Genomic DNA, 47,883 nt, shown 5'->3' with positions numbered 1-47,883 from the left:
TTCATCGCTGCCAGCGCCTCGCGGATGGCGGCCGGCGACGAGCCTTCCAGCAGCTTCGGCATCGTCTGCAGCACGGCGGCCGAGTCCAGCCGCATCATCATGGCCTGGTCGCGGGTGATGTCCTTGAATTCCTGCAGCGTCATGGCATTGCCGGCCTCGGCGCGCATCTTGCGGATCAGCGCGAAGCTGCGCTCGTCCAGGCCGCCCTCGGCGCCGGCCACGTACAGCAGCATGCGGATGGCGGCCACGCGCAGGCCGCCTTCCTGCAGCAGCGAGCGCAGTTCGGCGGCGCGCTCTTCCATGAAGCGGCGGTGTTCCGGCGACACGCCGGGGTGGCGGCGCGGCTGGCCGTCCTTGCCGCCCAGGCCGGCCAGGTCCTGCACCAGCGGCGAGCCATAGACGCTCATGAAGGTGCGCTCGTCGGCCGAATCGCGCAGTTCCTGGAAGATGTTCAGGCTGGTCTCGACCAGCTTCGAAAACATCTCCTGGGCCAGCAGGAACGGGTTGTCGGGCGATACGGGCTGCCGATGCTCCCGTACCTGCTCGGCCACCTGCGCGATCGGCGCGATCAGCGGATTGCGGTCGGACACCAGTTCATAAGGCAGGCGCAGCGGATGCAGGCGCTGGCTCCATTCGGCCGATTGCGGTGTCACCAGGGCGCGCACCCACGGCTGCACGAAGCTGCGGTACATGCCCAGGTTGATGTCGGAGATGCGGGCCACGGCGGCAAAGCGCAGGTCGTCGTCTTCCTTGCGCTCGACGATGGCGCGCACGTCGTCCATGCGGCGCTGCTCGAACGACAGCACGTAGTTGCCGTAGGCTAGGTCGGCGTTGGGCGTGTCCGGCGTCTTGTCGGTGATCTCGGCCTGGTAGATGCCGGGCGGCAGCACATCGATCATGTCGATGTTGGAGGTGAATTCCTGGTGTTCCTTGCGCGCCACGCTGCCGGACACGAAGATGCCCAGGTGGCCGATGCTCTCATGCACGGCATAGACGATGGTCTGGTCGTGCGCCAGCACCTCGGCGTCGTCCTGGTACAGGTCCGGGATCCAGCCCAGCGCCTGCGGCGGCGGGGTGATGTTGTCGCCCTTGGAGCAGAACACCACGATCGGCGAGCGGATGTTGCGCAGGTCGATGCGGATGCCGTCGGACGTGACCAGCCCGGCGGTCGACAGGCGGTTGCCGACGAACAGGTTGTCGACGATGTACTGGATTTCCGGCCCGTTCAGGAACACGTGGCCGCCCCACCATTTCTCGAAGCTGAGGTAACGGCCGGCCTCGGTGTCGACCTTGGAGTACAGGTTGTACTGCTTGGACCAGAGCGTGTTGGCGGGGTTGAGGTTCTCGAAGTTCTGCACCAGCCAGGCGCCGTCGAACTTGCCGTCGCCCAGGTCGCTGGTCAGGGCGGTGAGCCAGCTGCCGCCGAGCAGCCCGCCGGCGTAGCGCATCGGGTTCATGCCGCGCCAGCCGGCCCAGTAGGACAGCGGCGCGCCGGCGATGATGATGGGGCCGAACAGCTCGGGGCGCACGGCGGCGGTCATCATGATCTGCCAGCCGGCCTGGCAGTTGGCCACCACCACCGGCTTGCCCTCGGCGTCGGGGTGGCGCGCGATGATTTCTTCCAGGAAGTGGGCCTCGGCCTTCATCACGTCTTCGACGGTCTGGGTGGGCACGGGCTGCGGCAGGAAGGTGGCGAAGTAGCAGGGATGGCCGGCGCGCACCGCCACGCCGATCTCGCTTTCGGGTTTGAAGCCGCCGATGCCCGGTCCATGCCCGGCGCGCGGATCCACCACCAGGAAAGGGCGCTTGATCGGGTCGACCGCCACGCCTTCCGGCGGCTTGATGCGCAGCAGGCCGTAGTTGACCGGGCGCGGCAGTTCGCGGCCATCCAGCACCAGTTCGTACTCCATGCTGAGCACGTTGGGGGCCCGCTTGGCCATGTGGTCGTGGTACTGGTTGCCGCGCTGGCGCATGACGTCGGCGTACAGCACGCCGCGCTGCCAGGCGTCCACGGCATATTCATAGGCGGCCGTCCAGGGGTTGAAGGACGGGGCGGGGACGCGATCGTTGCCGGATCCGGCCATGGCGATCTCCTATAGGGGTAGCACCCGGCAGCGGGTGCTACCGGACCGGTTCCTCAAGTGGAACCAGCTGACTTGACCCCCCCATTACACCTGAATGGATGTTGCATCGCAACATGGGGACGGTTGATGCAGGTCAAATGCCCGGGACTCACTGTCCCTTGTTGTTTGCGGGATCCGCGCCGCGTCTCACGGCGCGTCGTGGCAGACGGCTTCGATGCGATTGCCGGAGGGGTCCGACAGGAAGGCGGCGTAGTAGTGGGGATGGTAGTGCGGGCGCAATCCCGGCGCGCCCTCGTCGCGCCCGCCGTGGGCCAGGCCGGCGGCATGGAACGCGTCGACGGCGGCGCGGCTGGCGGCCTTGAAGCACCAGTGGCGGCGCGCCGGCGCCGTCGGCGAGGCCGCCGCACCGGCCTGCACGCTCAGGTAGGTATGGCCGGCATCGCCGGCGCGGCAGCGTTCGCCGTAGCCCAGCGCGTCGGCGTGGTCATAGACCTTGACCGCGCCCAGGGCGGCCATGACGGCGTCGTAGAACGGCCGGGCGCTGTCGAGCCCGGCGACGCTGATGGAGACGTGATCCAGCAATTGCATGGCGGCTCCAAGGCGAGGTGTCAGGCGCGGGCGTCCGCGTTGTGTTCCAGCCATTTGCGGACCGAGGGCCGCTGCCACTGGGTCTGGACGTAGTCGCGCAGCGGATCGGGCAGGCCGTCCTGCCACAGGCGCCGCAGCGCCACCGCCAGATCCAGGTCGGCGATGCACCAGTCGTCGAACAGGGTGGCCTGGCCCGCGCCGATCAGGGCGCCGGCCACGTGGATCAGCTTGGCCGCGGCCGCATGGCCGGCGTCGGACAGCGGTTGGCCGGCATCGCCATAGAACACCGATTCGGTGGGCCGCTCCTGGCGCAGGGCGCCCAGGTCGCTGCGCAGCCAGGCCTGCAGTTGGCGGGCGCGGGCACGCTCGCGCGGCTCGGCCGGGTACAGCGCGGTACAGGCCGGCGCCGGATGCAGGTCTTCCAGGTACTCGGCGATGGCGGTGGATTCGGTCAGGTTGAAGTCACCGTGGGTCAGGGCCGGCACGCGCGCGGTCAAGGCGCGGCATTGGTACGGTTGCATGCGCTGTTCGCCCGCGTCCAGGTCGATCAGGCGCACCTCGAAGGGCAGTTGTTTCTCGGCCAGCGCCACATAGGCCGACATGGCGTAGGGGCTGAGGAACTGGGAATCTACGTACAGCGTAAACGGGGCGCCCAAGTGCATCTCCGGTCAGGCGGTTGGACAATGCCCCCACGCCGCGTCTTTGGCGCGGCCGCTCCTCGCGGGGAGCGTGTCATCGGGCGCCGTCATCCTGGGGCGGCTGGCGATGAAAATGGGGTGCGTAGCGCAAAGCGTAACGCAATTGAAATTTCGCGTGTCGCGCCGGCGCGTCAGTCGACGATGAACAGCCTGGCGCCGGTGGCGGTGGACGAGCGGTGCGGTTCGGCCTGGTCGGCCACCTGGTAGCTCATGCCCGGGGTCAGCACGAAGGTGCGGCCGTCTTCCAGCTCGGTGTGCAGCTCGCCTTCCAGGCAGAGCAGGATGTGACCCTTGCTGCACCAGTGGTCCGCCAGGTAGCCGGGCGTGTACTCGACCATGCGCACGCGCAGGTCGCCGAACTGGCGGGTGCGCCAGTAGGCCATGCCGGTGTCGCCGGGATGTTCGGTGGTTTCGACCTCGGACCAGTCGGTGGTGCCGAAGGGGATGTTGCTCATCTTCATGGTGTCTTGTTCCCTTGGGGGCGGCGCGCCCCAGCGCGCCGCGAAACGCTCGCCGGCGCGGCTCAGGCGGCCAGCTTCTTCTGCCAGAACATGGCGCGGCCGGTCTCCTCGTCCAGCGAATACCCTTCGTAGCCCAGCTTGCGATACAGGCCCTGGGCCACGGCGTTGCCTTCCAGCACTTCCAGCGTGATCTTGCAGCAGTCCAGCTGGCGGGCGCGGTCTTCCAGCGCGGCCAGCAGCTGCTTGCCCACGCCCTGGCCCTGGAACCGCGGCGACACGGCCAGGTCATGCAGGTTCACCAGCGGGCGGCAGGCGAAGGTCGAGAAGCCTTCCATATAGACGGCCACGCCCGCCACCGCGCCGTCGATCCGCGCCAGCAGGGCGCGCGCCGTCGGCCGCTTGGCCAGTTCCGCGATCAGGTTGCGCTGGGCGTGCTCGGGCAGCGGCGTGTTGCCGCCCATGGGGCCGTTGGCGTATTCGTTGAGCATGGCCAGCACCTGCTGGCCGTGTTCCGGGTTGTTGAAGTCGACGTCGATGATTTCCAGCACGATCGGTTCCTGTTCGTTGGCGATGCCTGCCCCGCCCGGCGGCGGACGCGGCAACCATCCATTATGCGCGAAGCCGCGCGACTGACGAAACGCATTGAAAAATCGCACCGCAACCCCTATCTTCTTTCCATTCAGGGCCGAATCCGGCGCGAGCCGCCTTTGGCTGCAACCCTTACCATGGGCTGGGAAATGGAGTTCAAGGACTACTACAGCATTCTTGGTGTGGAGCGCGGCGCCTCCGAAGACGAAATCCGGCGCTCCTATCGCAAGCTCGCCCGCAAATACCATCCCGACGTCAGCAAGGAAAGCGACGCCGAGGCGCGCATGCGCGACGTCAACGAAGCCTACGACGTGCTGCGCGACAAGGAAAAGCGCGAGGCCTATGACAATCTCGCGGCCGGCGTGTCGCCGGGCGGAGGGTTCCAGCCGCCGCCGGGCTGGGATGAGGGCTTCGAGTTCCACCGCGGCCCGGCGTCGGGCGAAGAGGCCCAGTTCAGCGAGTTCTTCTCGTCGCTGTTCGGCGGCCGCGGCCGCCGCGGGCCGGCCTCGGGGCACGAGCAGGAATTCCGCGCGCGCGGCGACGACCATCACGCCGCGATCGAGGTCGACCTGGAAGACGCGCTGAAAGGCGCCACCCGCGACATCAGCCTGCGCTCCATGCAGGTCGACGACCACGGTCGCCCGCAGATGCAGACCCGCACGCTCAGCGTGCGGATTCCGCCGGGCGTGCGCGAAGGCCAGTTCATCCGCCTGGCCGGGCAGGGCATGCCGGGTTACGGCGGCGGCGAGAACGGCGACCTCTACCTGGAGGTGCGCTTCAAGCCGCATCCCCGCTACCGCGCCGAAGGCCGCGACCTGTACATGACGCTGCCGGTGGCGCCCTGGGAAGCGGCGCTGGGCGCCAAGGTCAATGCGCCGACGCCGGGCGGCACGGTCGAGGTGTCGGTGCCCGCCGGGTCCGGCAACGGCCGCAAGCTGCGGCTGCGCGGCCGCGGCATCCCGGGCGATCCGCCCGGCGACCTGTACCTGGTGCTTGAACTGGCGTTGCCGCCGGCCGACACCGAAGCGGCCAAGGAGGCCTACCGCAAGATGCAGCAAGATCTGCCGTTCAACCCGCGGCGCCACCTGGGGGTCTGATCATGAAGAAAGTCGTCATCAGCAGCGCCACCGTGGTGGGCAAGTCACAACCGCTCAGCGCCGACGAACTGGCCCGCGCCTGCGGCGCCGAGGTCGAATGGGTCGCGCAATTGGTCGAGGTCGGCATTGTCGACGCCAGCGGTCAGCGCCCGGCCGAGTGGCGCTTCTACAGTGTCGACCTGCAGCGCGCGCTGCACGCGCGCCGCCTGGAGCGAGACTTCGGCGCCGGCCTGGACGCGGTTGCCCTGATCCTGGACCTGAGCCAGGAAGTGCGCCGCCTGAAAGCGCAACTGCGCGCGCTGGGCGCCGACGAATAGGGCACGCGCGGCGGTCGGGGACAGTGCTGGCCCCGGTGGGGCGGCCTGCGGCACAATGACCGCCAGGGCCGCGCCCCGGCCCCAGGAGACCGCCCATGCTGACCCTCTATCACGCGCCGCGCTCGCGCTCGTTCCGCATCCTCTGGCTGCTGGAAGAGCTGGGCGTGCCCTACGACACCGAGATGGTGTCGATCCGCCGCCGCGACGGTTCCGGCCACATCCCGCCCGATTACATCGACATCCACCCGCATGGCAAGGTGCCGGCGCTGGTGCACGATGGGGTGCCTGTGTTCGAGACCCCCGCCATCGCGCTCTACCTGACCGACCTGTATCCGCAGGCGGGCCTGGGCCCCGTGGTGGGCGATCCGCAGCGCGGCCCCTACCTGACCTGGCTGGCCTATTCCACCGGCGTGTTCGAGCCGGCCATGACGGAACGCGCCTTCAAGACGGCGCACCAGCAGGGCTCGATGGGATGGGGCTCGGCCGACGAGGTCGAGCAGGTCGTGACCCGCGTGCTGCAGTCGCGCGCGTATTTCCTGGGCGAGCATTTCAGCGCCGTCGACATCGTGCTGGGCGGCGCCCTGCAGTTCATGATGCAGGTGAAGCTGATCGCCGAGAATCCGGTGTTCTCGGCCTATGCCGAACGGCTGGCGGCGCGTCCGGCGATGCACCGCGCGCTGCAGCGCGACGGCGACATCGGCGAGGCCTGATCACGTCAGGCGCTGGCGCAGGTCCGCCTGCCATTGCAACGGGCGGCCCAGGAAGCGGGCGGGTTCCAGCAGCGCAAAGACGCCGTCCCGTTCCAGCGCCAGCGTCGGGAAGCCCGAGCCCCGAACCCGCGCGAGCCATTCGCGGCTCTGCGCGATGTGGCGCTCGGTGGCCGCGCCCTCGGTGGCGGCATAGGCGGCCTGGAAGGCCGCCTCGTCCAGCCCGATCTCCACCGCCAGGCGGCGCAGCTCGGCGGGATCGGCGATGCGCCGGCCTTCGATGTAATGGGCCTGCTGCAGCCGGTGCAGCAGGTCCAGGCCGCGGCCCGCCAGCGCCTGCGCGGCCAGGATGGCGGTGGTCGGCGGCGCCGAGTCGAACACCGCGCCGCTGTCGCGCAGCAGGCCGTCGAAATAGTCCGGGCCGAACACCTGGCCAGTGAGACTGGCGATGCGTTCGTCGTGCGGCATGACGTAACGGCGCAACGCCTCGGTGACGGGCTGGCGGTTGCCGCCGGTCATCATGCCGCCGCCATGGGCCTCGATCGTCAGGCCGCTGATGCCGCGGGCGGCCTGCACCAGCGGCGCGGCGCCATAGCACCAGCCGCAGAGCGGGTCGTAGATGTAATGCAGGATGGGGGAAGGGGTAGCCATGGCGCCATCGTAGAGGCGCCTGCGCGCCGGGCATAGCCCCGCGCGGTAGCCACAGTGTTGCGCCGGCCGGGCAGATGGTCCGCCCGGCCGAACCAGGGTCAGCCGGCGATCTGCACGCCGACCCAGAACAGGCCGGCCGCCAGCAGCATCGAGGCGGGCAGGGTCAGGATCCAGGCCAGCAGGATGTTGCGCACCGTGCCGCCCTGCAGGCCGCTCTTGTTGGCGATCATGGTGCCGGCCACGCCGGACGACAGCACGTGGGTGGTGGACACCGGCAGGCTGAAGACGTTGGCCAGGCCGATGGCGCCGACCGCGGTCAGCTGCGCCGACATGCCCTGGGCGTAGGTCATGCCCTGCTTGCCGATTTTTTCGCCCACCGTCAGCACCACGCGGCGCCAGCCGACCATGGTGCCGGCGCCCAGCGCCAGGGCCACCGCCACGATCACCCAGAAGGGCGCGTACTCGGTGGTGGCGGTCAGGTCGGCGCGCAGGCGTTGCAGGTCGGTGCGCTCGCGTGCCGGCAGGCCCTCGATGCGCGCCACCTTCTTGGCGGTGTCGTCCAGGCACAGCAGGTAGCGGCGCACATCGATGCGCTTGGCGGCGGGCAGGTCGGCGTAGTTGCTGACGCCGTGCAGGTCGGCCTGCAGCGCGTCGATGGTGGGCAGGGTCAATTCCGGATCGCAGCGGAAATTACGCGGCAGGTCCGAGGCGGAGCCGGCGCGCTTGAGCGCCAGGAAGTCGCCCAGCATGGCTTCGTTGCGCTGGTAGAACGCGCTCAGGTGGGTGGCGGCGTCGCGCGTGCGCTCGATCTGGTAGGTGGTGCTATTGGTGTCGAGCACGAAGTTGGCGGGCACGATGCCGATCAGCACCAGCATGATCAGGCCGATGCCTTTCTGGCCGTCGTTCGACCCGTGCACGAAGCTCACGCCCATGGCCGACAGCACCAGCACCAGGCGGTTCCAGAACGGAGGGTGCTTCTTGTTGTCGATGGCGCGGCGCTGCTCGGGCGTCTTGTGCATCTTCGACAGCGGCAGCCAGCGCTTGAGCGCCAGCAGCAGGCCGCCGGCCACCAGGAAGCCGGCCACCGGCGACACCACCAGGGAGGCGCCGATGTCGATCGCCTTGCCCCAGTTCACGCCATCGGCCAGCGGCAGGTCGGTGATCAGCGCATTGGCCAGGCCCACGCCCAGGATCGAGCCGATCAGCGTGTGCGAGCTGGAGGCGGGGATGCCGAAATACCAGGTGCCCAGGTTCCAGGCGATGGCCGCGGCCAGCATGGCGAACACCATGGCCAGCCCGCGTCCGGTATCGACGTTGATCAGCAGTTCCACCGGCAGCAGGTGGACGATGGCGTAGGCCACGCCCACGCCGCCCAGCAGCACGCCGAGGAAGTTGAAAATGCCGGAGAGCACCACCGCCAGGTGCGGGGGCATGGCCTTGGTGTAGATGACCGTCGCGACGGCGTTCGCCGTGTCGTGGAAGCCATTGATGAATTCGAAAGCCAGGACGAACGTCAGGGCCAGTGCAAGGCTGAGGCCAACCCAGAGGTCGAGGCCATGAAAGAGGGTGGACATGGAGGCGGGGGAGGTTCCGGCGGAGGCCCAGATTATTACAGATTTGTGACCTGTCCCCGGTTGCTTCAGGCAACTTTCGCCGTTCCCCGTGTCCGGCAAACCGACCGCCCGCCCCCGGCGGCCAGCGCCGCTGGCGCGGCAAGCTAGAACTTCTGGTACTGGAACTCGATTTCCAGCGGTTTGCCCAGGTTGGCCGAGGTGTCGGCCTGGATCATCATGACCGCCAGCAGTCCCAGGTAGAGCAGGCACAGCCACAGGGTTTTTCTCATCGCGCGGTGTCCTTGTTCGGGAATAGGGGAGCCGGGCTCACGGGCGAAAGACCTCGGCGATGCGCTGGTTGACCCGCAGCCAGCCCAGTTCGCCCAGGTGCTGCACGTCGCGCAGGGTGCCGATTTCGTAGGGCGCGTCGTACATGTTCATGCAGGCCATGGCGTAGCGCGCGCACAGCGCGTCGACCTGGCGCTGGATGGGGCCGAAGCGGTCCAGGTCCTTGAACACCAGCGGGTGCAGCGGCTGCATCACGAACAGCGCGTTGACACCGTGGTTGCGCAGCAGCCGCATCAGCGCCTCCAGCTCGCGCAATTCGTCCTTGCCGGTCAGCGGCCGCGGCAGGAAGGCGGTCTTGCCGCCGGCCGGCACCGCCTGCAGGTACTTATCGAAGAATTCGTCGCGCACGGCGTAGCGGTTGCGCGTCATCTGCGTCTGCTCGGCCTCCTGCGCCTCGCGCGCCAGGGCGTCCCAGTCGACCACCCGGGCCGCGGCCGTCGGGCCCTCGGCTTCCGCCTCGGGCGCGGGCGCCGCATGGGCCGGCGTCCACAGGTCGACCAGCCGCTGGCGGAACACATAGGCCTGTTCGGCCGCCATCGACCACGCCACCCGGGCGTCGCCCTTGTCGCGCAGCCAGCGCGCCAGTTGTTCGCGGCCTTCGGGCTGGCGCACCAGGCGCGGCAGCAGCGGGTTGGCGTGTTCGCGGAATTCATCCGGCCCCAGGCCGCCGTCGCCATCGAACCAGCCGGGCGACACCATGACCACGACGCGCGAGGCCGGTGACAGGTCATCCGCCAGCGCCGCCAGCACCAGTTGCATGCCGAGCGACTGGAAGCCCGAATGGCCGTAGGCCATGACCGGCATGCGCAGTTCGTCGGCCAGGAAGCGGTAGGGCACGAAGCGCAGATCGGTGCTGGTCAGCTCGGACGAGCCCAGCACCACCAGGCGGTCGCCGGTGCGCAGCGCCTGGCTCAGGCGCGACAGGTTGCGGGTCTGGTCCTGCAGGGTGTTGCCGAGGTTGTGGATATAGACGCCGGTGGCCGCGGCCGGCGCCGGGCCGGTGCGCAGCGCCAGCGTATGCCAGGCGCCCCAGCCCGCGGCCAGCGCGACCGCCAGGGCCAGCGCCGCCGCCAGCGCATGCTGCCCGAGGGTGCGTGTGAACATGAGAAACCAGGAAGGCGCGGCGCGCGGGTCGGGGTGGAAGAAGAGAATGTGAGCGGATGTTAGCCAGCCGCCATGAGCGCGACAAGCGCGCAAACCCGGGGATTCCCCTTTTTGCCACAGGCGCGGGGCCGGCCGCCGCCAGGCCGGCGGGCGGAGAATGCGATAGCATCCCTTGTCCGACTTCCTTTGCGTCCGTATCCCATGACCGCTCCCGCCCGCATCGCCCGCCGCCATCCCGACGAACTGATCATCGGCCTGGTGTCGATCTCCGACCGCGCCTCGGCCGGCGCCTACCAGGATCAGGGGCTGCCCGCCCTGCGTGAATGGCTGGACGGGGCGCTGGCCTCGCCCTGGCAGGCGGTGGACCGGCTGATCCCGGACGAGGCCACGCGCATTTCCGAGACGCTCATCGAGCTGGTCGACACCTGCGCCTGCGACCTGGTCCTGACCACCGGCGGCACCGGCCCGTCGCGGCGCGACGTGACGCCCGAGGCCACGCTGGCGGTGGGCACCAAGGAAATGCCGGGCTTCGGCGAGCAGATGCGCCAGATCAGCCTGCGCTTCGTGCCCACGGCGATCCTGTCGCGGCAGGTCGCCGTCATCCGCGAACGGCCGTCGCATGCCGCGCTGATCGTCAACCTGCCGGGCCAGCCCAAGGCGATCCGCGAGACTCTCGAAGGCCTGCGCGCCGACGACGGCTCGGTGCTGGTGCCGGGCATCTTCGCCGCCATTCCCTATTGCATCGACCTGATCGGCGGTCCGTATGCCGAGACCCGTCCCGAGGTCATCGCCGCTTTCCGCCCCAAGTCGGCGCGCCGGCCGCAACCGTCGCCGGACGCTGCGGTATAGTTGGCCGCCTCTTTCCATTGATTGCCAGAGAGTCCAGATATGAAGGTCCGCACCGCCTTGTCCCTTGCCACCGTCGTGCTCGCCGTGTCGGCTTGCGCCAACGTCAAAGACGTCCGCGACCGTGATCCGGTGTTCTACGGGTCGACCCAGCGCACGGCCGAGGACTACACCAACTGCGTGGCCGACGCCTGGAAAAGCCTGAACGTGAATTTCGAGCGCAAGCCGGTGCGCAATGGCTTCGAGCTGATCCAGTCGGACAGCCTGGGCGTCGAGGCGGTGCTGACCACCACCACCTGGAAGGGCAAGACCGAGGCCCGCCTGTCGACCCGTATTGCGCGGCGCGACCAGAGCCTGATCGAACCCGCCAACCTGTGTCTGCAACAGTGATGCCGCAACGCCGAGACATGCTGCGGCTGGGCCTGGCCGCGGCGGCTGTGTGCCTGGCCCTGCCGGCGCGCGCCAAGCAGGCGCCGGCCGCGCAGCCGGGCGGCTTCATCAGCCGCAAGCTCAATGCGCCGGTGCCGGGCGGCGTTGCCGTGCTGGCGCTGGGCGACGCCGCGACGGCGCCCGAGGTCACCTACCGCGACCGCCGCGTGCTGGTGGTGCGCGAGGATGGCAGGCAATGGATCGCCGTGGTCGGCATTCCGCTGGCGGTCAAGCCCGGCCAGCAGGAAATAGCCGTGCGCGATGGCGCGGGCACGCGCCAGCTGCCGTTCACCGTGCGCGCCAAGGAGTACGTGGCGCAACACATCACGCTGAAAAACCCGCGCCAGGTCAACCCCGATCCCGACGACATGAAGCGCATCGAGCGCGAAATGGCCGAACAGAGCGCCGCCAACCGCGCCTATCGCGCCGGCGTCACGCCCAGCAATCTGTTGCTGGACCGGCCCGTCAGCGGCGGCCGGCTGTCCAGCCCGTTCGGGCTGCGCCGCTTCTTCAACGGCGAAGAGCGCAATCCGCACTCCGGCCTGGATTTCGCGGTGCCGGCCGGCACGCCGATCAAGGCGCCGGCCGCGGGCGTGGTGTCGCTGGTGGGGGATTATTTCTTCAACGGCAAAACCGTGTTCCTGGACCATGGGCAGGGCTTCGTCAGCATGTTCTGCCACATGTCGGCGATCGACGTGAAGGTGGGCGACACGGTCGCCCGGGGCGGGGTAGTGGGCAAGGTTGGCGCCACGGGCCGGGCCACCGGTCCGCACCTGCACTGGAATGTCAGCCTGAACGATGCGCGGGTCGATCCCGCCATCTTCATCGGCGCGTTCAAACCCTGAGCGGGCACGGCCTTCAGGCGGGCGTGGCGGCCTGGGCCGGCTGCTGCAGCGCGATGCGGTGCAGGATGTACTGGTGCATGCGCTCGGCGTAGCGCATCTTTTCCAGCATGTCGTGCAACTGCACTTCCTGTTCGTCCAGGCAGTTGTCGTACTTGATCTTGGCTTCCGCGTAGGTCAGGCCGGTGTTGCGCAGGCTGTTGATGAACGCTTCACGCGATTGATGCAGCAGGCGCAGGCCTTCCTCCCCCTTGGCGAAGCGTCTTCGCGTCAGAGAAAGCTGGTCGGCCGCGTCTTTCAGTTCCTGTGTCAGATCCATCTTGCTGCGTCATGCGTGTTCCGCCGGGCCTGGCGCCGGAGGAGCGCCATTCTTTCACGAACCGGGGTCTTGCGCATTACTACGGCATGGCGCGCGCGAGTTTAAGCCCGCGAGGCGCCCGCCGTGGGGGGGGCGACAGGCCGGCGGGCGCCGGCCGTCGCCGATCAGCGGCGGTGCTGCGGGGGACGGCTCGGGGCGGGACCGCGTTCGTCCTTGTGGCGGAAGTTGATGCGGCCCTTGGTCAGGTCGTACGGCGACATTTCCAGGGTGACGCGGTCACCGGCCAGGATGCGGATGCGGTGCTTGCGGATGCGGCCGGAGGCGTAGGCGCCCACTTCGATGCCGTTGTCCAGGGTGACGCGGTAGCGGCTATCGGGCAGCACTTCGTCGACGATGCCGTCCAGTTCGATGAGTTCTTCTTTAGCCATTCTCTACTCCTTGATCAATACGCGCCGCCATGCCGTCGGCATGGCGCGCCACCCGGGGATGGCGAGCGCGTCGGACTCTGTTGGCCAGGTCCAGCGGTTGAACGTAAAACGTCCGGGCAAGCGCGGGTATGGGCCACGGCATCCCAAGTGGATGTCTGAAATGACGGATACTCGCGCCGCGAGGGCTGTGTGCGCGTGATGCGCAGCTTGGTCGCGGATCGGCGCTTGTGGCGCGTCGCCGGAAGAAGCGGGTTGGAGTGTCTGCTGCGATACCGGGCGACGCGGTTGCGCCACGGGGCAAGGGCAGGTTTCACCCAAGAAAACCGGTTGCAGCGTTGCAGGAATGCCGGGCGAAAGTCCGGCATGGCCCGCGACTGCGGGCAGGTACTCAGACTGCCACCGAAGGTTGGCACTCAATGTTGTGAACGAAGCCCGGTTTTTGCGGAAAAATCACGGACTTATGTTACTGCAAAGCGCAATGATTAGCCAGTTTTTATCTGCCGGGATGGCGTGATAGTTGCTATTGAACGACTGCGCGGCGGCGGATCCGGCCGTGGCAGTAGCGGCTGGCGCTTTCCCCGCGCCGGCGGGCGCGGGGCGGAGGGCATGGCGTCCCTTATTGCGCGGGGATGCGCGCCTGGTAGTCCTTCTCCCAACGCAGCAGCGCCGACCAGAACGGGCCCGGCTCGCGGCCCGCCAGGCGCGCGGACAGCACGCCCAGGTGCGCATGCCAGCCGCCCGCGACATCGATCATGTCGGCGCGCGAGGCCAGCTTGCGATGGGTCAGCACCAGGCGGGTGCCGTCGCCTTCCGGCGACAGCTCGAACGTCACCTCCGAAGGCTGGCCCTGCGAGCCCCCCCAGGTGAACGCCAGCAGCCGCGGCGGCTCGCAACGGGTGATGAGGCCATGGGTGGTGACACCGTTTTCATAGGGCTTGTAGGGCTCGGGCGTGGGCTCGGCCACGGACGACAGGTCGGCGTGCACGAAGCGCAGCGTGACGCCGCCGCCTTCGCGCAGCTCCATGTCGCCGCTTGCCAGCCATTGCCCGCGCTTGTCGGGTTCGGTCAGGAAGGCCCAGACCCGTTCCACGCTGGCGGGCAGGATGCGGGTAAAGCAAAGGGACGCGGGGCTGGTGACGACACCGTAATCACTCATGTTGGCTCTCCGGGGAGGCGGTCGGGGGCGCATGGGCGGCCAGCGCGGCTTCAAGCGCATCCAGCCGGCCCGACCAGAAATGTTCATAGAAGCGCAGCCATTGCATGGCTTCGGCCATCGGGGCCGGATTCAGGCTGCACACGTGGCTGCGGCCGTTGACGGTCCGCCGCAGCAGGCCGGCCCGTTCCAGCGCCTGCACGTGCTTGGAGGCGCCGGCGAAACTCATGCGCAGGGGCGCGGCCAGTTCACCGATGGTCCGGTCTCCGCCGGCCAGGCGCTGCAGCATGTCGCGGCGCGTGGGATCGGCCAGCGCGCGAAAGACGGCATCCAGGGACGGGGGAGGCAATGATTCAACCATAAGGTTGAATATATCCCGCCTTGCCATTTCAATTCAACTGTCTGGTTGAATTTCTGTGTAACCGTTCAGGTGACCGCGTGCGGCAGGGACGTTTCGGCGCCTTCGAACGCATCCGGGTATTGCGGCAGGGTGTCGGTGATGTCGAACCAGGGCGCCTTGTTCGCCACATGACAGTGCGCGCCTGGCTTGATGCCGGGGTCATCGTCCAGGGCGCCCAGCGGCAGGCCGTAGATGTCGGGCGTCTGGTCGAAGCGGCTGAGCAGCGGCGTGCCGCAGGCCTCGCAGAAGCCCCGGTAGTTGCCCGGCGACGAGCAATACCAGGTGACGTGGCTTTCCCCCTTGGTCCAGGCGAAGTCGCTGGCCTGCACGGTGGCGCGGCTGCGGAACGCGGCGCCATGCGACTTGCGGCACATGGCGCAATGGCAATTGAGCGCGTCGGTGAGCGGGCCGGTGATCTGGTAGGCAACACGGCCGCAAAGGCAGGAACCGTTGAGCATGATGACCGCCTGTCGAAAGGGGGGATTGTTTGAATATACCCGCCACCCGCGACGGTGGCGCGGCCTTATGTGACGGATGTCTTTCAGTCGGTTGCCATGGCCCCTATTTTCCGCCAAATGATTCGATTCCCGGGTCATCGCGCTGTCATGCCGTCAAACAGAATGCGCGAATGAACCATTCCAAGGGGATTCAACGATGACCTACGCCATCGAAGTACAGGGGCTGAGCAAGTCCTTCCATCCCGGCGCCCGGGCGCTGGATAACGTCGACCTGCGCGTGGCCGACGGCGAGATGGTGGCGCTGCTGGGCGCCTCGGGCTCCGGCAAGTCCACCCTGCTGCGCCACTTGGCCGGCTTCGTGGTCGGCGATGCCGGGCAGGGCAGCGTCACGGTCAACGGCCAGTTGATCCAGCGCCATGGCCGCCTGTCGCGGAATGTGCGCGCGGCCCGCGCCGGCATCGGCTTCGTGTTCCAGCAATTCAACCTGGTGGGCCGCCTGCCGGTCATCACCAACGTGCTGACCGGCCTGCTGCCGAGGGTGCCGATGTGGCGCAGCCTGACGCGCGTGTTCCTGCGGGCCGAAGTGCGCCAGGGGCTCGACGCGCTTGCCCAGGTTGGTATAGACGACTACGCATTTCAGCGCGCCTCGACGCTGTCCGGCGGCCAGCAGCAGCGCGCCGCCATCGCCCGCACGCTGGTGCAGAACGCCCGCGTGATCCTGGCCGATGAACCGATCGCCTCGCTTGATCCGGAATCCTCGCGCCGCGTGATGGACACGCTGGCGCACATCAACCGCAGCCGCAAGGTGGCCGTGGTGGTCTCGCTGCACCAGGTTGACGTGGCGTTGCGCTACTGCCCGCGCGTGGTGGCGCTGCGCCACGGCAAGGTGGTCTACGACGGCCCCTCGGCCGAGCTGACGCCGGCCATGCTGCGCGACCTGTACGGCTCGGAACTGAGCGAACTGCTTCCCGAATACGCGCCGCAAGCCCAGCCCCTGCCGTGCCTGGCGCCGCTTTCCCAACAGGCCTGCGCGGCCTGACCCCGCCCGTTCCCTACCCGGAGCTTTCCATGCTACGCAGAACCTTTGTTGCCCTGATCGCCGCTGCCGCCTTGTCCACGCAAGTCCATGCGCAAGACGCCAAGACGCTGAACTTCGGCATCATCTCGACGGAATCGTCGACCAACCTGAAGTCGGTCTGGCAGCCCGTCATCGACGACCTGAGCCGCGCCATCGGCGTGCCGGTCAAACCGTTCTTCGCTTCGGACTACGCCGGCATCATCGAAGGCATGCGCTTCAACAAGGTGCAGCTGGCCTGGTACGGCAACAAGTCGGCCATCGAGGCGGTGGACCGCGCCAGCGGCGAAGTGTTCGCGTCCGTCATCGACAAGGATGGCAACCCGGGCTACTGGTCGCTGCTGATCGTCAACAAGGACAGCGACATCAAGTCCCTGGACGACCTGCTCAAGCGCCGCGGCCAGCTGACCTACGGCGCCGGCGACCCCAACTCGACCTCGGGCACCGCCGTGCCGGGCTACTACCTGTGGGCCGCCAACAAGATCGAACCCAAGACCTTCTTCAAGGCCGTGCGCGTCAGCAACCACGAAACCAATCTGCTGTCGGTCATCAACAAGCAGGTCGACGTGGCCGTCAACAACACCGAGGCGCTGGAGCGCTATCGCCTGAGCACCGGCAAGGACGCCAACGACAGCGTGCGCATCCTGTGGAAGTCGCCGCTGATCCCGGCCGACCCGCTGGTCATGCGCACCGATCTGCCGGCCGACATGAAGGCCAAGATCCGCGACTTCTTCGTCAACTACGGCAAGGGCAAGGACGCCGCGCGCGAAATGGCCAACCTGAAGGCGCTGACCTATCAGGGCTTCCGCGCCTCGGACAACCAGCAACTGGTGCCGATCCGCCAGATCGAACTGGCGCGTGAAAAGGCCAAGATCGAGGCCGATGCCACCATCGGCCAGGCCGAGAAGCAGAAGCAGTTGGCGGACCTGGACGCCAAGCTGGCCAGCCTGGGCCAGCCGACCGCCAAGCAGTAACGATGCCACGCGGCGCTGGCGCTTGCCCCTCAAGCGCCGGCGCCGCGTCCATCCGATTTTTCTATTCCGGAATCCCCATGACCCTGGCCGTGCCTTCTTCCCGTTCCCCCGCCGCCCCGCGCTCGTCGCTGCCGGTCCTGCTCGTATGGGCCTTTGTACTGGCGCTGCTGGTCATGTCGTGGCGTGGCGCCGACATGCGGCCGCTGGACCTGCTGCGGGACTCGGGCAACATGGCCCAGTTCGCCGCCGACTTCTTTCCGCCCAATTTCCGCGACTGGCGCATGTATCTGGACGAGATGATCGTGACGGTGCAGATCGCCGTGTGGGGCACGTTCCTGGCGATCGTGGTGGCGGTGCCGCTGGGGTTGCTGTGCTCGTCGAACATGGTGCCGGCCTGGGTCTACCAGCCGATGCGGCGCCTGATGGACGCCTGCCGCGCCATCAATGAAATGGTGTTCGCGATGTTGTTCATCGTGGCGGTGGGCCTGGGGCCCTTCGCCGGCGTGCTGGCGCTGTGGGTGCACACCACCGGCGTGCTGGCCAAGCTGTTCTCCGAGGCGGTCGAGGCCATCGACCCGCGCCCGGTGGAAGGCGTGCGCGCCACCGGCGCGAATGCGCTCGAAGAGATCGTCTACGGCGTGATCCCGCAGGTGCTGCCGCTGTGGATCTCGTACTCGCTGTACCGCTTCGAGTCGAACGTGCGCTCGGCCTCGGTGGTGGGCATCGTCGGCGCCGGCGGCATCGGCACCGTGCTGTGGGAAATCACCCGCAGCTTCCGCTACGCCGAGACCTGCGCGGTGATGATCATCATCGTCGGCTTCGTGGTGGTGATCGACATGGCCTCGGCCCGCATCCGCCGCGCGCTGATCTGAGCCCGGGGCGCGCCGAGGCGCGCCCCGCATTTCAACCGGCCGGCGTCAGCGCCAGGAAGGCCGGCAGGGCCAGCAGGCCCGCCAGCCGGGCGGCGGCGATGTCGGCCGGCGTCAGCGCCGCGCGCGGCATCAGGAAGTTGACGGTGCCCAGGCAGGCGCCGTCGAACACCACCGGCACGTTGATCACCGATTGCAGGCCGAGCGCCTGGATCGCGTCATGGTCGTCGAAGAATTCGCGGATCGCGTCGACGCCCTCGCCGATGAAGACCTGGCGTTCGAGCAGCACGTGGCGGCCCCAGGCCGTGCCGCGCTTGTCCTTGCTGCCGCCGGGCGGATAGGCGGCGGGGTTCGAACTGTACAGCCGCACCACCCGCATGCGTTCGGCGTCATGGCGGTTGATGGTGCACAGCGTGTGCGCCAGCGTGGCGTGGGCATGCGCGTCGAGCGCGGCGAAAGCGGCCGGGGCCGAGGCCCCGTCATAGGCCAGCGCCAGGCGTTCGAGGGGGTCGGACGTGAGGCTCATTCGGCGGTGATTCCCAGTTCCTTGATCAGCTTGCCGTACTTGTCGGCGTCGCGCGCCAGCACCTGGCCGAACTGCTCCGGGGTGGTGTCCAGCAGCAGCACGCCCATGTCGCCCATCTTCTTGACGACGTCGGGCCGCTTGAGGATCTTGTTGATCTCCTGGTTCAGGCGCGTGGTCAGTTCGGGCGGCATGCCGGCCGGGCCGAAGGCGCCGTACCAGACCGACAGTTCATAGCCAGGCATGGTCTCGGCCACGGTCGGCACCTCGGGCAGCAGCGGCGAACGCTGTTCCTCGGTGACGGCCAGCAGCTTGAGCTTGCCGGTCTGCACGTGCGGCAGGGTCTGGGTGCCGGCGCTGAACAGCACCTGGGTGCGGCCGGCCACCGTATCCAGCACAGCCGGCGCGCCGCCGCGGTAGGGGATGTGCATCATCTTCACGCCGGCGGCCTTCTCGAACAGCGCGGCGCTCAGGTGGTTGGTCGAACCCTGGCCGGCCGAGGCGTAGGCCACCTTGTCAGGATTGGCCTTGACGTAGTCGATGAACTCCTTGACGTTGCTGGCCGGCACCGAGGGATGCACCACCATCGTATTGGTGACCAGCGCCAGTTCGGCGATGGGCGTGAAGTCCTTGACGCCGTCGAACGGCATGTTGCCGTAGAGCGCCTGGTTCATGGTGTGGGTGCTCATCGAGCCGACCAGCAGCGTATAGCCGTCGGGCTTGGCGCGCGCGACGAAGGTGCTGCCGATGTTGCCCGAGGCGCCCGAGCGGTTCTCGACGATGACGGGCTGGCCCAGCGACTGCGTCAGGCCTTCGGACAGCACGCGCGCCAGGATGTCGGTGGAGCCGCCGGCGGCCCACGGCACGATCAGCGTGATCGGCTTTTCGGGCCAGGCGGCGTGCGCCAGCGCGGGCGCGGCGCAGGCCAGGGTGAGGGCGCAGGCGCGCAACAGTCGTCGGATGGTCTTCATGGTGTTTACCCCTTGTGATGTGGCCGGTCTGTGCGCCGGCTGGATGGAAAAATGGTTCATCGGCCGACCGCGTAGCCCTGCATGCCGCGCGGGTTGGCGGCGGCGCGCAGCAGCAGGCCGCCGCCGGCCGCCGGTTCGCGGGTGCAGGCGCTGATGCGGCCTTCGGACCAGTCGGGGCCGACGCGCACGTCGTGGCCGGCCTCGCGCAGCGCCTGCCGCGTGGCTTCGGGCAGGCGGCCTTCGACGGTCAGGCGGTTCAGCGTCAGCGAACGCGGCCAGAACGAGCCCGGGAAATGGTCGATGTGCCAGGACGGCGCGTCGATCGCCGCCTGCAGGTTCAGGCCCATGGCGTGGCGCAGGAAGAAGGACACGGTCCACTGGTCCTGCTGGTCGCCGCCGGGCGTGCCGAAGGCCATGTAGGGCAGGCCGTCGCGCAGCGCCAGGCCGGGCGACAGCGTGGTGCAGGGCCGCTTGCCGGGTTGCAGCTGGCCGGGCACGCCCTCGTCCAGCCAGGTCATCTGCAATCGCGTGGTGAGCGGGAAGCCCAGCGCCGACACCACCGGGCTGGACGACAGCCAGCCGCCGGACGGCGTGGCCGCGACCATGTTGCCGTCGCGGTCGATGACGTCGATCTGGCAGGTGTCGCCGACGAAGATCTCGCGCGCGGCCCATTCCGCCACCGGCGGCAGCGCCGCGAAGGTCGGCTCGCCCACGCCGAAGCGGGTATCGGACGCGGCCAGGGTGCGGGCGGCGGCTTCCAGGTCGGGCAGGCGCGGCGCGCGGCCCCCGGGGGAGCCGGGCTGCAGCGTGGTGGCGGCGCGCGGGCCGATGGCGGCGGCGCGCGCGCGGGCGTAGTCGTCGCTCAACAGCGCGGCCAACGGCACGTCGACGAAATCGGGATCGCCGTACCAGGTGGCGCGGTCGGCGAAGGCCAGCTTGGCGGCCTCGGCGATGCGGTGCACGAATTGCGGCGAGGCCGGGTCCAGTCCGTCCATTTGCAGGTGGCGCAGCAGCGCCAGCTGCTGCAGGTGCACCGGGCCTTGGGACCAGACGCCGCATTTGGCCACCGTGTAGCGGCCGTATTGCAGCGTGACCGGATCGTCGTAGCGGGCGCGCCAGTCGGCCAGGTCGGCCTTGCGCAGCAGGCCGCGATTGCGCTGGCCGGTGGTGTCGCGCACCGCTTCATGGGTGTAGTAGGCGTCGATCGCGTCGGCGACGAAGCCGCGATACCAGATGGCCAGCGCGGCGTCGATGCGGCCGGCGCGGTCGGTCGCCGCCGCGTGCGCTTCGTCGAGGATGCGGGTGTAGGTGGCGGCGATGGCCGGCGTGCGCAGCAGCGCGCCGGGCGCGGGCACCTTGCCGTCGGGCAGCCAGACGGCGGCCGAGCTGGTCCATTCTTCGCGGAACAGGGCCTGCACCGCCAGGATGGCCTGCGAGATGCGCGGCACCAGCGGGAAGCCGTTGCGGGCGTAGTCGATGGCCGGGCGCAGCACGTCGGCCAGTTCCCAGGTGCCGTAGTCGCGCAGCATCGTCAACCAGGCGCCGAAAGCGCCGGGCACGGTGGCGGGCAGCAGGCCGATGCCGGGCACCAGGTCCACGCCGAGTCCGCGGAAGTAGGCCGGCGTTGCCAGCGCCGGCGCGGGCCCCTGGCCGCACAGCGCGCGCATGCGGCCTTCGCGTTCGCTCCACAGCAGGATCGGCACTTCGCCGCCGGGGCCGTTCAGGTGCGGCTCGACGATCTGCAGCGTGAAGCCGCCGGCCACCGCGGCGTCGAAGGCGTTGCCGCCGCGCTCCAGCACGCCCATGGCGACCTGCGACGCCAGCCAGTGGGTGGATGAGGCGACGCCGAAAGTGCCGCGGATTTCGGGGCGGGTGGTGAAGTCGGACATGGGCGGTCGGGCGGGATGAGGATACGGCGCAGTATAGGATCGTGAAATAACTGATGTGTCCATTGTTGGCATAATTGAATAACCAATCAGTTATGAGTAGACCGCCTTGACCTGGGACGCCGCCCGACTCGCCAACCGCCTGCGCCACCGCCATCTGGTGTTGCTGGCGAATATCGCCAAGCACGGCACGCTGACCCGCGTGGCGGCCGCCACCGGCATCAGCCAGCCCGCCGCCACCAAGGCGCTGGCCGAGCTCGAGGACATCTTCGGCGCGCCGCTATTCCTGCGCACCGGGCGCGGCATGCAGCCCACGCCGCTGGGGGAACTGGCGCTGGTGCGGGCCCGTCGCATGCAGGGCGACCTGGACCTGTGGGCGCGCGAGGTCGAGGCGCTGCACGACGGCCGCGCGGCGCATCTGCATGTCGGTGTGGTGCCGTACGTGTCGAGCGCGCTGCTGACCGCCGCCATCGGCCGGCTGCACCAGCGCCACGGCGTGACCCTGACGCTGCACCGCGCCACCACCGACCACCTGGTGCCGATGCTGCGGCGGCACGAGCTCGATTGCATCATCAGCCGGGCGACCTCGACCCTGGCGCAGGATGACCTGACCCATCGCGTGCTGTACCGCCAGCGGCCGCGCCTGATCGCGCACAGCCGATTGGCGCAGCGCCTGGCGCGGCGCGAGGCGGATTGGCCGGCGGTGGCGCGGATGGATTGGGTGCTGCCGGCGGTCAACACGCCGACGCGCCAGCTGATCGTCGAACACTTCATCCGCGCCGGCCTGCGTTCGCCGGCGCCGGTGCTGGAAGCCTATTCCACCGATGTGATCGAGGGCATGCTGAGCGCCAACCCCGCGCTGATGTCGGTGGTGCCCGAGGACATCGCGCGCGAGCTGTGCCAGCGCGGCAAGCTGGGCATGGTGCCGTGGGACTTCGGCTGGGAGTTGCCGCCGATCAACCTGATCCGCCGCCGGCGCGAGCAGGCGCTGGCGGCCGAGGAGTGTTTTTCCGACATCCTGCTGGAGCTGTGCGCCGACCTGGGGCCGGACGCTCGACCGCGGGAGTGAGGCGCCCGGCCGGCGCGGCCGTGGCTCCGCGGCGGCCGTTTCGCGGTGATGCCGGCGCGGGCTACGCGATCAGCCGGCCGCGGGCGATATCCAGCAGTTCGGCGGTGGCGGCTTCCGGCGCGCCGTTGTTGCCGACACGCTGCAGGCGGCAGCCCTCGGGGACGGGGAAGTCCTGCGCGGCGCGTTGCAGGCGCAGGGCGATCTGTTCGGGCGTTTCGCGGCCGCGCGCCGCCAGCCGCCGCGCCAGTTGCGCGGGGTCGACCGTGATCTCGACCGCGGTCAGCGCCGGATAGCGCCGGTGCGCCTCGGCCAGGTGCGCGCGCGAACCATTGATGATGACGGCCGCGCCGCCCTCCAGCCAGGTGTCGATCTCGATGCCGATGCCGTAGCGCAGGCCATGGCTGGCCCAGTGCAGGGCGAAACAGCCCAGTGCCGCGCGGCGCGCGAATTCCTCGGCGCTCAGGCACAGTGCGTCTTCGGTGGCGCCGCTGTCGCGCGTGATGTAGCGGTGCGCCACCAGCACCGGTTCGTTGTCGCGCAGCCCGGCGCGCAGCCGCCGCAGCAGGGTGTCCTTGCCGCTGCCGGAGGCGCCCATCAGGTAGACCAGGCGTTCGCCGCTGGCGGGAACGGGCGGGTTCATGCCGTCGCCGGTCCTTGCAGGTAGGCCGCGCCCGCCGCGTCGACGTGGCCGCCATCGAAGGGATAGTGGCGCGCGACGATGAAGTCGGCGCCCGCTTGTGGCTGGACATAGACGCTGACGCCGGGCACCGCCATGGGCTGGCCGCGCAGCGGATCGGCGAACGCCGCGATGCCGGCCCGCGCCTGCTCCAGCGCGGCGCCGTCGAGCTTGCCGGTCAGCGTGATGTGGAAGGTGAAGGTGTCGAACACATAGGGGTAGCCCCAGCGCGCCAGCATGGCTTGCTGTTCGGACGACAGCGCGTGCGCCTGGCGCCGGGCCAGTTCGTCGGCGGTGGCGGGCGCGCGCAGGTCGTCCAGGCCGCGCACGGCGGCGGCGGCCAGGGCGTTGATGCGGGCGCGGCCCTCCGCGTCGGTGGCTGCGATGCGCCAGGCCAGGAAGCCGCGCAGCGGCTCGCATTCGAGCTGGATGGCGAAGGCGCTGTCGCCGGCGGCGAGTCGGCGCGCGGCGGCGTCGACGTCCCGCGGCGTGGCGCCGGCGCGCAGACGGAACGGCGGCTTCAGCGTGGCGTGCAGGCCGTAATGGCGCGGCGCCTCGGTCCAGTCGCGCGCGGCCTCCGGCTGGCCGGGCAGCGGCGGCAGGGCCGCGCCGGTGTCGGCGCAGCGGCCCAGCCAGCGGCTGCCGAGTTCACGCCAGGGGCCGGTGGGGGCCAGGTACAGCGCGTAGCGGTGGGCCGACGGCATGATCAGGCCGCCATGCGCTGGCTGCGGTCGTCACCGAAGGCGCGGGTGGCGTAGCGCAGTTCGCCGCCGACGATGGCGGCGCAGACGCGCGGCAGGCCGGGCACCTGGTCATCGACCACGATGGCGTCGGCGATCAGTCCGGGCGCCAGCGCGCCGCGATCCTGCAGGCCGGCGGCGCGGGCCGGGTTCAGCGACACCAGGTTCCAGGCTTGTTCCAGCGGCAGCACGCCGTCGTTGGCCAGACGCAGCACGGCGGCCAGCGGCGCGGGATAGTAGTAGTCGGAGGTCAGGATGTCGCACAGGCCGGCGCGGATCATTTCAGTGGCGCTGGGGGCGTTGGTGTGGCTGCCGCCGCGCACCACGTTGGGCGCGCCGAAGACGACCGAGTTGCCCAGGTCGCGGGCCACGCTGGCGGCGTCGCGCGTCAGCGGGAACTCCGCCACGCCGCAACCGAGCTGGTGGTAATAGCGGCGGGTGGCGGCGTCGGGGTCGTCGTGCGAGGCGACCCGCAGTCCGGCGGCCTGCGCGCTGGCGGTCAGCTCGCGCATGGCGTCGGCCACGGAGTCGGCCGCGCCCATGGCCCGGCGGATGCGTTCCTGAAAGGTGTCCAGGTCGCATTCGGCGCGGTCGGCGTACTGCAGCAGCTTGCGGTCGTCGCCCAGGCGGCGCGCCATGCTGGGCAGGTGGTCGTTGAGCGCCAGGAAGCGTACGCGGCCGTCGCGGATCCATTGCTGCGCGGTCTCGACCCCGCCCACGTGGTGGGTCTCGAACCGCAGGTGTACATAGTGGCGCGCGCCCATGATGGGTCCCATGCGCTCGAGCGCCGCGAACATGCGTTCGGCGTAGGCCTCGCCGCGCAGGCCGCCTTCCCAGGACAGGGTGACGCCGTGGAATTCGGTGGTGATGCCGTTGGCCAGCAGTTGGCGGTCAACGTCGAACAGGGCGCCGTCGTAGGGGAACGTGACGCTGGGGCGCGGCATGATGGCGCGTTCGAAGGCGTCGCCATGCAGGTCGACGATGCCGGGCAGCACCAGCAGATTGCCGGCGTCGAACCAGGCCGCGCCGCGCGCGGCCGCGTTGCTGGCGTCGTCGATCAGTCCTCCATGGAATCGCAGGCTGGCGTGTTCGATGCCGCGCGGGGTCAGGATACGTTGGCCTGTGACACCGGCCAGGGGCGAGGGGGCGTGTGCTGGGTTCATGAATGGAAAGTTAGCGGCGTAGCATTACAACCAGATGTCTAGATGAGTGGAATCGCAGGTCGGCGCAAGCGGCCGCGCGCGGCCGCCGCGCATCGTCCTCAACTATCGTCGGCCACCATGAGCTGGACCAGGTCGCCGACGAAACGGGTGATGCTGTATTGCAACGGCGCGCCGGCCTGGTCCACATTCAGGGCTTCCACCTGCAGGATCGGGCGCGTCTTGGGCTGACCCAGGATGCGCGCCACTTCCGGCGACGGCAGGGTGGCGGTGATGCGCGACCATTTGCGGGTGTAGTCGCCGATGTCATAGTGGGCGTAGACCTTCGAGACCGAGCGCAGCGCGTTCAGGCGCTCGATGAAGTCGGGGAAGCGCTTTTCATCGAAGTAGTGCTCGGAGGTGCTGATGGGGCGGTTCTCGGCCTTGCCCACCATCTGCACCCGCAGCAGCGGGGCATTGCGCGCCAGGCCCAGGTGTTTGGCGATGTCGGCGGCGCGCAGCGTCTGGCTGCCCAGGGCTTCGAGGTGCCCCAGCATGCCCTGGCTGCGCAGGTTCTCGGAAAAGCGCGTGCGCTTGCCGATGGCGTAGTCGATGGCGTGTTCCTGCACGAAGGTGCCGCGCCCCTGCTCGATGCGCACCAGCCCGCTCTGTTCCAGCTCGCCCATGGCGCGCCGGATGGTGTGGCGATTGACGGAGAACTTGGCGGCCAGCTCCGGTTCGGAGGGCAACTGTTCGCCCGCCATGTACAGCTTGTTGCGGATGTCGTCCGCCAGCGATTCGCCAATCTGTCGCCACACGGCGATACCGGAACCTCTTTCGACCATGGGATGTGCTCGTGCTGTCATATCAGCTTCATCAAGAATGGCTGTGATTGTGCACCAAGCGGCGGACGCGGGATAGGCAATGCGTCCCCGCCGCAACTGTCATCAAAAATTCACGCCAGGCTGTTGAACTTGCTTCCGAACGCGATCATACTTCATCCAGTCGTCTAGACGTTTAGAGGAAACAATGGACCATCCACAAACCGCGCCGGGGGAAATCCAGGCGCAACGGGCCGCCTGGATGCGGGTGTTGGCACTGGCCGACCCCGCCATGCTGGAAGGGGCCTTCGGCTCGCTCGGCGGGGTGCCCTCGCATCAGATGCTGCGCCCGGCGCAGACCGGCATGGCCATGGTGCGGGCCCGGGGCGGCGGCACTGGCGCGCGTTTCAACTTGGGCGAAATGACGGTGACACGTTGCGCCGTCAGCCTGGGCAACGGCGTGGTCGGCATCGCCTACGTGCAGGGCCGTTCGCTGCGCCATGCCGAGCAGGCCGCGGTGGCCGACGCGCTGCTGCAATTGCCCGACTGGCACGACACGGTGCAGGCGCAGCTGATCCAGCCGCTGGCGCGCGAACGCGCCGAGCGCGTCGAGCGCCAGGCGCGCGTCGCCGCGCAGACCAAGGTTGAATTCTTCACGATGGTGCGAGGCGAGGACTGACATGCATCAAGAACTTCTTGGCGCGGCCGCCGCGAGCCGCAAGCTGCTGCCGGGCTTCGCGGACCCGGTGAACGACGCGCAGGCCACCTTCCGCACCGCGCTCAACGCCATGGCGCATCCGGGCCGCGTGTACGAAGTGGCCGCCGCCAGCGGCGTGCCGGCCGGCCTGTCGCCGGCGCTGACCGCGCTGCTGCTGACGCTGGTGGACGTGGACACGCCGCTGTGGCTGCCGCAGGGCCTGGACGCCGGCGTGCTCGACTTCCTGCGTTTCCATTGCGCCTGCCCAATGGTGCCGTCGGCCTCTCTAGCGCGCTTCGCGGCGGTGCCGGCGGGCGGCAGCGCGCCCGCGCTGGCGTCGTGCCATCCCGGCGACCCGGCCTATCCGGATCTGTCCACGACGCTGCTCATCGAGGTCGCGTCGCTGGACACCGGCGCCGAAGTCACGCTGACCGGCCCCGGCATCCAGAGCCGCCAGGCGCTGCGCGCCGCCGGCCTGCCGGACGGCTTCTGGCGCGACTGGCGCATCAACCATCAACGTTTCCCGCTGGGCGTCGACGTGTTCCTGACGCACGGGCGGCAACTGTGCGCGCTGCCTCGCGGCACGCGCGTGGAGAGCTGACATGTACGTGGCCGTCAAAGGAGGCGAACGCGCCATCCTCAATTCCTACCGCATGCTGGACGACTATCGGCGCGGCGACCGGGCCCTGCCTGAACTGAGCCTGGACCAGATCCGCGAACAGATGCCGCTGGCGGTGTCGCGCGTGATGGCCGAAGGCTCGCTCTACGATCCGCAACTGGCGGCGCTGGCGCTCAAGCAGGCCGCCGGCGACGTGATCGAAGCGGTGTTCCTGCTGCGCGCCTATCGCACCACGCTGTCGCGCTACGGCTACACCCAGCCGATCGACACCGGCGCCATGCGCCTGCAGCGCCGCATCTCGTCGACTTTCAAGGACGTGCCCGGCGGCCAGATCCTCGGGCCGACCTACGACTACACCCAGCGCCTGCTGGACTTCTCGCTGGAAGCCGAGCGCGAGGCCGACGCCCTGCCGGCGGGCGGCGAGCCGCTGGACAGCGCCATGCCGCGCGTCACCGACCTGCTGGCGCACGACGACCTGATCGATGCCGAGGCGGTGCCCGAGGGCGATCCCGAGCCGTTCGACCTGACGCGCCAGCCGCTGGACTTCCCGGCCTCGCGCGCCGCCCGCCTGCAGAACCTGGCGCGCGCCGACGAGGGCTTCCTCTTGTCGATGGGCTATTCCACGCAGCGCGGCTACGGCAACACGCACCCGTTCGCCGCCGAGATCCGCTACGGCTTCGTGGAAGTCGAGATGCACATCGAGGAACTGGGTTTCGCCGTCACGGTGGGCGAGATCGAGATCACCGAATGCCAGATGGTGAGCCAGTTCGCCGGCAACGCCGAGGAAGGCCCCAAGTTCACCCGCGGCTATGGCCTGACCTTCGGCTATGGCGAGCGCAAGGCCATGTCGATGGCGCTGGTGGACCGCGCCCTGAAGGCGCAGGAACTGGGCGAACGCGCCGACTCGCCTGCCAATGACCACGAGTTCGTGCTGTACCACAGCGACAACGTCGAGGCTTCCGGCTTCGTGCAGCACTTGAAGCTGCCGCACTACGTGGACTTCCAGGCCAACCTGGAACTGCTGCGCCGCCTGCGCGCCGAGCGCGCCGCGCCGGCCCCCGAGAACACCCGCCAGCTGGACGAGGCCATTTCCTCATGACGACTTCCCCCACTCCCGGCGCCGCGGTCGAACGCGACGAGCACTACAACTTCGCCTACCTGGACGAGTCCACCAAGCGCATGCTGCGCCGCGCCCTGCTCAAGGCGGTGGCGATTCCCGGCTACCAGGTGCCGTTCGGCAGCCGCGAGATGCCGCTGCCCTATGGCTGGGGCACGGGCGGCATCCAGGTGACCGCGTCGATCATCGGCCCGGGCGACGTGCTCAAGGTGATCGACCAGGGCTCGGACGACACCACCAACGCCATCAACATCCGCCGCTTCTTCGGCCGTGTGACCGGCGTGGCCACGACCGAATCGACCCGCGACGCCAGCATCGTGCAGACGCGCCACCGCATTCCGGAAACGCCGTTGCGGGCCGACCAGATCATGGTGTTCCAGGTGCCGATCCCCGAGCCGCTGCGCTGGCTCGAGCCGAGCGAGACCGAGACCCGCACCATGCACGCGCTGGCCGAATATGGCGGCATGCACGTCAAGCTGTACGAGGACATCGCCCAGCACGGCCACATCGCCACCACCTACGACTACCCGGTGATCGTCAACGACCGCTACATGATGCGGCCGTCGCCGATCCCGAAGTTCGACAACCCCAAGCTGGACAACAGCCCGGCGCTGATGCTGTTCGGCGCCGGCCGCGAGAAGCGGGTCTATGCGGTGCCGCCTTACACCCGGGTCAAGAGCCTGGACTTCGAGGACCATCCCTTCACTGTGGAGAAGTGGTCGGAATGCTGCGACCTGTGCGGCTCGCGCGACAGCTTCCTCGACGAGATCATCCTGGACGACGCCGGCACCCGCCGCTTCGTCTGCTCCGATACCGAATACTGCAACGACCGCCAGGCCGCGCAAGCCGAAAAGGAAGCCACCGCATGAACGCCCAACCCTTGCTTTCCGTGCGCGGCATGACGCGCACCTGGGACGGCGTGCACGGTTGCCGCAACGTCAGTTTCGATCTGTTCCCCGGCGAAGTGCTGTGCGTGGTGGGCGAGTCCGGTTCCGGCAAGAGCACGCTGCTGTCGGCCGTGTCGTACCAGACCGCGCCCGACGCCGGCAGCGTCTGGTACGACACCCGCGACCAGGGTTTCACCGACCTGGCCGCGCTGTCCGGCGCGCGCCTGCGGCTGCTGGCCCGCACCGACTGGGGCTTCGTGCGCCAGAACGCCCGCGACGGCCTGCGCATGCAGGTCAGCGCCGGCGCCAACATCGCCGAGCGCCTGATGGCGGTGGGCGACCGCCACTATGGCGAGTTGCGCCAGGCCGCGGGCAGCTGGCTGCGGAAGATGGAGATCGACGTCGGCCGCCTGGATGACGCGCCGGCCTCGTTTTCCGGCGGCATGCAGCAGCGCCTGCAGATTGCCCGCAACCTGGTGACCCATCCGCGCCTGGTGTTCATGGACGAGCCGACCGCGTCGCTGGACGTATCGGTGCAGGCGCGCCTGCTGGACCTGCTGCGCCAGCTGGTGACCGACCTGGGCCTGGCCGCCATCGTCGTCACCCATGATCTGGCGGTGGCGCGCCTGCTGGCGCACCGCACCCTGGTGATGCGCGGCGGCGAGGTGGTCGAAAGCGGCCTGACCGACCAGATCCTCGACGATCCGCAGCATCCCTACACCCAGTTGCTGGTGTCTTCCATTTTGCAGAGCTGACCATGACTGTCGCGAAACCCATGATCGAGGTGCGGGGCCTCGGAAAGATGTTCACCCTGCACAACCAGGGCGGTATCCGCCTGCCGGTGCTGGAAGCGGTCGATTTCGACGCCGCCGCCGGCGACTGCCTGGTGCTGGCCGGCCCGTCGGGCACCGGCAAGAGCACCTTGCTGCGCTGCCTGTACGGCAATTACCTGGCCACTGAAGGCAGCATCCGCGTGCGCGCCGGCGATGACTGGGTCGAACTGGTCGGCGCGCCCGAGCAGCGCATCCTGGCGCTGCGGCGCGACGTCATTGGCTACGTCAGCCAGTTCCTGCGGGTGATCCCGCGCGTGTCGGCGCTGGACGTGGTGGCCGAGCCGCTGCGCATGGCCGGCGTCGAGCCGGACGAGGCGCGCGAGCGCGCCGGCGCCATGCTGCGGCGCCTGAACGTGCCGCAGCGCCTGTGGGGACTGGCGCCCGCCACCTTCTCGGGCGGCGAACAGCAGCGCGTCAACATCGCCCGCGGCTTCATCGCCCAGCATCCCATCCTGCTGCTGGACGAGCCGACCGCGTCGCTGGACCCGGACAACCGCGCGGTGGTGATGGCGCTGATCCATGAGGCGCGCGCCGCCGGCCGTTGTCTCTTGGGCATTTTCCACGACGCCGAAGTGCGCGACGCCGTGGCGTCCCGAATCCTGGCCTTGCGCCCCGCGCAGACCGCCGTCGAACTGGAGTGAGCATGACCAGCACCTACCTGACCCACGCCCGCGTCGTGCTGCCCGACCGCGTGCTGGAAGACGGCGCCGTCCTGATCGAGGACGGCGTCATCGCCGCCATCGCGCCCGACGGCGCCCGCGCCGCGCACGAGGTCGACCTGCGCGGGCTGACGCTGGTGCCGGGCCTGATCGACCTGCACTGCGACGCCATCGAAAAGGAAGCCGAGCCGCGTTCGAAGGTGCTGTTCCCGCTGGACTTCGCGGTGGCCCAGGTGGACCGTCGCAACGCCGCGGCCGGCATCACTACGCCCTACCATGCGCTGTCGTTCGCCAACAGCGACCTGGGCGTGCGCAACAACGAGACCGCCGCCCAGGTGGTGCGCGGCGTGCGCGCCTTCCGCCAGCACAGCCTGGTCGACAACCGCGTGCACTGCCGCTACGAAATCACCGACGCGGCCTCGGTGCCGGTGCTGCGGCAGCTGATGGACGAGGGCGCGGTGGACCTGCTGTCGGTGATGGACCACTCGCCCGGCCAGGGCCAGTTCAAGACGCTGGAGTCGTACCTGCAATACATGATCGGCAACCACGCCATGAGCCGCGAGCAGGCCGAAGCGGCCGCGCACGCCAAGACCCGTGCCAAGGATGGCGCGGTGCAGCGGGTCGAGACCCTGCTGGCGCACGCGCGCGGCCTGGGCATCCCGACCGCCAGCCATGACGACGATTCGATCCATCGCATCGCCACCATGCGCAACCTGGGCGTGGCGATGAGCGAATTCCCGATCACCCTGGACACCGCCCGCGCCGCCGTCTCCTGCGGCCTGCCCACCATCCTGGGCGCGCCCAACGTGCTGCGCGGCAAGAGCCAGAGCGGCTCGATGCGCGCCATCGACGCGATCCGCGCCGGCGTGGCGAGCTGCCTGTGTTCGGACTACCAGCCCTCGACGCTGATCGCCGCGGCCTTCGCGGTGGCGGCGCAGACCGACCTGACGCTGCCGCAGGCGCTGGCGCTGGTCACCGCCAATCCGGCCGATGCCTGCGGCCTGTCGGATCGCGGCCGCATCGCGGTGGGACTGCGCGCCGACCTGGTGGCGGTGGCGCAGGTCGGCGCGTTGCCGCTCATCAGCTACACCTGGAGCGCCGGCCGGCTGGTGTTCTCGACCCACTATCCGTCCGCCCGCCTGCCGGCGCCTGCCGCCGAAGCGCGCGGCCTGGTGGCGGCTTGATCCGGCGGGAGCAAAGCATGGGGGCGATCGTGACCGCCGTGGCGGCCAGCGCGGCGCACGGCTTTTCCAAGCAGGTTCGCCCGGCCATCGTGCTGCGGCAGGGCGAGGGCGTGGAGGGCGATGCCCATGCCGGCGTGACGGTCAGGCATCGTTCGCGCGTCAAGGTCGATCCGACCCAGCCCAACCTGCGCCAGGTGCACCTGATTCATGGCGAACTGCACGACGAACTGCAGGCGGCCGGCTTCAATGTGGCCGAAGGGACGATGGGCGAGAACATCACCACCCGCGGCATCGATCTGCTGGGCCTGCCGCGCGGCGCGTGCCTGCACATCGGGCCGCAGGCGGTGGTGCAGGTCACCGGCCTGCGCAACCCTTGTTCGCAACTGGACCACTACCAGAAGGGGCTGACCGCCGCCGTGCTCGGACGCGACGCCGCTGGCGGCCTGATCCGCAAGGCCGGGGTCATGGGGATCGTGCTGGCCGGCGGCGCGGTGCGGGCCGGGGATGCCATCCGGGTGGCGTTGCCGGCGCCACCGCATCTGCCCCTCGAACGGGTCTGACGGCGCCCGGCGACAAACCTTGTCGCCGGACAAGCGGCGGACACGCGCATCTGGTTAAATGGGCAATGACGAGGTGGCCGCGGCTTGCGCGGCCCGTCTCCCCTATTTTCCGGAGCGCACGATGGCACGATTCAATTTCACCCAGGACCCCGAAGAACCCGATCTCTGGGCCGCGGAAAACGTGCCCGTGGGCGAAGGCCGCCCGCCGATCCACGTCATGGTCCAGACCGACGGCGAAGAGCCGGATGGCGCGGCTTCCAAGGTGGTCAAGGCCATCATCGGCAATCTCGACGAGCAGATCCTGGCCGCGGCCGATTTCCTGCTCGACAACTACTCGTACGAGCACTACAAGAAGCTCGGCATCGAGGACGACCAGCTGTTGCGCGAGGAAACCGCCGAAGCCATGGCCGAGAAGGCCGTACTGCGCGCGCTGTGGCTGTTCGACGAGGACGGCGATGGTTACGAGCTGTGGTTCACGCTGCCGTGGGACCCCGTCCACACCTACGACGTCGAATTCGAGGACGGCGCCCCGGTGTCGTGCTCGGTCAACGACTGAGCCTTCCTGCCGCGCCGCCTTCCGGGGCGGCCGCGCGTTCAGCGAGCCAGTTCGAAGCGGGTCGCGCGGGCCTCGCCCAGCGACTCGTCATAGCGATAGCGCAGTTTCAGCGCCTTGCCCTTGCGCACGGCGGCCATGTCGGCGCCGTCCAGCGCCACGTCGATCTGGCGGTCGACGAATTCGGTGCAGTCGGTATCGGCGCGCGCGCCCTCGGGGATATCGGCCGCCTTCACATTCAGCCGGAACAACAGATGCGAGACCTCGGTGCCGTCGGTACGGTACTGGCGCATCTGCACGGGTGGGTTGGCAACGGTGCCGGACAGGTCGCAGGCAATGCGGGTCCAGGCGTGGGCGCTGGGCAGGACGGCCATCAGGACGGCCGCCGCGAGCGCGTGGCGCGGGCGTGGCGATTTCATGGCATATGCAATGAGCACCGCCTTGACGCGGTGCCCTTAAGGGGTGCCGAAGGGCTTCCATGTTGCGCCGGGCGTGTGCGCCGGTCAAGGCCGGCCGCCGCATGAAAAAAGGCCCCGCATCATCTGCGGGGCCTTTGCCGTACTACCGGACAACGCCCTGGCGCGGTCGCGCCGCGTTCAGGCGTCGCGCGTCGCCGTCTGCGTGGCCGGCGCGGACTCGGCGTTGGGCGCCAGGTCCTCTTCCTTGCCTTCCATCTTGGCGATGACGGCGGTGGCCAGGCTGTTGCCGACCACGTTGGTGGCGGTGCGGCCCATGTCGAAGAACTGGTCGATGCCCATGATCAGCAGCAGGCCGGCCTCGGGCAGGTGGAACATCGGCAGCGTCGCCGCCACCACCACCAGCGAAGCGCGCGCCACGCCGGCCATGCCCTTGCTGGTCACCATCAGCACAAGCAGGAGCGTCAGCTGCTGCGAGAAGCTCATCTCGATGTTGTAGGCCTGGGCGATGAACAGCACCGCGAACGACTGGTACATCATCGAGCCGTCCAGATTGAACGAGTAGCCCAGCGGCAGCACGAAGCCCGAGATGCGCTTGGACACGCCGAAACGCTCCAGCGCCTCGATGGTCTTGGGGTAGGCCGATTCGCTGCTGGCGGTCGAGAAGGCCAGCAGGGTCGGCTCCTTGATCAGGCCGCCCAGGCGGAAAGTGGACTTGCCCAGGAACAGGTAGCCGACGCCGAACAGGATGGCCCACAGCAGCGCCAGGCCCAGGTAGAACTCGCCAATCAGCTTGCCGTAGCTGAGCAGCACGCCCAGGCCCTCGGTGGTGATGGCGGCGGCCATGGCGGCGAACACGCCCAGCGGCGCGAAGCGCATCACGTAGTCGGTGACGCGGAACATGATCTTGGCCAGCTCGTCGATCATGGTGTAGATGGTGTTGTGGCCCTTGCCGCGGATGAACGACAGCGCCGCGCCGAAGAACAGCGAGAACACCAGGATCTGCAGGATCTCGTTGTTGGCCATGGCTTCGGCGATGCTCTTGGGGAACACATGCGCGATGAAGGCCTTGAGGGTGAAGTCGCCGGTCTTCAGGCCCGCGGTGGCGGCCGCGTCGGGCAGCGCCAGGTTCAGGTGCGCGCCGGGCTGGAAGATGTTGACCAGCGCCAGGCCCAGCAGCAGCGAGATGGCCGAGGCGGCGATGAACCAGAACATGGCGCGCAGGCCGATGCGGCCGACGGCGCTGGCGTCGCTCATGCTGGCCAGGCCGGACACCAGGGTGGCGAATACCAGGGGCGCGATGATCATCTTGATCATGCGCAGGAAGATGTCGGTGATGAGGCTGAAGTACGAGGCGATGTCCTTGGCCTCTTGCGCGTTCTGCGCGTACTTGTTGCAGAAATAGCCCACCACGACGCCCAGCACCATGGCAATGCCGATGTAACGCGTCAGCTTCTTAGTATTCATCTTCAAAAACAGGAAAACAGGGACCTGGTCGGTCGGCCGTACAGGCCTTACCCGCCGGCATGGGGCGGGGCGAAACGGTCCAATGACGGATATGCCGGAAGGGACCCGGAGCGGCGCGGGTTAACCCTTGGGGCGCGATGTTAACGCCGCGAACCTGACAGTTAGTTGTCAGGTTGGGGACGGGTCATACCTGACTGCCGTGGCTGCCGGGTCATGACAAAATGGTCCGGCCTGGGCGGCTGCGCGCCGCCCGGCGACACAAAAAAAGGGCCATACAGGCCCGCCCCCCTATAGGAGACAGAGCTATGCCGAAACGCGAATTGTCCGTGCTGGTGTCGGGGTATACCTACCTGGAAGGCCTGCGCTGGCACGAAGGACGCCTGTGGGCCTCCGATTTCTACACGGGCAAGGTGATCGCCGTCGACCTGCAAGGGCGGGCCGAGGTGATCTGCCGGGTGCTGGAACAGCCTTCCGGCCTGGGCTGGCTGCCCGACGGGCGGCTGCTGATCTCTTCCATGAAAGACCGCAAGCTGCTGCGGCGCGAGGCGGACGGCCGGCTGGTGCTCCACGCGGACCTGTCGGCATTGACCGGCGGCCCCATCAACGACCTGGTGGTCGATGCCCAGGGCCGCGCCTACGTCGGCAATTTCGGTTTCGACCTGATGGCCGGCGCGCCTTTCGCCACCACCACCCTGGTGCGGGTGGACCCGGACGGAGTGGCGCAGGTGGTGGCGGACGGATTGTGGTTCCCCAACGGCTCCTTCATCACGCCGGACGGCAAGACCCTGATCGTCAACGAGACCTTCGGCAACCGGATCTCGGAATTCGACATCCTGGCGGACGGCGCGCTGGGGCCGCGGCGCGACTGGGCCCACTTTGGCGCCTTGCCGGATTCCGACGACCTGTCAGTGCTGATCGCGGCCTCGGCCATCGGCCCGGACGGCGGCGCGCTGGACGCCGAGGGCGCGCTGTGGGTGGCCGACGCCATCGGCAAGCGCATTGTGCGGGTGGCGCGCGGCGGCAGGATTTTGGAACAGATCGATACCGGCGACCTGGGCATCTTCGCCGCCGCCCTGGGCGGGCCGGACGGTAAAACGCTGTTCATGGCGGCCGCGCCCGACTTCATCGAGGCCAACCGCCGGGCCAAGCCGGAAGGGCGGATCCTGGTGACCGAGGTGGACGTGCCGCACGCGGGACGGCCCTGAGCGGCGCTGCCCGGCCGCGTCCCGGCGCGATTCCGGCCGGATGGCGGACGCGGCCCGCGCGCGGCTCGGGCGGCCGGTTTAGTCCTGGTGGATAGGGATACCGGCCGTTTCAAGACCTTTCTCTGAATCCCCCGTAAAATCCCCCCATCCCGCTTGATTTCAACCATCTTTCAATCGACAGTACCTAAGGAGGACCACACATGGCCCTAGTCTCCATGCGCCAGTTGCTCGACCACGCCGCCGAGCACGGCTACGGCATTCCGGCATTCAACGTCAATAACCTGGAACAGGTCCAGGCCATCATGGAAGCCGCGGCGGAGACCGACAGCCCGGTGATCATGCAGGCCTCGGCCGGCGCCCGCAAGTACGCCGGCGAAGGTTTCCTGAAGCACCTGATCCAGGCCGCCGTGGAGTCCTACCCGCACATCCCCGTGGTCATGCACCAGGACCACGGCCAGTCGCCCAAGGTCTGCCAGGGCGCCATCGACCTGGGCTTCTCCAGCGTCATGATGGACGGCTCGCTCAAGGAAGACGGCAAGACCATCGCCGACTACGACTACAACGTCGAAGTCACCAAGAAGGTGGTGGACGTGGCCCACAAGCTGGGCGTGACGGTCGAAGGCGAACTGGGCTGCCTGGGCTCGCTCGAAACCATGGAAGGCGACAAGGAAGACGGCCACGGCGCCGACGGCAAGCTGACCATGGACCAGCTGCTGACCGACCCGGAGCAGGCCGCCGACTTCGTGCGCCGCACCCAGCTGGACGCCCTGGCCATCGCCATCGGCACCAGCCACGGCGCCTACAAGTTCACGCGCAAGCCCACCGGCGACATCCTGTCGATCGCCCGCATCAAGGAAATCCACGCCCGCCTGCCCAACACCCACCTGGTGATGCACGGCAGCTCCAGCGTGCCGCAGGAACTGCTGGCCGAGATCCGTGAATTCGGCGGCAACATGAAGGAAACCTACGGCGTGCCGGTCGAGGAAATCCAGGAAGCCATCAAGTACGGCGTGCGCAAGATCAATATCGACACCGATATCCGTCTGGCCATGACCGGCGCCATCCGCCGCTTCTTCGCCGAGAACCCCGAGAAGTTCGACCCGCGCGAATACCTGAAGCCGGCCCGCGCCGCCGCCAAGGCGATCTGTGTGGCTCGCTACACCGAGTTCGGCACCGCCGGCAACGCCAGCAAGATCAAGGCCCTGCCGCTGACCGAAATCGCCGCCCAGTACGCCTCGGGCAAGCTGGCCCAGGTGGTGCAGTAAGTCGCCGGCCGCCTCCCTTGCATGGGGGCGGGCAGCAAAAAGGCGGGCCCTTCGCGGGCCCGCCTTTTTCCGCCTTTTTCTTTGCGCGCCGCCCCTGTCAGGCGGGCGGCGCGTTGCGCGGGAAATGCGGCACGGTCCTGTCCACGTGATGCCAGGATGGGGCCGAGTCCGTCCACATGGTGACGCGGGTATGGAAGGCCTCGGGGTCGTCCAGCGATCCAGCCCGCACCACTTCGTAGCCCATGCCTTCCGAGCCGCCGAACAGCGGCGTGCCACAGTCGGCACAGAAGCTGCGCATGACGGTGTGGCCGGAATCGCCCTGGTAGCGGTGCTCGCGCGCCTTGCCGCGCAGCAGGGTGACCGAGCCGGCCGGCAGGATCAGTGCGTGGGCCGGCGCGCCGCCGCTGGAATACTGGCAATCGCGGCAATGACAGGTGGCCGCCATGATCGGCGCTTCGGTCACCGCGTAGCGCACCGCGCCGCATTGGCAGCCGCCGGTCAGGTGGACCTGCGCGTCGGCGTGGGGCGGGCGTTTCTGGGTTGCATCCTGCATACGACTGTGTCTCCTCCAGGTGAAAAGGGGGCGCCGTGACGCGGTGCGCGGCCGGCGCATTTTTTGGCATCCGGCCAGACTAACCCGGGGCCCGCCGCGCGGCAAGACGGGGCTATTTGCAGTAACCTATGCGCTTTGCGCGACCCCCATTTTTGCCATAGGCCATTTTTCCGTGACTTCTGCTTTGCATCAATCCAGCATCAAGTCCTTGCCGCTGCTGGGCCGCGGTAAGGTCCGCGACATGTACGCGGTGGGCGACGACAAGTTGCTGATCGTCGCGTCGGACCGCATCTCGGCGTTCGACGTCATCCTCGACGATCCCATCCCCGGCAAGGGGCAGGTGCTGACCGAACTGACCGAGTTCTGGCTGCAGAAGCTGGCCCACATCCTGCCGAACCACTCCACCGGCATCAAGCCCGAAGATGTGGTGGCGCCCGATGAAGTCGACCAGGTGCGCGGCCGCGCCGTGGTGGTCAAGCGCCTCAAGCCGATCCTGGTGGAAGCGGTGGCCCGCGGTTACCTGATCGGTTCCGGCTGGAAGGACTACCAGGCCACCGGCGCCGTCTGCGGCATCAAGCTGCCCGCCGGCCTGCAGCAGGCCAGCCAGTTGCCCGAGCCGATCTTCACGCCGGCCGCCAAGGCCGAGTTCGGCATGCACGACGAAAACGTCGATTTTGCCCACGTGGTCAAGGAAGTCGGCCAGGAAATGGCCGAGCGCATCCGCGACGTCACGCTCAAGCTGTATGCCGAGGCCGCCAAATTCGCCGCCACCAAGGGCATCATCATCGCGGACACCAAGTTCGAGTTCGGCCTGGACGACGACGGCACGCTGTACCTGATGGACGAAGTGTTGACGCCCGATTCCTCGCGCTTCTGGCCGGCCGACGGCTACCGCGTGGGCATCAGCCCGCCTTCCTTCGACAAGCAGTTCGTGCGCGACTGGCTCGAGACCCAGACCTGGGACAAGACCCCGCCCGCGCCGCGCCTGCCCCAGGACGTGCTGGAAAAGACCGCCGCCAAGTACCGCGAAGCGCTCGACCGCCTGGTCGCCTGACGCGCGCGCCGCGCCCCCCGAGAGCCGCCCGTGAACCGGGCGGTTTTTTTTGTCCGCGCCGGCCGGACGGTCAGGGAAATCCCTGCTTTTCCGTAAAAATTATTGCGTATTGTTACGCTATACTCGCCGGCAACCTGCATCCGGAGGCCGGCGGCGTGCCCGCGCGGCCTCCTTTCCGCCAACTTGCCGGACGCGGCCCGCTGCCGCCGCCCGGGCGCATCGCCCACCGGACGAAGAAAGGAGCCGCGCATGATCATGATGTTGCCTTTCCTGACCGGCCTGGTCGCCGTGTGGTTCGGTCTGCTGGGCAAGCGCCGTCCCTGCGTCGCCTTCTGGCTGATCACCCTGGGCGTGTTCGCCGCCTGGTGCCAGTTCCACATGACCAGTCCGCTGGCGCTGTCGCTGTAGGCCCGCCGACATGATCTTTTCCCGCAACCCGGCGCGCGGCTCGCGCGTGCTCAATGCGCTGGCCCTGCTGGGCGTGACCTCGATCCTGGGACTGGCCTTCGCCTGGCAATTCGCCTACGACGAGCCGCCTTGCCCGCTCTGCCTGCTGCAGCGCGTGGCCTTCATGCTGGCCGGGGTGGGGTTGCTGCTGAACCTGCGGCTGGGCCCGTCACCCATGCACTACGCCATGACGATCGCCGCCTCGCTCGGCGGCATGGTGGCGGCGGGCCGCCAGGTGCTGCTGCACATCGCGCCGGGCGACCCGGGCTATGGCACGCCGTTCCTGGGCCTGCACTTCTACACCTGGGCTTTTATCGCCTTCTGCGCCCTGATCGTGTTCTGCGTGCTGATGCTGTCGGTGGATCGCAAATGGGGCGACAACATGCTCAAGCGGCCGGTGTCGGTGCTGGGTGTGATCATCATGGCCCTGTTTTTCATCCTGGTGCTCGCCAACCTGGGCAGCACCACGCTGCAATGTGGTTTCGGGCCCTGCCCGGACAATCCCACCGGCTATCTCTGGCTGGGTTCGGGCGATACGCCATAGGGGTGGCGCCGGCGCCGGGTAAAATACCGGGTTTCGCGGCACGGCCGCGGCCTTTCAACGACTCGACACCGGTTATGACAGCCAAGACTTCCGCAGCGGCGCAGGCCACCCCCGTGGTGGGCGTGATTATGGGTTCCTCCAGCGATTGGGAGGTCATGAAGCACGCCGTCACCATGCTCGAAGACTTCGGCGTGCCGTACGAGGCGCGCGTGATTTCCGCGCACCGCATGCCGCAGGACATGGCCGAGTATGGCGCCGCCGCGTTTGATCGCGGCCTGCGCGGCATCATCGCCGGCGCCGGCGGCGCGGCCCACCTGCCGGGCATGATGGCGGCCCTGACCGACGTGCCGGTGTTCGGCGTGCCGGTGCCGTCCAAGTATCTGCGCGGCGAGGATTCGCTGCTGTCCATCGTGCAGATGCCCAAGGGCGTGCCGGTGGCCACCTTCGCCATCGGCGAGGCCGGCGCCGCCAACGCCGCGCTGCACCTGATCGCCACGCTGGCGGGCACCGATGCCGGCCTGCGCAAGAAGCTGGTGGCATTCCGCGCGCGCCAGACGCAGGCGGCGCGCGACATGAAGGTTCCGCCCGAGGCCTGATCCCCATGACGCAATCGACTGCTTTCACCATTGCCCCCGGCGGCTGGCTCGGCCTGCTGGGCGGCGGCCAACTGGGCCGCATGTTCTGTCATGCGGCGCAAAGCCTGGGCTACAAGGTCGCGGTGCTGGACCCGGCCGCCGAATGCCCGGCGGGCATGGTGGCGGACCTGCACATCCAGGCCGCCTATGACGACGAAGACGGTTTGGCGCGCCTGGCGCAGACCTGTCAGGCCGTCACCACCGAATTCGAGAACGTGCCGGCCGACAGCCTGCGCGCGCTGGCGGCCCGCTGCCGCGTCAGCCCGGCCGCCGACGCGGTCGCCATCGTGCAGGACCGCATCGCCGAGAAGGCCTTCATCGCCAGCCAGGGCATCCCCGTCGCGCCGCATGCCGCCATCCGCGGCGAGGCGGACCTGCGCGCCGCGCCCGACAGCCTGTTCCCTGGCATCCTCAAGGTGGCGCGCCTGGGCTACGACGGCAAGGGCCAGGCCCGCATCGATTCGCGCGAGGCCGCGCTGGCCGCGTTCGCCGAGTTCGGCGGCGTGGCCTGCGTGCTGGAGGCGCTGATGCCGCTGGACTACGAGATTTCGGTCGTGATCGCGCGCGGTTTCGACGGCGCCAGCGTGGTGTTCCCGGTGGCGCGCAACGTGCATCGCGACGGCATCCTGGCCGTGTCGACAGCGGCGCCGGTCAAGCTCGACGCCGCCCACGCCGAACGCCAGGCGCAGGCCACCGCGGCCGCGCAGGCCATCGCGCAGGGCCTGGGCTACCACGGCGTGCTGTGCGTGGAATTCTTCGTGCTCAAGGACGGCAGCCTGATCGTCAACGAGATCGCGCCGCGTCCGCACAACAGCGGCCACTACACCATGGACGCCTGCCTCACCAGCCAGTTCGAGCAGCAGGCGCGCGCCATGGCCGGCCTGCCGCTGGGCGGCACCGACCTGCTGGCGCCCGCCGTGATGCTGAACCTGCTGGGCGACATCTGGTATCCGTCGGCCACGGGCGACGCGCAGCGCGAGCCCGACTGGGCCGCCGCGCTGGCGGTGCCCACGGCCAAGCTGCACCTGTACGGCAAGCGCGAGGCGCGACGCGGCCGCAAGATGGGCCACGTCACCATCGTCGCGCCGACGCTGCAGCAGGCCCAGGCCGACGCGGCGCGCGTCGCCGCCGCGCTGGGCATGCAGGCGCCCGAGTAACGCCATGTCCGCTTCGCCCGACTCCGCCAGCGCCGCGGACATCGCCGCCGCCGCCCGGCGCCTGCTGGCCGGCGAGCTGGTCGCGTTCCCGACCGAAACCGTCTACGGCCTGGGCGCGGACGCCGAGAACCCGCAGGCCGTGGGCCGGATCTACGCCGCCAAGGGCCGGCCGTCGAACCACCCGGTGATCGTGCACATCGCGCCGCAGGGCGACCTGTCTTACTGGGCGGCCGAGGTGCCGACCGAGGCGCGCCTGCTGATCGACGCCTTCTGGCCCGGTCCGCTGACGCTGATCCTCAAGCGCGCGCCGCACATCGCCGACACCGTCAGCGGCGGCCAGGACAGCATCGGCATCCGCTGCCCCTCGCATCCGGTGGCGCAGGCGCTGCTGGCGGCGTTCGCGGCCGGCAAGCCGAACGGGCAGGGCGGCGTGGCCGCGCCGTCGGCCAACAAGTTCGGCCAGGTCTCTCCCACCCGCGCCGACCACGTCCGCAGCGAATTTCCCGACGAGGTCGCGGCCGGCATGCCGGTGCTGGAAGGCGGCGCCTCGGAGGTCGGCATCGAATCGACCATCCTGGACCTGTCGCGGCTGGACCGCGGCGCCGGCCCGGTGCTGCTGCGCCCCGGCCACATCAGCGCCGCGCAGATCGAGGCCGTGCTGGGCGTGCAGGTGTTCGCGCCCGACGCCGCCGCGCCGCGCGCCTCGGGCACGCTGAAGGCGCACTATGCGCCGCGCACGGCGCTGGAACTGGCGTCCGACGCGCGCCTGCAAGCCGCGCTGCAAGGCCGCGGCCTGCCGTCGGGCAAGGTCGTGGTGGTGGCGTACACGCCGCCGCCGGCGGCCGTCGATGCGCGCATCCTGTGGCAACAGGTGCCGGCCGATCCGGCGCGCTACGCCCAGGCGCTGTATGCCTTGTTGCGCGACCTGGACGGCCAGGGCTTCGCGCGCATCATCGTGCAGGCGCCGCCGGACAGCGAGGCGTGGCACGCGGTCAACGACCGCATCGGCCGCGCCGCCGCCGCGTTCACGCTCGACACCACGGACTTGTAGGAGGGGGGGCGGCCGCTCAGGCCGCCAGGAATTCCCCGATCCTGGCCACCGCCTGGCGCATCGGCGCCAGGAATTCCCCCGTCAATCGCTCCAGCGGCACCCGCGCCGCCTTGACGCTGACGTTGACGGCGCCGCAGGCCTTGCCGCTGGCCGAGCGCACCGGCACCGAGATGGCGCGCACATTCAATTCGAGTTCCTGGTCGACCACCGCGTAGTCCTGCTCGCGGATGCGCGCCAGCTCGGCCCGCAGCCGCGCTTCGGTGGTGATGGTGAACTCGGTGTAGGGCTGCAGTTCGATGGCGGCGAAGTAGCGCGCCAGCGCCGGCTCGGACAACTGCGCCAGCAGCACCCGGCCGATCGAGGTGCAATAGGCCGGCAGCCGGCTGCCCAGCCCCATCGAGGTGGCCAGCAGCCGGTTCACTTCCGAGCGCGCCAGGTAGAGCATTTCGTGCCCTTCCATGATGGCCAGCGCGCAGGTCTCGTTGACGCTGGCGCTCAGTTCCTCCAGCACCGGCTGCGCCAGCGAGACGAATGGCGTGGACGAGAAGTAGGCATAGCCCAGCCCCAGGATGCGCGGCGTCAGGATGTACTGGCGGCCATGCTGTTCGGCGATGCCCAACAGGATCAGCGTGTGCAGGCAGCGCTGCACCACCGCGCGCGGCAGGCCGGCGCGGCGCGCCAGTTCGGCCGCGGTCTGCGGATGGCGACGGGTGCCGAAGGCGCGGATCACGTGCAGGCCGCGCGCCAGCGTCAGCATGTAGTCGGGATCGCCGCGCAACTGATCAGGGTGATCCTCGGGAGCGAGGGGCGCGGCGTAGCCGGGCGGGGGAAGGTGGGGCAGCATCAGCCTGCGCGCAGCGGCGCGCCGGTGCGTGCCTGTAGCGCTGTCAATGTCATGCCGTCGATCATATCCCGGACCCACAGGCCGTCGGGCGTCACGTCGATCACGGCCAGGTCGGTGTAGATGCGGTCGACCACGCCGGCGCCGGTCAGCGGATAGGCGCAGCGCTCAACGATCTTGGGCGAGCCGTCCTTGCTGTTGTGCTCCATCAGGATGTAGACGCTGCGCGCGCCCACCGCCAGGTCCATGGCGCCGCCCACGGCCGGCGCCTCGCCGGGCTTGTTGAGCGACCAGTTGGCCAGGTCGCCGTTGGCCGCGACCTGCATGCCGCCCATGACGCAGATGTCCAGGTGGCCGCCGCGCATCATGGCGAAGGAGTCGGCGTGGTGGAAGTAGGCGCCGCCTTCGAGCAGCGTCACCGGCTGCTTGCCGGCGTTGATGAGGTCCAGGTCGATGTCGTCCTCGGCCGGCGGCGGGCCCATGCCGAGAATGCCGTTTTCGCTGTGCAGCACGATCTCACGGCCGGCGGGCAGGTGCGCGGCCACCAGCACCGGCATGCCGATGCCCAGGTTGACGTAGCTGCCGTCGGGAATGTCTTGCGCCAGGCGCCGCGCCATGGCTTCGCGGGTCAGGGGAGTGGGCATGGGGAATCCTTCAACTGGAGAACGCGGAGTGCGCCACCTGGGTGACGCGCTTGACGAAGATGCCCGGCGTCACCACGGCCTCGGGCGACAGCTCGCCCAACGCCACCTTGGCGCGCACCTGCACGATGGTGGTTTTCGCGGCCATGCACATGATGGGGCCGAAGTTGCGGGCGCTTTTGCGGTAGGTGAGATTGCCCCAGCGGTCGGCCAGGTCGGCCTTGACCAGCGCGAAGTCGCCGTGCAATGGGGTTTCGAAGACATGGCCGCGGCCGTCGATGATGCGGGTTTCCTTGCCGGCGGCCAGTTCGGTGCCATAGGCCGTGGGGGTGAAGAAGCCGCCCAGGCCGGCGCCGGCGGCGCGCAGCCGTTCGGCGATGGTGCCCTGCGGCACGCATTCCAGTTCGATGGCGCCGCGCCGGTACAGGTCGTCGAAGACCCACGAATGCGAGGCCTTGGGAAACGAGCAGATCACCTTGCGCACGCGGCCGGCCTTGATCAGCGCGGCCAGGCCGGTCTCGTGGTTGCCGGCGTTGTTGCTGACCACGGTGAGTTCGCGCGCGCCCTGGTCGATCAGGGCGTGCAGCAGTTCGGTGGGCATGCCGGCGCCGCCGAAGCCGCTGACCAGCACGGTGGCGCCGTCGTGGATGTCGGCCACGGCGGCGGCGGGGGTGTCGATGAACTTGTCGATCATGGTTGCCTTGGTATCAGGCGGGGCGCGGGTTGCCGGCGCGCCCCGCGGCCATCAGTCCACGGTGATGCGGGCCTGCTTGATGATTCCCGCATAGCGCGCCGAGTCCTGCTTCATCAGTTCGGCGAACTGCGCCGAGGTGCCGCTGGCCGGCAGGAAGCCGGCGTCCAGGAATTTCTGGCGCACGTCCGGCTCCTGCACGATCTCGCTGATCTCGCGCGCCATGCGTTCGATGATCGGCTTGGGCGTGTTGGCCGGCGCCATCAGGCCGGCCCACGAACCGGTGACGAAGCCCGGCATGCCGGCTTCCTCCATGGTGGGTATCGACGGCTCGGTCGGCCAGCGCTGCCGGCCAGTGAAGCCCAGCGCCTTCAGGCGGTTCTGCTTGACGTACTGCATCGGCACCAGGATCGGGTCGAACACCATCGACACCCGGCCGCCCAGCAGGTCGGTGAGGATCGGCGCGCTGCCCTTATAGGCCACGTGCGTCATGGTGATGTTGTTGCGCAGCGCGAAATCAGCGCCGGTCAGGTGCGCGCTGGAGCCGTTGCCGCTGGAGGCGTAGGTGAGCTTGTCGGGATGCTTGCGGGCGTATTCCACCAGTTCGGCGACGCTGTTGACAGGCAGGTCCTGCGCCACGAACAGGAACAGCGGCAGGTCGGCCATCTGCGCCACGGGAACCAGATCGTCGGGCTTGTAGCCCAGTTTGTAGAGATGGAAGTTGATGATGTAGGCCGGCAGGATCGATAGGAAGGTGTAGCCGTCCGGGTCGGCTTTGGCCGCGATCGCCGAGCCCACGCTGCTGTTGGCGCCGGGGCGGTTCTCGACAATGATGGTCTGCTTCAGGCGCGGGCCGAGCTTTTCGACCACGATGCGCGTGACGATGTCGGTAGAACCGCCCGGGGTATAGGGCACGATGATCTTGATGGGTTTGCTGGGCCAGTCCTGCGCGTGGGCGGGGCCGGCGGCCAGGCCGGTGGCGGCCAGGGCGGTGCAGAGCAGGGTCTTGAGGGCGTTGCGGCGGTGCCTTGCCGCGAGGCTGCCGGGCTGCGGTTTCCTTGCAAGTGCCATGGATTTGTCTCCTCCATGAGTCGGCCGTGTGCCCGTGTGCGTCCCGGGTTTTTGTTGTGGCGCGGCCGGTTTTTCTGTGAGTTGGTGAGTGCGCCGTCCAGCGGACAGGACGCGAAAAAAGTATGGCACGCAGGGGTCGCCCGACCGCCGCGCGGACCTGTCAATAAAGTTCGATCACCGGACTTCGAGTGCATTTCCGCTGCCGCCTGCTACTCGGGTTTCCTCTAGGCTCGCGTGCGTTGTTCACGCCGTGGACATGGCGTAATCTGGCGGCCGGCCCGCAAAGCATGGGCTTGGTTTCAGCCGCGGCAGGCCTACAGGCCGGCGCGGGCATCTAATTCAGGAGAAGCAACAATGAAGCGGTTGATTTCGTTTGCTGCCGGCGCGCTTGCCCTGGCGTGCGCATCCCAGGCGGCGGTGGCCGGCCCCACGCTGGATGCGGTCAAGAAGAAGGGGTACGTGCAGTGCGGCCTGACCGACGGCGTCTCGGGCTTCTCGGCCACCAACAGCAAGGGCGAATGGGAAGGCATGGATGTGGACATCTGCCGCGCCGTCGCCGCCGCCGTGTTCGGCGACCCGACCAAATTCAAGGGCACGGCGCTGTCGACCCAGCAACGCTTCACCGCGTTGCAATCGGGCGAAGTCGACGTGCTGCTGCGCACCGTCACGCTGACGCAGACCCGCGACACCTCGCTGGGCCTGTCGGCCGTGGCCGCCAGCTTCTATGACGGCCAGGGCATCCTGGTGAACAAGAAGCTGGGCGTGAAAAGCGCCAAGGAACTGAACGGCGCCACCGTCTGCGTGCAGCCGGGCACCACCACCGAACTGAACCTGGCCGACTGGTTCCGCGCCAACAACATCGAATTCAAGCCGGTCGTGATCGACAAGGTCACCGAGGTCGTGCGCGCCTTCGAGTCGGGCCGTTGCGATGCCTTCACCGACGACGCCTCGCAGCTGGCCGCCGTGCGCGCCACGCAGGTCGCCAAGCCGGACGACTACGAGATCCTGCCGGAACGCTTCTCCAAGGAGCCGCTCGGCCCCATGGTGCGCCAGGGCGACGAGAACTGGCTGGGCATCGTCCGCTGGACGCTGTTCGCGCTGCTGGAAGCCGAGGAATACGGCATCACGCAGAAGAACGTGGACGAGATGCTCAAGAGCAACAACCCCAACATCTCGCGCATCCTGGGCGTGACGCCGGGCGCCGGCAAGAACATGGGCCTGGACGAGAAGTGGGCCTACAACGCCATCAAGGCCGTGGGCAACTACAGCGAAGTGTTCGAGCGCAACGTCGGCAAGGACAGCAAGCTGGGCCTGCAACGCGGCACCAACGCGCTGTGGAGCAAGGGCGGCGCGATGTACCCGTGGCCGATCCGCTGATCGCGGTGACCTGAGCACGAATGGCCCGCCTTGCGCGGGCCGTTTTGTTTGCGGCACGCCGCCTGCCCGGACGCGCAGAGCGTTGGATCGTTGAGCGATATGATCGAACCGTTATGCGGTACGCTATGCGCTTTTCCACCGGACGCATCCCGCGCCATGACGCAGACCCGACCCGAGGATTCCCCCTTGTTCATCGCCGCGCTGGCGCGCGGCGTTTCCGTGCTGCGGGCCTTCAGCGAAGGCCGGCCGGCGATGACGCTGCCGGAACTCGCCGAGGCCACCGGCCTGAGCAAGAGTTCGGTACAGCGGTTCACGCACACCTTGTGGACGCTGGGCTATTTGCGCAAGGACCCGGCCAGCAAGAAATTCTCGCTGGGGCCGTGGTCGCTGGAATTGGGCATGAAATACGTGCAGACCAGCCCGCTGGTGCTGGGCGGCAATCCGTTCCTGCACACGCTCAATCGCAACTGCCAGGAAACGTGCAGCCTGGCCGAGCCTGACGGGTTGGACATGGTCTACGTGGCGCGCTTTGCGACCCATAAGGA

General features: G+C 68.8%; 57 protein-coding genes (1 of these 57 only partly in view). 29 read left to right on the top strand and 28 right to left on the bottom strand.

Annotation, left to right across the window (positions count from 1 at the left end; translation table 11 throughout):
• From AruCF_RS19860 to AruCF_RS19840, 5 genes are all read right to left on the bottom strand, one after another.
• The coding region (locus AruCF_RS19860) for a DUF3141 domain-containing protein (protein WP_254431142.1) at positions 1-2,084 on the bottom strand (2,084 nt) is incomplete at its 3' end.
• Positions 2,085-2,270: 186 nt separating this feature from the next.
• Positions 2,271-2,672, bottom strand: coding sequence for a VOC family protein (locus AruCF_RS19855; RefSeq protein ID WP_049075560.1), 402 nt, complete (start codon positions 2,670-2,672; stop codon positions 2,271-2,273).
• A gap of 20 nt (positions 2,673-2,692) precedes the next feature.
• The gene (gene yfcF, locus AruCF_RS19850; protein WP_080977468.1) at positions 2,693-3,328 is read right to left on the bottom strand and encodes a glutathione transferase; all 636 of its coding nucleotides are present in this window, start codon (positions 3,326-3,328) and stop codon (positions 2,693-2,695) included.
• Between the two features lie 173 nt (positions 3,329-3,501).
• Entirely contained in the window at positions 3,502-3,831 is a 330-nt protein-coding gene (locus AruCF_RS19845) for a DHCW motif cupin fold protein (RefSeq protein WP_049075557.1), read from the bottom strand.
• Positions 3,832-3,893: 62 nt separating this feature from the next.
• Complete coding sequence (locus AruCF_RS19840; RefSeq protein ID WP_049078014.1) at positions 3,894-4,379, bottom strand: GNAT family N-acetyltransferase; 486 nt, start codon at positions 4,377-4,379, stop codon at positions 3,894-3,896.
• A gap of 189 nt (positions 4,380-4,568) precedes the next feature.
• Between AruCF_RS19840 and AruCF_RS19835 the strand changes: the two genes are divergently transcribed.
• The 3 genes from AruCF_RS19835 to AruCF_RS19825 all read left to right on the top strand — a co-directional run bounded on the left by AruCF_RS19835 (position 4,569) and on the right by AruCF_RS19825 (position 6,543).
• Positions 4,569-5,516 carry a DnaJ C-terminal domain-containing protein gene (locus tag AruCF_RS19835; RefSeq protein WP_049078012.1) on the top strand — a complete coding sequence of 316 codons (948 nt, stop codon included), beginning with the start codon at positions 4,569-4,571 and terminating at the stop codon, positions 5,514-5,516.
• Between the two features lie 2 nt (positions 5,517-5,518).
• The gene (locus tag AruCF_RS19830; RefSeq protein WP_049075556.1) at positions 5,519-5,833 is read left to right on the top strand and encodes a chaperone modulator CbpM; all 315 of its coding nucleotides are present in this window, start codon (positions 5,519-5,521) and stop codon (positions 5,831-5,833) included.
• A gap of 95 nt (positions 5,834-5,928) precedes the next feature.
• Positions 5,929-6,543 carry a glutathione S-transferase family protein gene (locus tag AruCF_RS19825; protein ID WP_049075555.1) on the top strand — a complete coding sequence of 205 codons (615 nt, stop codon included), beginning with the start codon at positions 5,929-5,931 and terminating at the stop codon, positions 6,541-6,543.
• Here AruCF_RS19825 and AruCF_RS19820 read toward each other — a convergent pair whose 3' ends face one another.
• From AruCF_RS19820 to AruCF_RS19810, 4 genes are all read right to left on the bottom strand, one after another.
• Positions 6,544-7,191, bottom strand: coding sequence for a DsbA family protein (locus AruCF_RS19820; protein WP_049075552.1), 648 nt, complete (start codon positions 7,189-7,191; stop codon positions 6,544-6,546).
• Between the two features lie 98 nt (positions 7,192-7,289).
• Positions 7,290-8,765 (bottom strand): inorganic phosphate transporter, encoded by a 1,476-nt coding sequence (locus tag AruCF_RS19815; RefSeq protein WP_049075550.1) that lies wholly within the window; start codon positions 8,763-8,765, stop codon positions 7,290-7,292.
• Between the two features lie 143 nt (positions 8,766-8,908).
• On the bottom strand, positions 8,909-9,034 hold the full coding sequence (locus tag AruCF_RS30140; protein ID WP_020926707.1) for a hypothetical protein: 126 nt from the start codon (positions 9,032-9,034) through the stop codon (positions 8,909-8,911).
• Between the two features lie 37 nt (positions 9,035-9,071).
• Positions 9,072-10,196 carry a D-alanyl-lipoteichoic acid biosynthesis protein DltD gene (locus AruCF_RS19810; RefSeq protein WP_049075549.1) on the bottom strand — a complete coding sequence of 375 codons (1,125 nt, stop codon included), beginning with the start codon at positions 10,194-10,196 and terminating at the stop codon, positions 9,072-9,074.
• A 201-nt stretch (positions 10,197-10,397) separates the two neighbouring features.
• Here AruCF_RS19810 and mog point away from each other — a divergent pair, with 201 nt between their 5' ends.
• From mog to AruCF_RS19795, 3 genes are read left to right on the top strand one after another with little or no spacing between them, the layout of a single operon-like run.
• Positions 10,398-11,045 carry a molybdopterin adenylyltransferase gene (gene mog / locus AruCF_RS19805; protein WP_049078010.1) on the top strand — a complete coding sequence of 216 codons (648 nt, stop codon included), beginning with the start codon at positions 10,398-10,400 and terminating at the stop codon, positions 11,043-11,045.
• A gap of 39 nt (positions 11,046-11,084) precedes the next feature.
• Positions 11,085-11,432, top strand: coding sequence for a hypothetical protein (locus tag AruCF_RS19800; RefSeq protein ID WP_049075546.1), 348 nt, complete (start codon positions 11,085-11,087; stop codon positions 11,430-11,432).
• Complete coding sequence (locus AruCF_RS19795) at positions 11,432-12,316, top strand: peptidoglycan DD-metalloendopeptidase family protein (protein ID WP_174655162.1); 885 nt, start codon at positions 11,432-11,434, stop codon at positions 12,314-12,316. The genes AruCF_RS19800 and AruCF_RS19795 overlap by 1 nt, the downstream gene beginning before the upstream one ends.
• 13 nt (positions 12,317-12,329) lie before the next feature.
• On the opposite strand, the gene AruCF_RS19790 is transcribed toward AruCF_RS19795, so the two are convergent.
• The 5 genes from AruCF_RS19790 to AruCF_RS19770 all read right to left on the bottom strand — a co-directional run bounded on the left by AruCF_RS19790 (position 12,330) and on the right by AruCF_RS19770 (position 15,071).
• Positions 12,330-12,632: a hypothetical protein gene (locus tag AruCF_RS19790; protein WP_049075544.1), complete on the bottom strand. Its 303-nt coding sequence runs from the start codon at positions 12,630-12,632 to the stop codon at positions 12,330-12,332.
• Between the two features lie 164 nt (positions 12,633-12,796).
• On the bottom strand, positions 12,797-13,060 hold the full coding sequence (infA, locus tag AruCF_RS19785) for a translation initiation factor IF-1 (RefSeq protein WP_049075541.1): 264 nt from the start codon (positions 13,058-13,060) through the stop codon (positions 12,797-12,799).
• A gap of 616 nt (positions 13,061-13,676) precedes the next feature.
• A complete protein-coding gene (locus tag AruCF_RS19780; RefSeq protein ID WP_049075540.1) occupies positions 13,677-14,216 on the bottom strand; it encodes an SRPBCC family protein in 540 nt (179 codons plus the stop codon).
• Positions 14,209-14,574: an ArsR/SmtB family transcription factor gene (locus tag AruCF_RS19775; RefSeq protein ID WP_049075538.1), complete on the bottom strand. Its 366-nt coding sequence runs from the start codon at positions 14,572-14,574 to the stop codon at positions 14,209-14,211. The genes AruCF_RS19780 and AruCF_RS19775 overlap by 8 nt, the downstream gene beginning before the upstream one ends.
• A 65-nt stretch (positions 14,575-14,639) precedes the next feature.
• Positions 14,640-15,071, bottom strand: a complete 432-nt coding sequence (locus tag AruCF_RS19770) for a GFA family protein (protein ID WP_049075536.1) — start codon at positions 15,069-15,071, stop codon at positions 14,640-14,642.
• 196 nt (positions 15,072-15,267) lie between these two features.
• Here AruCF_RS19770 and phnC point away from each other — a divergent pair, with 196 nt between their 5' ends.
• From phnC to phnE, 3 genes are all read left to right on the top strand, one after another.
• On the top strand, positions 15,268-16,110 hold the full coding sequence (phnC, locus tag AruCF_RS19765; RefSeq protein WP_049075534.1) for a phosphonate ABC transporter ATP-binding protein: 843 nt from the start codon (positions 15,268-15,270) through the stop codon (positions 16,108-16,110).
• A 29-nt stretch (positions 16,111-16,139) separates the two neighbouring features.
• The gene (phnD, locus tag AruCF_RS19760) at positions 16,140-17,120 is read left to right on the top strand and encodes a phosphonate ABC transporter substrate-binding protein (protein WP_049075533.1); all 981 of its coding nucleotides are present in this window, start codon (positions 16,140-16,142) and stop codon (positions 17,118-17,120) included.
• Positions 17,121-17,197: 77 nt separating this feature from the next.
• Positions 17,198-17,992, top strand: a complete 795-nt coding sequence (phnE, locus tag AruCF_RS19755) for a phosphonate ABC transporter, permease protein PhnE (RefSeq protein ID WP_049075532.1) — start codon at positions 17,198-17,200, stop codon at positions 17,990-17,992.
• Between the two features lie 31 nt (positions 17,993-18,023).
• Here the strand turns inward: phnE and AruCF_RS19750 are convergent, their stop codons facing one another.
• The 3 genes from AruCF_RS19750 to AruCF_RS19740 are packed head-to-tail and all read right to left on the bottom strand — an operon-like array spanning position 18,024 to position 21,372.
• Positions 18,024-18,515, bottom strand: a complete 492-nt coding sequence (locus tag AruCF_RS19750) for a GAF domain-containing protein (RefSeq protein WP_049075531.1) — start codon at positions 18,513-18,515, stop codon at positions 18,024-18,026.
• On the bottom strand, positions 18,512-19,483 hold the full coding sequence (locus AruCF_RS19745; protein ID WP_049075530.1) for a Bug family tripartite tricarboxylate transporter substrate binding protein: 972 nt from the start codon (positions 19,481-19,483) through the stop codon (positions 18,512-18,514). The genes AruCF_RS19750 and AruCF_RS19745 overlap by 4 nt, the downstream gene beginning before the upstream one ends.
• Positions 19,484-19,539: 56 nt before the next feature.
• Positions 19,540-21,372 (bottom strand): gamma-glutamyltransferase family protein, encoded by a 1,833-nt coding sequence (locus tag AruCF_RS19740; protein WP_049075528.1) that lies wholly within the window; start codon positions 21,370-21,372, stop codon positions 19,540-19,542.
• 106 nt (positions 21,373-21,478) lie between these two features.
• Between AruCF_RS19740 and AruCF_RS19735 the strand changes: the two genes are divergently transcribed.
• Positions 21,479-22,438, top strand: coding sequence for a LysR family transcriptional regulator (locus tag AruCF_RS19735; protein ID WP_049075526.1), 960 nt, complete (start codon positions 21,479-21,481; stop codon positions 22,436-22,438).
• 61 nt (positions 22,439-22,499) lie between these two features.
• On the opposite strand, the gene phnN is transcribed toward AruCF_RS19735, so the two are convergent.
• From phnN to phnF, 4 genes are all read right to left on the bottom strand, one after another.
• Positions 22,500-23,078, bottom strand: a complete 579-nt coding sequence (gene phnN, locus AruCF_RS19730) for a phosphonate metabolism protein/1,5-bisphosphokinase (PRPP-forming) PhnN (protein ID WP_049075524.1) — start codon at positions 23,076-23,078, stop codon at positions 22,500-22,502.
• Entirely contained in the window at positions 23,075-23,818 is a 744-nt protein-coding gene (locus tag AruCF_RS19725; protein ID WP_063569210.1) for a DUF1045 domain-containing protein, read from the bottom strand. The genes phnN and AruCF_RS19725 overlap by 4 nt, the downstream gene beginning before the upstream one ends.
• A 2-nt stretch (positions 23,819-23,820) precedes the next feature.
• Positions 23,821-25,017 carry an alpha-D-ribose 1-methylphosphonate 5-triphosphate diphosphatase gene (locus AruCF_RS19720; protein WP_049075521.1) on the bottom strand — a complete coding sequence of 399 codons (1,197 nt, stop codon included), beginning with the start codon at positions 25,015-25,017 and terminating at the stop codon, positions 23,821-23,823.
• 98 nt (positions 25,018-25,115) lie between these two features.
• Positions 25,116-25,838: a phosphonate metabolism transcriptional regulator PhnF gene (phnF, locus tag AruCF_RS19715; RefSeq protein ID WP_049075519.1), complete on the bottom strand. Its 723-nt coding sequence runs from the start codon at positions 25,836-25,838 to the stop codon at positions 25,116-25,118.
• A 184-nt stretch (positions 25,839-26,022) separates the two neighbouring features.
• On the opposite strand from phnF, the gene phnG reads away from it, so the two are divergent.
• The 9 genes from phnG (at position 26,023) to AruCF_RS19670 (ending at position 32,926) form a co-directional block, all read left to right on the top strand.
• A complete protein-coding gene (gene phnG, locus AruCF_RS19710) occupies positions 26,023-26,493 on the top strand; it encodes a phosphonate C-P lyase system protein PhnG (RefSeq protein WP_049075517.1) in 471 nt (156 codons plus the stop codon).
• 1 nt (position 26,494) lies between these two features.
• The gene (gene phnH, locus AruCF_RS19705) at positions 26,495-27,112 is read left to right on the top strand and encodes a phosphonate C-P lyase system protein PhnH (RefSeq protein ID WP_049075515.1); all 618 of its coding nucleotides are present in this window, start codon (positions 26,495-26,497) and stop codon (positions 27,110-27,112) included.
• Between the two features lies 1 nt (position 27,113).
• Entirely contained in the window at positions 27,114-28,229 is a 1,116-nt protein-coding gene (locus tag AruCF_RS19700) for a carbon-phosphorus lyase complex subunit (protein WP_049075513.1), read from the top strand.
• A complete protein-coding gene (locus AruCF_RS19695) occupies positions 28,226-29,116 on the top strand; it encodes an alpha-D-ribose 1-methylphosphonate 5-phosphate C-P-lyase PhnJ (RefSeq protein ID WP_049075509.1) in 891 nt (296 codons plus the stop codon). The genes AruCF_RS19700 and AruCF_RS19695 overlap by 4 nt, the downstream gene beginning before the upstream one ends.
• Complete coding sequence (phnK, locus tag AruCF_RS19690) at positions 29,113-29,889, top strand: phosphonate C-P lyase system protein PhnK (protein ID WP_049075507.1); 777 nt, start codon at positions 29,113-29,115, stop codon at positions 29,887-29,889. Before AruCF_RS19695 ends, phnK begins: the two co-directional genes overlap by 4 nt.
• Positions 29,890-29,891: 2 nt before the next feature.
• Positions 29,892-30,608 carry a phosphonate C-P lyase system protein PhnL gene (phnL, locus tag AruCF_RS19685; protein ID WP_049075505.1) on the top strand — a complete coding sequence of 239 codons (717 nt, stop codon included), beginning with the start codon at positions 29,892-29,894 and terminating at the stop codon, positions 30,606-30,608.
• 2 nt (positions 30,609-30,610) lie between these two features.
• Positions 30,611-31,810, top strand: coding sequence for an alpha-D-ribose 1-methylphosphonate 5-triphosphate diphosphatase (locus AruCF_RS19680; protein ID WP_049075503.1), 1,200 nt, complete (start codon positions 30,611-30,613; stop codon positions 31,808-31,810).
• A gap of 17 nt (positions 31,811-31,827) precedes the next feature.
• Positions 31,828-32,370, top strand: coding sequence for an MOSC domain-containing protein (locus AruCF_RS19675; RefSeq protein WP_049075501.1), 543 nt, complete (start codon positions 31,828-31,830; stop codon positions 32,368-32,370).
• Between the two features lie 121 nt (positions 32,371-32,491).
• Entirely contained in the window at positions 32,492-32,926 is a 435-nt protein-coding gene (locus tag AruCF_RS19670) for a hypothetical protein (RefSeq protein ID WP_049075499.1), read from the top strand.
• Between the two features lie 38 nt (positions 32,927-32,964).
• Here the strand turns inward: AruCF_RS19670 and AruCF_RS19665 are convergent, their stop codons facing one another.
• The gene (locus AruCF_RS19665; protein WP_049075497.1) at positions 32,965-33,342 is read right to left on the bottom strand and encodes a hypothetical protein; all 378 of its coding nucleotides are present in this window, start codon (positions 33,340-33,342) and stop codon (positions 32,965-32,967) included.
• 177 nt (positions 33,343-33,519) lie between these two features.
• Complete coding sequence (locus tag AruCF_RS19660) at positions 33,520-34,806, bottom strand: dicarboxylate/amino acid:cation symporter (protein ID WP_049075495.1); 1,287 nt, start codon at positions 34,804-34,806, stop codon at positions 33,520-33,522.
• A gap of 305 nt (positions 34,807-35,111) precedes the next feature.
• Here AruCF_RS19660 and AruCF_RS19655 point away from each other — a divergent pair, with 305 nt between their 5' ends.
• Positions 35,112-36,011, top strand: a complete 900-nt coding sequence (locus tag AruCF_RS19655; protein ID WP_049075494.1) for an SMP-30/gluconolactonase/LRE family protein — start codon at positions 35,112-35,114, stop codon at positions 36,009-36,011.
• Positions 36,012-36,211: 200 nt separating this feature from the next.
• Positions 36,212-37,276: a class II fructose-bisphosphate aldolase gene (gene fba, locus AruCF_RS19650; RefSeq protein WP_049075489.1), complete on the top strand. Its 1,065-nt coding sequence runs from the start codon at positions 36,212-36,214 to the stop codon at positions 37,274-37,276.
• Between the two features lie 97 nt (positions 37,277-37,373).
• Here the strand turns inward: fba and AruCF_RS19645 are convergent, their stop codons facing one another.
• The gene (locus AruCF_RS19645) at positions 37,374-37,829 is read right to left on the bottom strand and encodes a GFA family protein (protein WP_049075488.1); all 456 of its coding nucleotides are present in this window, start codon (positions 37,827-37,829) and stop codon (positions 37,374-37,376) included.
• A gap of 172 nt (positions 37,830-38,001) precedes the next feature.
• On the opposite strand from AruCF_RS19645, the gene AruCF_RS19640 reads away from it, so the two are divergent.
• From AruCF_RS19640 to AruCF_RS19620, 6 genes are all read left to right on the top strand, one after another.
• Positions 38,002-38,883: a phosphoribosylaminoimidazolesuccinocarboxamide synthase gene (locus AruCF_RS19640; protein WP_049075485.1), complete on the top strand. Its 882-nt coding sequence runs from the start codon at positions 38,002-38,004 to the stop codon at positions 38,881-38,883.
• A gap of 249 nt (positions 38,884-39,132) precedes the next feature.
• Complete coding sequence (locus AruCF_RS29570) at positions 39,133-39,291, top strand: DUF5993 family protein (RefSeq protein ID WP_006390808.1); 159 nt, start codon at positions 39,133-39,135, stop codon at positions 39,289-39,291.
• A gap of 10 nt (positions 39,292-39,301) precedes the next feature.
• On the top strand, positions 39,302-39,874 hold the full coding sequence (locus AruCF_RS19635; RefSeq protein WP_049075483.1) for a disulfide bond formation protein B: 573 nt from the start codon (positions 39,302-39,304) through the stop codon (positions 39,872-39,874).
• A gap of 74 nt (positions 39,875-39,948) precedes the next feature.
• Positions 39,949-40,470 carry a 5-(carboxyamino)imidazole ribonucleotide mutase gene (gene purE / locus AruCF_RS19630; RefSeq protein WP_049075481.1) on the top strand — a complete coding sequence of 174 codons (522 nt, stop codon included), beginning with the start codon at positions 39,949-39,951 and terminating at the stop codon, positions 40,468-40,470.
• A gap of 5 nt (positions 40,471-40,475) precedes the next feature.
• A complete protein-coding gene (locus tag AruCF_RS19625; RefSeq protein ID WP_049075476.1) occupies positions 40,476-41,666 on the top strand; it encodes a 5-(carboxyamino)imidazole ribonucleotide synthase in 1,191 nt (396 codons plus the stop codon).
• A gap of 4 nt (positions 41,667-41,670) precedes the next feature.
• On the top strand, positions 41,671-42,717 hold the full coding sequence (locus tag AruCF_RS19620) for an L-threonylcarbamoyladenylate synthase (RefSeq protein WP_049075475.1): 1,047 nt from the start codon (positions 41,671-41,673) through the stop codon (positions 42,715-42,717).
• 16 nt (positions 42,718-42,733) lie between these two features.
• Here AruCF_RS19620 and AruCF_RS19615 read toward each other — a convergent pair whose 3' ends face one another.
• Genes AruCF_RS19615 through AruCF_RS19600 form a run of 4 tightly spaced genes read right to left on the bottom strand, consistent with a single transcriptional unit; the run spans position 42,734 to position 45,961 of the window.
• Positions 42,734-43,561, bottom strand: coding sequence for an IclR family transcriptional regulator domain-containing protein (locus AruCF_RS19615; protein ID WP_049075473.1), 828 nt, complete (start codon positions 43,559-43,561; stop codon positions 42,734-42,736).
• Positions 43,561-44,202 (bottom strand): 3-oxoacid CoA-transferase subunit B, encoded by a 642-nt coding sequence (locus AruCF_RS19610; RefSeq protein WP_049075471.1) that lies wholly within the window; start codon positions 44,200-44,202, stop codon positions 43,561-43,563. The genes AruCF_RS19615 and AruCF_RS19610 overlap by 1 nt, the downstream gene beginning before the upstream one ends.
• Before the next feature lie 10 nt (positions 44,203-44,212).
• Positions 44,213-44,893, bottom strand: a complete 681-nt coding sequence (locus AruCF_RS19605; protein WP_049075470.1) for a 3-oxoacid CoA-transferase subunit A — start codon at positions 44,891-44,893, stop codon at positions 44,213-44,215.
• Positions 44,894-44,944: 51 nt separating this feature from the next.
• Entirely contained in the window at positions 44,945-45,961 is a 1,017-nt protein-coding gene (locus AruCF_RS19600; protein ID WP_049075468.1) for a Bug family tripartite tricarboxylate transporter substrate binding protein, read from the bottom strand.
• A gap of 354 nt (positions 45,962-46,315) precedes the next feature.
• Between AruCF_RS19600 and AruCF_RS19595 the strand changes: the two genes are divergently transcribed.
• Complete coding sequence (locus AruCF_RS19595; RefSeq protein WP_006385546.1) at positions 46,316-47,338, top strand: amino acid ABC transporter substrate-binding protein; 1,023 nt, start codon at positions 46,316-46,318, stop codon at positions 47,336-47,338.
• Positions 47,339-47,494: 156 nt separating this feature from the next.
• Positions 47,495-47,883, top strand: the start of a protein-coding gene (locus AruCF_RS19590) for an IclR family transcriptional regulator (RefSeq protein WP_049075467.1). Its footprint extends 472 nt past the window's final position; the window shows 389 of its 861 coding nt (coding positions 1-389); the start codon lies at positions 47,495-47,497; the stop codon falls past the right edge of the window.

This window comes from Achromobacter ruhlandii, assembly GCF_002082135.1.
GTDB classification, from domain to species: domain Bacteria; phylum Pseudomonadota; class Gammaproteobacteria; order Burkholderiales; family Burkholderiaceae_B; genus Achromobacter; species Achromobacter ruhlandii.
Note: the sequence above shows the minus strand (reverse complement) of the source record. Positions and strands in the feature narration are given on the sequence as shown.

Coding starts and splice junctions, on each gene's coding strand:
- AruCF_RS19750 (WP_049075531.1), bottom strand. CDS start 18,515: ATGAGCCTCACGTCCGACCCCCTCGAACGCCTGGCGCTGGCCTATGAC.
- phnL (WP_049075505.1), top strand. CDS start 29,892: ATGACTGTCGCGAAACCCATGATCGAGGTGCGGGGCCTCGGAAAGATG.
- AruCF_RS19670 (WP_049075499.1), top strand. CDS start 32,492: ATGGCACGATTCAATTTCACCCAGGACCCCGAAGAACCCGATCTCTGG.
- AruCF_RS19815 (WP_049075550.1), bottom strand. CDS start 8,765: ATGTCCACCCTCTTTCATGGCCTCGACCTCTGGGTTGGCCTCAGCCTT.
- AruCF_RS19820 (WP_049075552.1), bottom strand. CDS start 7,191: ATGGCTACCCCTTCCCCCATCCTGCATTACATCTACGACCCGCTCTGC.
- phnD (WP_049075533.1), top strand. CDS start 16,140: ATGCTACGCAGAACCTTTGTTGCCCTGATCGCCGCTGCCGCCTTGTCC.
- AruCF_RS30140 (WP_020926707.1), bottom strand. CDS start 9,034: ATGAGAAAAACCCTGTGGCTGTGCCTGCTCTACCTGGGACTGCTGGCG.
- AruCF_RS19745 (WP_049075530.1), bottom strand. CDS start 19,483: ATGAAGACCATCCGACGACTGTTGCGCGCCTGCGCCCTCACCCTGGCC.
- AruCF_RS19830 (WP_049075556.1), top strand. CDS start 5,519: ATGAAGAAAGTCGTCATCAGCAGCGCCACCGTGGTGGGCAAGTCACAA.
- AruCF_RS19610 (WP_049075471.1), bottom strand. CDS start 44,202: ATGCCCACTCCCCTGACCCGCGAAGCCATGGCGCGGCGCCTGGCGCAA.
- phnE (WP_049075532.1), top strand. CDS start 17,198: ATGACCCTGGCCGTGCCTTCTTCCCGTTCCCCCGCCGCCCCGCGCTCG.
- purE (WP_049075481.1), top strand. CDS start 39,949: ATGACAGCCAAGACTTCCGCAGCGGCGCAGGCCACCCCCGTGGTGGGC.
- AruCF_RS19680 (WP_049075503.1), top strand. CDS start 30,611: ATGACCAGCACCTACCTGACCCACGCCCGCGTCGTGCTGCCCGACCGC.
- AruCF_RS19595 (WP_006385546.1), top strand. CDS start 46,316: ATGAAGCGGTTGATTTCGTTTGCTGCCGGCGCGCTTGCCCTGGCGTGC.
- AruCF_RS19655 (WP_049075494.1), top strand. CDS start 35,112: ATGCCGAAACGCGAATTGTCCGTGCTGGTGTCGGGGTATACCTACCTG.
- AruCF_RS19855 (WP_049075560.1), bottom strand. CDS start 2,672: ATGCAATTGCTGGATCACGTCTCCATCAGCGTCGCCGGGCTCGACAGC.
- AruCF_RS19845 (WP_049075557.1), bottom strand. CDS start 3,831: ATGAAGATGAGCAACATCCCCTTCGGCACCACCGACTGGTCCGAGGTC.
- AruCF_RS19700 (WP_049075513.1), top strand. CDS start 27,114: ATGTACGTGGCCGTCAAAGGAGGCGAACGCGCCATCCTCAATTCCTAC.
- AruCF_RS29570 (WP_006390808.1), top strand. CDS start 39,133: ATGATCATGATGTTGCCTTTCCTGACCGGCCTGGTCGCCGTGTGGTTC.
- AruCF_RS19810 (WP_049075549.1), bottom strand. CDS start 10,196: ATGTTCACACGCACCCTCGGGCAGCATGCGCTGGCGGCGGCGCTGGCC.
- infA (WP_049075541.1), bottom strand. CDS start 13,060: ATGGCTAAAGAAGAACTCATCGAACTGGACGGCATCGTCGACGAAGTG.
- phnG (WP_049075517.1), top strand. CDS start 26,023: ATGGACCATCCACAAACCGCGCCGGGGGAAATCCAGGCGCAACGGGCC.
- AruCF_RS19695 (WP_049075509.1), top strand. CDS start 28,226: ATGACGACTTCCCCCACTCCCGGCGCCGCGGTCGAACGCGACGAGCAC.
- phnH (WP_049075515.1), top strand. CDS start 26,495: ATGCATCAAGAACTTCTTGGCGCGGCCGCCGCGAGCCGCAAGCTGCTG.
- fba (WP_049075489.1), top strand. CDS start 36,212: ATGGCCCTAGTCTCCATGCGCCAGTTGCTCGACCACGCCGCCGAGCAC.
- AruCF_RS19780 (WP_049075540.1), bottom strand. CDS start 14,216: ATGAGTGATTACGGTGTCGTCACCAGCCCCGCGTCCCTTTGCTTTACC.
- AruCF_RS19825 (WP_049075555.1), top strand. CDS start 5,929: ATGCTGACCCTCTATCACGCGCCGCGCTCGCGCTCGTTCCGCATCCTC.
- AruCF_RS19615 (WP_049075473.1), bottom strand. CDS start 43,561: ATGCTGCCCCACCTTCCCCCGCCCGGCTACGCCGCGCCCCTCGCTCCC.
- AruCF_RS19605 (WP_049075470.1), bottom strand. CDS start 44,893: ATGATCGACAAGTTCATCGACACCCCCGCCGCCGCCGTGGCCGACATC.
- AruCF_RS19675 (WP_049075501.1), top strand. CDS start 31,828: ATGGGGGCGATCGTGACCGCCGTGGCGGCCAGCGCGGCGCACGGCTTT.
- AruCF_RS19775 (WP_049075538.1), bottom strand. CDS start 14,574: ATGGTTGAATCATTGCCTCCCCCGTCCCTGGATGCCGTCTTTCGCGCG.
- AruCF_RS19835 (WP_049078012.1), top strand. CDS start 4,569: ATGGAGTTCAAGGACTACTACAGCATTCTTGGTGTGGAGCGCGGCGCC.
- AruCF_RS19620 (WP_049075475.1), top strand. CDS start 41,671: ATGTCCGCTTCGCCCGACTCCGCCAGCGCCGCGGACATCGCCGCCGCC.
- phnN (WP_049075524.1), bottom strand. CDS start 23,078: ATGAACCCGCCCGTTCCCGCCAGCGGCGAACGCCTGGTCTACCTGATG.
- AruCF_RS19645 (WP_049075488.1), bottom strand. CDS start 37,829: ATGCAGGATGCAACCCAGAAACGCCCGCCCCACGCCGACGCGCAGGTC.
- AruCF_RS19800 (WP_049075546.1), top strand. CDS start 11,085: ATGAAGGTCCGCACCGCCTTGTCCCTTGCCACCGTCGTGCTCGCCGTG.
- AruCF_RS19740 (WP_049075528.1), bottom strand. CDS start 21,372: ATGTCCGACTTCACCACCCGCCCCGAAATCCGCGGCACTTTCGGCGTC.
- AruCF_RS19660 (WP_049075495.1), bottom strand. CDS start 34,806: ATGAATACTAAGAAGCTGACGCGTTACATCGGCATTGCCATGGTGCTG.
- AruCF_RS19770 (WP_049075536.1), bottom strand. CDS start 15,071: ATGCTCAACGGTTCCTGCCTTTGCGGCCGTGTTGCCTACCAGATCACC.
- AruCF_RS19725 (WP_063569210.1), bottom strand. CDS start 23,818: ATGCCGTCGGCCCACCGCTACGCGCTGTACCTGGCCCCCACCGGCCCC.
- phnK (WP_049075507.1), top strand. CDS start 29,113: ATGAACGCCCAACCCTTGCTTTCCGTGCGCGGCATGACGCGCACCTGG.
- phnF (WP_049075519.1), bottom strand. CDS start 25,838: ATGGTCGAAAGAGGTTCCGGTATCGCCGTGTGGCGACAGATTGGCGAA.
- phnC (WP_049075534.1), top strand. CDS start 15,268: ATGACCTACGCCATCGAAGTACAGGGGCTGAGCAAGTCCTTCCATCCC.
- mog (WP_049078010.1), top strand. CDS start 10,398: ATGACCGCTCCCGCCCGCATCGCCCGCCGCCATCCCGACGAACTGATC.
- AruCF_RS19790 (WP_049075544.1), bottom strand. CDS start 12,632: ATGGATCTGACACAGGAACTGAAAGACGCGGCCGACCAGCTTTCTCTG.
- AruCF_RS19625 (WP_049075476.1), top strand. CDS start 40,476: ATGACGCAATCGACTGCTTTCACCATTGCCCCCGGCGGCTGGCTCGGC.
- AruCF_RS19635 (WP_049075483.1), top strand. CDS start 39,302: ATGATCTTTTCCCGCAACCCGGCGCGCGGCTCGCGCGTGCTCAATGCG.
- AruCF_RS19720 (WP_049075521.1), bottom strand. CDS start 25,017: ATGAACCCAGCACACGCCCCCTCGCCCCTGGCCGGTGTCACAGGCCAA.
- AruCF_RS19665 (WP_049075497.1), bottom strand. CDS start 33,342: ATGAAATCGCCACGCCCGCGCCACGCGCTCGCGGCGGCCGTCCTGATG.
- AruCF_RS19600 (WP_049075468.1), bottom strand. CDS start 45,961: ATGGCACTTGCAAGGAAACCGCAGCCCGGCAGCCTCGCGGCAAGGCAC.
- AruCF_RS19795 (WP_174655162.1), top strand. CDS start 11,432: ATGCCGCAACGCCGAGACATGCTGCGGCTGGGCCTGGCCGCGGCGGCT.